The organism is Thiohalocapsa sp. (assembly GCF_022340605.1).
Lineage (GTDB): Bacteria > Pseudomonadota > Gammaproteobacteria > Chromatiales > Chromatiaceae > Thiohalocapsa.
In genome coordinates this window covers 1-57,671 of the sequence record NZ_JAJDNQ010000027.1, presented here as the reverse complement: position 1 = coordinate 57,671, position 57,671 = coordinate 1, and the positions used below count along the sequence as shown (strand labels likewise).

At 67.3% G+C, this 57,671-nt stretch carries 46 protein-coding genes and 1 riboswitch (1 of these 47 running past the window's edge); of the genes, 22 read left to right on the top strand and 24 right to left on the bottom strand.

Annotated features, from left to right (window positions below):
* From lapB to galU, 3 genes are all read left to right on the top strand, one after another.
* Positions 1 to 750, top strand: partial view of a lipopolysaccharide assembly protein LapB gene (lapB, locus tag LJE69_RS03805; protein ID WP_367114622.1) — the 3' portion only. The gene continues 429 nt to the left of window position 1, outside the view; the window shows 750 of its 1,179 coding nt (coding positions 430–1,179); the start codon falls outside the window, past its left edge; it ends in the stop codon at positions 748 to 750.
* A 136-nt stretch (positions 751 to 886) separates the two neighbouring features.
* A complete protein-coding gene (pyrF, locus tag LJE69_RS03800; protein WP_296921652.1) occupies positions 887 to 1,591 on the top strand; it encodes an orotidine-5'-phosphate decarboxylase in 705 nt (234 codons plus the stop codon).
* Between the two features lie 151 nt (positions 1,592 to 1,742).
* Positions 1,743 to 2,618 (top strand): UTP--glucose-1-phosphate uridylyltransferase GalU, encoded by an 876-nt coding sequence (gene galU / locus LJE69_RS03795; RefSeq protein ID WP_296921650.1) that lies wholly within the window; start codon positions 1,743 to 1,745, stop codon positions 2,616 to 2,618.
* A 162-nt stretch (positions 2,619 to 2,780) separates the two neighbouring features.
* On the opposite strand, the gene LJE69_RS03790 is transcribed toward galU, so the two are convergent.
* The 3 genes from LJE69_RS03790 to trxA all read right to left on the bottom strand — a co-directional run bounded on the left by LJE69_RS03790 (position 2,781) and on the right by trxA (position 5,511).
* Positions 2,781 to 3,848, bottom strand: coding sequence for a sensor domain-containing diguanylate cyclase (locus tag LJE69_RS03790; protein WP_296921648.1), 1,068 nt, complete (start codon positions 3,846 to 3,848; stop codon positions 2,781 to 2,783).
* A gap of 57 nt (positions 3,849 to 3,905) precedes the next feature.
* Positions 3,906 to 4,490 (bottom strand): hypothetical protein, encoded by a 585-nt coding sequence (locus tag LJE69_RS03785; protein ID WP_296921646.1) that lies wholly within the window; start codon positions 4,488 to 4,490, stop codon positions 3,906 to 3,908.
* 160 nt (positions 4,491 to 4,650) lie between these two features.
* Positions 4,651 to 5,511 (bottom strand): thioredoxin, encoded by an 861-nt coding sequence (gene trxA, locus LJE69_RS03780; RefSeq protein WP_296921644.1) that lies wholly within the window; start codon positions 5,509 to 5,511, stop codon positions 4,651 to 4,653.
* A gap of 115 nt (positions 5,512 to 5,626) precedes the next feature.
* On the opposite strand from trxA, the gene trxC reads away from it, so the two are divergent.
* The 7 genes from trxC to epmA all read left to right on the top strand — a co-directional run bounded on the left by trxC (position 5,627) and on the right by epmA (position 13,910).
* Complete coding sequence (gene trxC, locus LJE69_RS03775; RefSeq protein WP_296921642.1) at positions 5,627 to 6,061, top strand: thioredoxin TrxC; 435 nt, start codon at positions 5,627 to 5,629, stop codon at positions 6,059 to 6,061.
* A 329-nt stretch (positions 6,062 to 6,390) separates the two neighbouring features.
* Positions 6,391 to 7,548: a glutamine-hydrolyzing carbamoyl-phosphate synthase small subunit gene (gene carA, locus LJE69_RS03770; RefSeq protein ID WP_296921639.1), complete on the top strand. Its 1,158-nt coding sequence runs from the start codon at positions 6,391 to 6,393 to the stop codon at positions 7,546 to 7,548.
* A gap of 147 nt (positions 7,549 to 7,695) precedes the next feature.
* Complete coding sequence (carB, locus tag LJE69_RS03765; protein WP_296921637.1) at positions 7,696 to 10,905, top strand: carbamoyl-phosphate synthase large subunit; 3,210 nt, start codon at positions 7,696 to 7,698, stop codon at positions 10,903 to 10,905.
* Between the two features lie 237 nt (positions 10,906 to 11,142).
* Positions 11,143 to 11,619 carry a transcription elongation factor GreA gene (gene greA, locus LJE69_RS03760; protein ID WP_296921636.1) on the top strand — a complete coding sequence of 159 codons (477 nt, stop codon included), beginning with the start codon at positions 11,143 to 11,145 and terminating at the stop codon, positions 11,617 to 11,619.
* Between the two features lie 104 nt (positions 11,620 to 11,723).
* Positions 11,724 to 12,047, top strand: a complete 324-nt coding sequence (locus tag LJE69_RS03755) for a DUF2845 domain-containing protein (RefSeq protein WP_296921634.1) — start codon at positions 11,724 to 11,726, stop codon at positions 12,045 to 12,047.
* A 141-nt stretch (positions 12,048 to 12,188) separates the two neighbouring features.
* Positions 12,189 to 12,761 (top strand): elongation factor P, encoded by a 573-nt coding sequence (gene efp / locus LJE69_RS03750; RefSeq protein WP_296921632.1) that lies wholly within the window; start codon positions 12,189 to 12,191, stop codon positions 12,759 to 12,761.
* Positions 12,762 to 12,935: 174 nt separating this feature from the next.
* Positions 12,936 to 13,910 (top strand): EF-P lysine aminoacylase EpmA, encoded by a 975-nt coding sequence (gene epmA / locus LJE69_RS03745; protein WP_296921629.1) that lies wholly within the window; start codon positions 12,936 to 12,938, stop codon positions 13,908 to 13,910.
* A gap of 145 nt (positions 13,911 to 14,055) precedes the next feature.
* On the opposite strand, the gene LJE69_RS03740 is transcribed toward epmA, so the two are convergent.
* Complete coding sequence (locus LJE69_RS03740; RefSeq protein WP_367114621.1) at positions 14,056 to 14,589, bottom strand: Uma2 family endonuclease; 534 nt, start codon at positions 14,587 to 14,589, stop codon at positions 14,056 to 14,058.
* A gap of 554 nt (positions 14,590 to 15,143) precedes the next feature.
* Between LJE69_RS03740 and urtA the strand changes: the two genes are divergently transcribed.
* The 6 genes from urtA (at position 15,144) to urtE (ending at position 22,463) form a co-directional block, all read left to right on the top strand.
* Positions 15,144 to 16,502 (top strand): urea ABC transporter substrate-binding protein, encoded by a 1,359-nt coding sequence (urtA, locus tag LJE69_RS03735; RefSeq protein ID WP_296921626.1) that lies wholly within the window; start codon positions 15,144 to 15,146, stop codon positions 16,500 to 16,502.
* 355 nt (positions 16,503 to 16,857) lie between these two features.
* On the top strand, positions 16,858 to 18,786 hold the full coding sequence (urtB, locus tag LJE69_RS03730) for an urea ABC transporter permease subunit UrtB (RefSeq protein ID WP_296921624.1): 1,929 nt from the start codon (positions 16,858 to 16,860) through the stop codon (positions 18,784 to 18,786).
* A 202-nt stretch (positions 18,787 to 18,988) separates the two neighbouring features.
* Positions 18,989 to 20,110, top strand: a complete 1,122-nt coding sequence (gene urtC / locus LJE69_RS03725; protein WP_296921622.1) for an urea ABC transporter permease subunit UrtC — start codon at positions 18,989 to 18,991, stop codon at positions 20,108 to 20,110.
* Between the two features lie 95 nt (positions 20,111 to 20,205).
* Positions 20,206 to 21,006 (top strand): urea ABC transporter ATP-binding protein UrtD, encoded by an 801-nt coding sequence (gene urtD / locus LJE69_RS03720; protein ID WP_296921737.1) that lies wholly within the window; start codon positions 20,206 to 20,208, stop codon positions 21,004 to 21,006.
* A gap of 33 nt (positions 21,007 to 21,039) precedes the next feature.
* Entirely contained in the window at positions 21,040 to 21,483 is a 444-nt protein-coding gene (locus tag LJE69_RS03715; RefSeq protein ID WP_296921620.1) for a DUF29 domain-containing protein, read from the top strand.
* Positions 21,484 to 21,767: 284 nt separating this feature from the next.
* Positions 21,768 to 22,463, top strand: a complete 696-nt coding sequence (gene urtE / locus LJE69_RS03710) for an urea ABC transporter ATP-binding subunit UrtE (protein ID WP_296921618.1) — start codon at positions 21,768 to 21,770, stop codon at positions 22,461 to 22,463.
* 352 nt (positions 22,464 to 22,815) lie between these two features.
* On the opposite strand, the gene LJE69_RS03705 is transcribed toward urtE, so the two are convergent.
* From LJE69_RS03705 to LJE69_RS03695, 3 genes are all read right to left on the bottom strand, one after another.
* On the bottom strand, positions 22,816 to 24,462 hold the full coding sequence (locus LJE69_RS03705; RefSeq protein ID WP_296921616.1) for a response regulator: 1,647 nt from the start codon (positions 24,460 to 24,462) through the stop codon (positions 22,816 to 22,818).
* Positions 24,463 to 25,217: 755 nt separating this feature from the next.
* Positions 25,218 to 28,454 carry an efflux RND transporter permease subunit gene (locus tag LJE69_RS03700; RefSeq protein WP_296921614.1) on the bottom strand — a complete coding sequence of 1,079 codons (3,237 nt, stop codon included), beginning with the start codon at positions 28,452 to 28,454 and terminating at the stop codon, positions 25,218 to 25,220.
* A gap of 313 nt (positions 28,455 to 28,767) precedes the next feature.
* A complete protein-coding gene (locus LJE69_RS03695; protein ID WP_296921612.1) occupies positions 28,768 to 29,958 on the bottom strand; it encodes an efflux RND transporter periplasmic adaptor subunit in 1,191 nt (396 codons plus the stop codon).
* 613 nt (positions 29,959 to 30,571) lie between these two features.
* On the opposite strand from LJE69_RS03695, the gene LJE69_RS03690 reads away from it, so the two are divergent.
* Positions 30,572 to 30,694 (top strand): hypothetical protein, encoded by a 123-nt coding sequence (locus tag LJE69_RS03690; protein WP_296921609.1) that lies wholly within the window; start codon positions 30,572 to 30,574, stop codon positions 30,692 to 30,694.
* 120 nt (positions 30,695 to 30,814) lie between these two features.
* Positions 30,815 to 31,276 (top strand): CBS domain-containing protein, encoded by a 462-nt coding sequence (locus tag LJE69_RS03685; protein ID WP_296921607.1) that lies wholly within the window; start codon positions 30,815 to 30,817, stop codon positions 31,274 to 31,276.
* Between the two features lie 330 nt (positions 31,277 to 31,606).
* On the opposite strand, the gene LJE69_RS03680 is transcribed toward LJE69_RS03685, so the two are convergent.
* The 7 genes from LJE69_RS03680 to rpoH all read right to left on the bottom strand — a co-directional run bounded on the left by LJE69_RS03680 (position 31,607) and on the right by rpoH (position 38,475).
* The gene (locus tag LJE69_RS03680) at positions 31,607 to 31,747 is read right to left on the bottom strand and encodes a hypothetical protein (RefSeq protein ID WP_296921605.1); all 141 of its coding nucleotides are present in this window, start codon (positions 31,745 to 31,747) and stop codon (positions 31,607 to 31,609) included.
* A gap of 2 nt (positions 31,748 to 31,749) precedes the next feature.
* Positions 31,750 to 31,950 (bottom strand): hypothetical protein, encoded by a 201-nt coding sequence (locus LJE69_RS03675; RefSeq protein ID WP_296921604.1) that lies wholly within the window; start codon positions 31,948 to 31,950, stop codon positions 31,750 to 31,752.
* Between the two features lie 523 nt (positions 31,951 to 32,473).
* Positions 32,474 to 33,712 carry a cysteine desulfurase NifS gene (gene nifS, locus LJE69_RS03670; RefSeq protein ID WP_296921602.1) on the bottom strand — a complete coding sequence of 413 codons (1,239 nt, stop codon included), beginning with the start codon at positions 33,710 to 33,712 and terminating at the stop codon, positions 32,474 to 32,476.
* Between the two features lie 107 nt (positions 33,713 to 33,819).
* The gene (nifU, locus tag LJE69_RS03665) at positions 33,820 to 34,734 is read right to left on the bottom strand and encodes a Fe-S cluster assembly protein NifU (protein ID WP_296921600.1); all 915 of its coding nucleotides are present in this window, start codon (positions 34,732 to 34,734) and stop codon (positions 33,820 to 33,822) included.
* A 477-nt stretch (positions 34,735 to 35,211) separates the two neighbouring features.
* Positions 35,212 to 35,625: a hypothetical protein gene (locus tag LJE69_RS03660; protein WP_296921598.1), complete on the bottom strand. Its 414-nt coding sequence runs from the start codon at positions 35,623 to 35,625 to the stop codon at positions 35,212 to 35,214.
* A 208-nt stretch (positions 35,626 to 35,833) separates the two neighbouring features.
* A complete protein-coding gene (locus LJE69_RS03655) occupies positions 35,834 to 37,369 on the bottom strand; it encodes a hypothetical protein (RefSeq protein WP_296921597.1) in 1,536 nt (511 codons plus the stop codon).
* 245 nt (positions 37,370 to 37,614) lie between these two features.
* Positions 37,615 to 38,475 (bottom strand): RNA polymerase sigma factor RpoH, encoded by an 861-nt coding sequence (rpoH, locus tag LJE69_RS03650; protein ID WP_296921595.1) that lies wholly within the window; start codon positions 38,473 to 38,475, stop codon positions 37,615 to 37,617.
* A 665-nt stretch (positions 38,476 to 39,140) separates the two neighbouring features.
* Between rpoH and LJE69_RS03645 the strand changes: the two genes are divergently transcribed.
* Both LJE69_RS03645 and LJE69_RS03640 read left to right on the top strand, forming a co-directional pair.
* Entirely contained in the window at positions 39,141 to 40,058 is a 918-nt protein-coding gene (locus LJE69_RS03645; protein ID WP_296921593.1) for a neutral zinc metallopeptidase, read from the top strand.
* Between the two features lie 72 nt (positions 40,059 to 40,130).
* Positions 40,131 to 41,333, top strand: coding sequence for an FHA domain-containing protein (locus tag LJE69_RS03640; protein ID WP_296921590.1), 1,203 nt, complete (start codon positions 40,131 to 40,133; stop codon positions 41,331 to 41,333).
* A 27-nt stretch (positions 41,334 to 41,360) separates the two neighbouring features.
* On the opposite strand, the gene trpE is transcribed toward LJE69_RS03640, so the two are convergent.
* The 5 genes from trpE to LJE69_RS03615 all read right to left on the bottom strand — a co-directional run bounded on the left by trpE (position 41,361) and on the right by LJE69_RS03615 (position 47,059).
* The gene (trpE, locus tag LJE69_RS03635; RefSeq protein WP_296921589.1) at positions 41,361 to 42,857 is read right to left on the bottom strand and encodes an anthranilate synthase component I; all 1,497 of its coding nucleotides are present in this window, start codon (positions 42,855 to 42,857) and stop codon (positions 41,361 to 41,363) included.
* Between the two features lie 428 nt (positions 42,858 to 43,285).
* Positions 43,286 to 44,002, bottom strand: a complete 717-nt coding sequence (locus tag LJE69_RS03630; protein WP_296921587.1) for a phosphoglycolate phosphatase — start codon at positions 44,000 to 44,002, stop codon at positions 43,286 to 43,288.
* A gap of 296 nt (positions 44,003 to 44,298) precedes the next feature.
* A complete protein-coding gene (rpe, locus tag LJE69_RS03625; protein ID WP_296921585.1) occupies positions 44,299 to 44,991 on the bottom strand; it encodes a ribulose-phosphate 3-epimerase in 693 nt (230 codons plus the stop codon).
* Between the two features lie 422 nt (positions 44,992 to 45,413).
* The gene (tsaA, locus tag LJE69_RS03620; RefSeq protein WP_296921583.1) at positions 45,414 to 46,139 is read right to left on the bottom strand and encodes a tRNA (N6-threonylcarbamoyladenosine(37)-N6)-methyltransferase TrmO; all 726 of its coding nucleotides are present in this window, start codon (positions 46,137 to 46,139) and stop codon (positions 45,414 to 45,416) included.
* Positions 46,136 to 47,059 carry a cyclopropane-fatty-acyl-phospholipid synthase family protein gene (locus LJE69_RS03615; protein WP_367114620.1) on the bottom strand — a complete coding sequence of 308 codons (924 nt, stop codon included), beginning with the start codon at positions 47,057 to 47,059 and terminating at the stop codon, positions 46,136 to 46,138. Before LJE69_RS03615 ends, tsaA begins: the two co-directional genes overlap by 4 nt.
* Before the next feature lie 251 nt (positions 47,060 to 47,310).
* Here LJE69_RS03615 and LJE69_RS03610 point away from each other — a divergent pair, with 251 nt between their 5' ends.
* Positions 47,311 to 47,859, top strand: a complete 549-nt coding sequence (locus LJE69_RS03610) for a cytochrome b/b6 domain-containing protein (RefSeq protein ID WP_296921581.1) — start codon at positions 47,311 to 47,313, stop codon at positions 47,857 to 47,859.
* Between the two features lie 59 nt (positions 47,860 to 47,918).
* Entirely contained in the window at positions 47,919 to 48,893 is a 975-nt protein-coding gene (locus tag LJE69_RS03605) for an endonuclease/exonuclease/phosphatase family protein (RefSeq protein WP_296921579.1), read from the top strand.
* Between the two features lie 42 nt (positions 48,894 to 48,935).
* Here the strand turns inward: LJE69_RS03605 and LJE69_RS03600 are convergent, their stop codons facing one another.
* The 5 genes from LJE69_RS03600 to ahcY all read right to left on the bottom strand — a co-directional run bounded on the left by LJE69_RS03600 (position 48,936) and on the right by ahcY (position 56,495).
* Positions 48,936 to 51,077, bottom strand: a complete 2,142-nt coding sequence (locus LJE69_RS03600; RefSeq protein WP_296921577.1) for a SulP family inorganic anion transporter — start codon at positions 51,075 to 51,077, stop codon at positions 48,936 to 48,938.
* A gap of 269 nt (positions 51,078 to 51,346) precedes the next feature.
* On the bottom strand, positions 51,347 to 51,772 hold the full coding sequence (locus LJE69_RS03595) for a hypothetical protein (RefSeq protein ID WP_296921575.1): 426 nt from the start codon (positions 51,770 to 51,772) through the stop codon (positions 51,347 to 51,349).
* 309 nt (positions 51,773 to 52,081) lie between these two features.
* Positions 52,082 to 53,548 carry a glycosyl hydrolase gene (locus LJE69_RS03590; RefSeq protein ID WP_296921573.1) on the bottom strand — a complete coding sequence of 489 codons (1,467 nt, stop codon included), beginning with the start codon at positions 53,546 to 53,548 and terminating at the stop codon, positions 52,082 to 52,084.
* 543 nt (positions 53,549 to 54,091) lie between these two features.
* A complete protein-coding gene (metF, locus tag LJE69_RS03585) occupies positions 54,092 to 54,949 on the bottom strand; it encodes a methylenetetrahydrofolate reductase [NAD(P)H] (protein ID WP_296921572.1) in 858 nt (285 codons plus the stop codon).
* Between the two features lie 133 nt (positions 54,950 to 55,082).
* Positions 55,083 to 56,495: an adenosylhomocysteinase gene (gene ahcY / locus LJE69_RS03580; RefSeq protein WP_296921570.1), complete on the bottom strand. Its 1,413-nt coding sequence runs from the start codon at positions 56,493 to 56,495 to the stop codon at positions 55,083 to 55,085.
* 28 nt (positions 56,496 to 56,523) lie between these two features.
* Positions 56,524 to 56,608: riboswitch (S-adenosyl-L-homocysteine riboswitch) on the bottom strand.
* Positions 56,609 to 57,671 lie beyond the last annotated feature (1,063 nt).

Sequence of the window (57,671 nt, the reverse complement as noted above, 5' to 3'; positions counted from 1 at the left end):
ATCGAGATCTACCAGGCCGAGAAGGAGTGGCACAAGTGCTTGGAAACGGCCCAGGCGTTGCAGCGCATCTCCGAGGAGCCCATGAGTACGGAGATCGCCCAGTTCCACTGCGAGCTCGCCGAGCAGTGTCTGCGCGAGGGCCGCACCGAATGTGCCCGCTCGCACCTGTTGGACGCGCAATCGGTGGACCCGGGCTGCATCCGCGCCAGCCTGCTGCAGGCACACATGGAAATGACGGCCGGCGACCCGGAAACCGCGGCGCTGCTGTATCAACGTGTCGCCCAGCACGGTGCGCGCTATCTGCCCGCGATGCTGCCCGGCCTGCTGGCGTGCTGGCAGCGTCTGGGGCGGGAGTCCCTCACCGCCGAATTGGAGGCCCTGTTCCAGCAGCACCCGTCGCCGCCCCTGATGCTCAGGCTCTGCGATGCCATCGAGGCCGAGCGGGGCGTGGCCGCAGCACGCGAGTTTCTGGTGCGCTACCTGAGCCGGCGCGCCGACCTCTCCGGGGCGGAGCGCCTGCTGGCGCTGCGTCAGGTGCAGGAGCCGGCATCCGCGGAGGATCGTGTGCTGCTGGAGGTCGTCGCCCGCCAGCGCGCGGCGCAACCGGCGTATCAGTGCGAGCATTGCGGCTTCGAGGCGCGCGAGTTGCATTGGCAATGCCCGAGTTGCAAGAGTTGGGGCACCATCAAGGCCGTCGAGCCCGAGCACATTGCCGAGCCGCCGATGCTGCGCCAGCGCCAGAGCGCCTGACCGCGGTGCGTGGACGGCCGGCGCAGCCCTGACACCACCCATTGCATTCAAAGGCTTTGCCGGAGTCACGTCCGGATATCATGACCGAGACGGCCTGCAAGCAGCCGCCGCGCATCCCGATGGCAGTGAGATGACCATGACCGAAGACGCCGGCCCACGCGTTCTCGTGGCACTGGATTTCGCGGACTCCGCCGCCGCGCTGGCGCTGCTGGCGCGGCTGGACCCGGCGCGCTGCGGTGTCAAGATCGGTAAGGAGCTGTTCACCCGAGCTGGACCCGCGCTGGTCACGCGGGCGGTGGATGCGGGCTTCCCGGTCTTTCTGGACCTCAAGTTCCACGACATCCCGAACACCGTCGCCGGCGCCTGCGAGGCGGCCGCAGACCTCGGCGTGTGGATGCTAAACGTCCATGCCCAAGGCGGTCCGGCGATGCTGGCGGCGGCGCGCGAGCGGCTCGCGCGCCGCACCACACGGCCCCTGCTGATCGCAGTCACCGTGCTCACCAGCCTGGAGGCGGCGGACCTTGCCGCCGTCGGCTGTCCGGGCGAGCCCGGCGAGCGCGCGCTGCAGCTCGCCGCGCTGGCGCGGGATGCGGGTCTCGACGGCGTCGTCTGCTCGCCGCTGGAGGCGGCCGCCATGCGCCGGCGGTTCGGGGCGGACTTTCGGCTGGTGACGCCCGGGGTGCGACCGGCGAGCGCACCCCGCCAGGATCAGAAGCGGGTGCTGACGCCGGCCGCGGCCGTTGCCGCCGGCGCGGACCACTTGGTCATCGGCCGGCCCATCACCGCCGTGGTGGACCCATTGGCGGCCCTGGCGGCCATCGAGGCGGAGATCATGGCCTGACCATCGGTCAGCAGTCCGGGCGCGAACGTGCCCGGATCATGCCGGCCGTGCGGACATCCGAGCACGGGATAAGGTATCGTCCCCGCGCCGCTGTCGGGACTGGTCCCGGCACCGATCTCTTACTATTTCCAACAGCGATACAGGAGTCGACATGGCGAAAATCCGCAAGGCGGTATTTCCGGTCGCAGGGCTGGGCACGCGCTTCCTGCCGGCCACCAAGGCGAGTCCCAAGGAGATGCTGCCGGTGGTTGACAAGCCGCTGATCCAATACGCGGCGGAAGAGGCAGAGGCCGGCGGCGCCGAGCATCTCATCTTCATCACCGGGCGGCACAAGCGCTCCATCGAGGACCACTTCGACAAGGCCTACGAGTTGGAGATGGAGCTGAAGGAAGCCGGCAAGGACAAGCTCCTGAAGATGGTGCAGAACGTGCTGCCGGAGCGGGTGGACTGCATCTTCCTGCGCCAGGCCGAGGCGCTCGGACTCGGGCACGCGGTGCTGTGCGCGAAGCCCGTGGTGGGCAATGAGCCGTTTGCGATCATCCTGGCCGACGACCTCATCCGCAACGACGATGGTCCGGGCGTGGTGGCGCAGATGGCCGCGGTGTACGAGCGCACCGGCGCCAGCGTGCTGAGCGTGCAGGAGGTACCACCCGAGGAGACCGACAAGTACGGCATCGTCGCCACCGAGGAGCAGCCGGACGGCACGTTGCGGGTCGTGTCCATTGTCGAGAAGCCGAAGCCCGCGGATGCGCCGTCCAACCTCGCCGTGGTGGGCCGCTACCTGCTGACGCCGACGATCTTCGACAAGCTGGAGCAGACCACGCCAGGTGCCGGTGGTGAGATCCAGCTCACTGACGCCATCGCCGCGCTGCTCAAGGAAGAGCCGGTGATTGCCTACCCGTTCGCCGGCAAGCGCTACGACTGCGGCAGCAAGCAGGGCTATCTCGAGGCGACCGTTGAGTACGCGCTTGCGCACCCCGAGCTCGGGGCGAGCTTCCGGGCCTATCTGAAGGGACTGGCGCTTTAGTGCAGCGTTTCTCCTGATTCCGCTGTCGTTGTCGTTGTCGTTGTCGTTGTTGTGGTCGAGTATCCGACCACGACCACGAGCCCGTCGCTGCGCCGACGCCGCTCCCGTGGCAGGCAGCATCCGGCTGGAATGCCGCCACGCCCGCTTGGGTACAGGCTCTGCTCAGGCAGCCTGCCGCGAACCATAGATGGACAGCCGGTTGCGGCCAGTCCGCTTGCTCTCATAGAGCGCCTGGTCGGCCTGGTGCAGGAGTTCCTCGACCTCGCCCGCCATCACCGGGAAGGTGGCCAGCCCGATGCTGACGCTGAGTCCCACTGACCCTTTGGGGCCTTGGATGGGGTGCTCGGCAATGCGGTGCAGGATGCGCTCGCCGGCGTTGCGGGCGGCCAGCTCCGGCACCGATGGCAGCAGCACGATGAACTCGTCGCCGCCGTAGCGCGCTACGACGTCGTTCGCCCGCACCGATGCCTTGATGGCCGCGGCGACGTTGCGAATGGCGAGGTTGCCGGTGTCATGCCCGTGGTGGTCGTTGACCGTCTTCAGGTTGTCGATGTCGATCATCAGCACCGACAGCGGCTCGTCGTGGCGGCGCGCCCGCTGCTCCTGCTGCACGAGGGCCTCGTTGAAGGCGCGCATGTTCCTGAGCCCGGTGAGCTCGTCGGTGTCGGCGAGTTGCTCGACATAGGCGCGGGCAAAGCCCAAATCCGCCGCCAGCAGCGATGTGACGTAGGCCACCAGCACGAAGGGCGCAAAGCGCAGCATCAGCGAGCTGAAGATCTCGTAGTTGAAGATCTCGTTGCCGCTCACGGCGTGCGCGGCGAGCAGGTAGAAGCTGGTGACGAGCCCCAACTCCAGCAGGGTGATGACCTTGCCGAGCGTCAGGGCACTGAAAATGACCACCAGCAGGAACAGGTTCATCAGCGGACTGTCCACCTTGCCGGTATTCCAGACCGCCACCGCCGTCAGCCCGAGCATGGCCCAGGTCTCGATGGTGAGCTTCCAGCGTGTCGGCAGCGTGAACAAGTTCGCGTAGCGAAAGCCCACGACGAAGGCGGCGAAGAGTGCGCCCGCCGTCAGGATATAGAGCGGTCGGTCGATGGGCTCGTCCGGCAGGGTCATGTAGACCAGGATGAGCACCAATAGGAGCCACTCGATCTCGGCCAGGGTCCGGTTGAACCCCTTGAGCTCGATGGTGCCGGCGCCCTCTTTGCTACCACGCAGCGACATCATGGTGGTGTGGCGTCCGTTGGTCCGGAGTGGTTGGTCCCGGCGAACCGGGGCGCGCGCTCAACCCAACAATGCCTTTTCGAGCTGGTCGAGCTTGATGGCATCCAGGTAGGCCTCTAGCGTCTGCTGGTCGACGCCGCTCCCCTCCAATTGCACCTGAATGCGGGTGCCCACCAGCAACAGGATGCGGCTGGTACCGTCCGCGTGCTGTTCGAACACGCCGCGGTAGCCGGCGTGGATATAGGGTGTGGCGGCCGGGTTCGCCTGCATCAGCGAGGTCACCAGCGACAGCAGGGGCGAATCGGCGGTGATGCTGATGGTGACGCTGGCACCGTCCTGCCTGCGGTAGGTGCGGGTCAGGTTGGTGCCGGTGAACATCGCCGCGATGCCGCCGGCGTCCGAAACGGCCTCCTCGGCGGTCCAGCCGGGCAGTGGCGCCGGCAGCAGCTCCAGCTCTTGGGCCTTCAGCTTGTCACGGATCTGCGCCGCGGCGAACTCCAGCGCCTGGATCGCAACGCGCTCGTCGCCCGACGCGTAAGCGCGCTTGGCGGCGTCGATCTGGTCGGTAACCGGATCGGCAAGCGCCGAGGTGGCGGCGCACAGCAAAGACAAGGCGAGCATCGTCGGGCGTGTCAGGCGTGTCATCGGAGCAACTCCGTTCCTGGGGAATCACCGCGTTGCGGCACCTTGGGCAGGGGCCGCGGAACCGCGCAAAGTGTAGTGGATTTCCGACGGGCCGGCGACGCTTCGCGCTGGCACCCCGGCGCCGGCGGCCGGCGGCACGGCTCGGAATCGGCGCCGGGCGTCAGTACAGCAGACGCGAGAGCTTGCCGCGGTAGCCGGGGACCAGCGGGTCGTCACCGAGCAGATCGAAGATCATCAGCATGCCCTTGCGCGCCGCATCGTCGCCGTAGGCACGGTCGCGCTGCATCAGCGCCAGCAGGTTGTCCAGGGCGGCGCGGTAGTCCCCGGCGAGCACCTGGCGCGCGGCGAGGCCATAACGCGCCTCGCTGTCCGCGGGGTCCGCGGCGAGCCGTGACTCGCACTCGGCGGCGGGCGGCGCGTCGCTGGCCGCGTCGGCGAAGGCGAGACGGCCGCGCAGCCGTGCGATTTCCGGGTCTTTGGCGAGTTCGATGGGGGTGCGCTCCATGAGATCGGCGGCCGCCTGCCGATCGCCCTGAGCCAGTGCCAATTGCACCTCGGCGGTAAACAGCTTGCTGCTCTCCGGGTCCGTGGCCCGTACCTCGGCGATGAGCGCGGCGGCGGCGTCCAGCTCACCGCGGGCGATCCGCTCCGCGGCCGCGGCGAGGCGGCGGTCGCTCTCGTTCTCGACGTGACGTGCGAGGAACTCGCGGATCTGTCCCTCCGGCAGCGCGCCCATGAACTGATCCACCGGCCGGCCGTTCTTGAACAGCTGCACCGTCGGCAGACTGCGGATGCCGAAGGTCGCCGCCAGCGCCTGCTCCGCCTCGGTGTCCACCTTCGCGACCAGGAAAGCGCCGCGATACTCGTCCGCCAGCTTGGCGAGCATCGGCATCAGCTGCCGGCAGGGCGCACACCAGTCGGCCCAGAAGTCCACGAGCACCGGCCGCTGCGCGGAGCCGGCGATGACCACCTGTTGGAAGGTGGCCTCGGTGACGTTGACGACGTGGGGCGAATCGGCCATGCGGGACTCTCCAAGACTGCTGGAAACGAGATCGGGGTTGGATAAATAATTGGCGAGTCGTGGTGATTCAAGCCGGCGCCTGGCCTTCGGGGGGGCGCTGGGATGGGAGACTGTCATGGCCGATCCGTTGCATCTCGTCTGTCCGCACTGCGATGCCGTCAATCGGGTGCCCGCCGCGAAGCTCGCGCAGGGGCCATCCTGCGGCAAGTGTCACCGGCCCTTGTTCGACGGGCATCCGGTGGCGCTGGACGAGGCGCGCTTCGAGCGCCATGTCGGCCGCAGCGACCTGCCGGTGCTGGTGGACTTCTGGGCACCCTGGTGCGGGCCGTGCCGGATGATGGCGCCCGCCTTCGAGGCGGCGGCGGCACGCCTGGAGCCGCATGCCCGGCTGGCGAAGTTGAACACCGAGGAAGCGCAGGGCATCGCCATGCGTTACGGCATCCGCTCTATCCCGACCCTTGCGGTGTTCAGGGCCGGGCGCGAGCTGGCCCGGCAGGCCGGCGCGATGGACACCGCGAGGCTGGTAGACTGGGTGCGGCCCTATCTCTGATTCGGGCCGCGCGTCCGAGCGCCGCCGCCGGCGCCCATGCGCTGCCGGCGGCTGGCAATGTGCTGCCGGCGGCTGGCAATGCGCTGCCGGCGGCTGGCAATGCGCTGCCGGCGGCTGGCAATGCGCTGCCGGCGGCTGGCAATGCGCTGCCGGCGGCTGGCATGCGCGTGGACAGCCCTGGGGGCATCCTTGTAGTATCTCGCTCCACGCGCCGCGCGCGAGCGACGCGGCGGCGCGCACCCATGAAACCCCGCGGTTCGACACGGCTGCAGGCAGGATAGCCTGCGCCGCGCAGCCCCCTGTCGCAATCCCCCGTTCCGGAGGCCAACTTGCACGAGCCCGCCATCTTGGTCCTGGAGGATGGCTCCACCTTTCGCGGTGTCTCCATCGGTGCCGCCGCGCAGAGCGTCGGCGAGGTCGTGTTCAACACGGCCATGACCGGCTACCAGGAGATTCTGACGGACCCCTCCTACAGCCGTCAGCTGGTGACCCTGACCTGCCCGCACATCGGTAACACCGGCGTCAACGACGAGGACGCGGAGTCCGCCGCCGTGCACGCGGCTGGCCTGGTGATCCGGGATCTACCGCCGCTCGCCAGCAATTGGCGCCGGCAACAGGACCTCGGCGCCTACCTGCGCGCGCAGGGTGTGCCCGGCATCGCCGGCATCGACACCCGGCGCCTGACCCGTATCCTGCGCGAGCAGGGCGCCCAGAACGGCTGCCTGATGGCGGGCGCGGGCCTCGATGAGGCGGCGGCGCTGGCGGCCGCGCGCGCCTTTCCGGGGCTGGCCGGCATGGACCTCGCGCGTGAGGTAACCACCGCCGAGCCGTACACCTGGACGGCGGGGGTCTGGTCTCGGGAAAAGGGATCGCCGGAGCAAGGGCAGGGCGCGCCGCTGGCCGCCGATGACCCGGCGCTCCGCTACCACGTCGTCGCCTACGACTACGGCATCAAGCGCAATATCCTGCGCATGCTGGTCGCCCGCGGCTGCCGTATCACCGTGGTGCCGGCCGAGACGCCGGTGGCCGAGGTGCTGGCGCTGCGCCCGGACGGTGTCTTCCTGAGCAACGGCCCGGGTGACCCCGAGCCTTGCGACTATGCCATCGACGCCATCCGCAGCCTGCTGGACGCGCACATGCCGCTGTTCGGCATCTGCCTCGGTCATCAGTTGCTCGGGCTCGCCTGCGGTGCGCGCACGGTGAAAATGAAATTCGGCCACCATGGCGCCAATCATCCCGTGCAGGATCTCGCCACGGGTATGGTGATGATCTCCAGCCAGAATCACGGCTTCGCGGTGGACGAGGCCACGCTGCCGCCGGACGTGGTGGCGACGCACCGCTCCCTGTTCGACGGCTCCCTGCAGGGCATTCGCCACCGCGAGCGGCCCGCGTTCAGCTTCCAGGGTCATCCGGAGGCGAGCCCGGGGCCGCACGATGTAGCCCCGCTGTTCGACGGTTTCATCGCGATGATGGCCGAGCGGGCCTGAAGAACAGGCCTTAAGTACCGGTCGGGGTCGCGAACCGGCGCCGGCCGGCAGCATCGAAAACAAACAGCAACAGACAAGACCAAGCCGCCAGTCGCCGGCGCCATTGCGGGCGGCTGAGCCGGCGAAGAGATAAGCGATCCAGCGGCCATGCCAAAGCGCACCGACATCCACAGCGTGCTCATCATCGGCGCCGGGCCCATCGTCATCGGGCAGGCATGCGAGTTCGACTACTCCGGCGCGCAGGCGTGCAAGGCGCTGCGGGAGGAGGGCTTCCGGGTCATCCTGGTGAACTCCAACCCGGCGACCATCATGACCGACCCGGACATGGCGGATGCCACCTACATCGAGCCCATCAACTGGCGCGTGCTGGAGCGCATCATCGAGCGCGAGCGCCCGGACGCCCTGCTGCCCACCATGGGCGGCCAGACCGCGCTCAACTGCGCCCTGGACCTGGCCCGCGAGGGGGTGCTGGAGCGCTTCGGCGTGGAGATGATCGGCGCCTCGCGCGAGGCCATCGACAAGGCCGAGGACCGCGACCTGTTCCGCCAGGCCATGCGCCGCATCGGCCTCGACATGCCGCGCTCGGCCATCGCCCACAGCCTGGAAGAGGCGCAGCAGGTGCAGGTGCAGGTGGGCTTTCCTGCCATCATCCGGCCGTCGTTCACCCTCGGCGGCAGCGGCGGCGGCATCGCCTACAACGCCGAGGAGTTCGATGAGATCTGCCGCCGCGGCCTGGACCTCTCGCCCACCACTGAGCTGCTCATCGAAGAGTCGGCGCTCGGCTGGAAGGAATTCGAGATGGAGGTGGTTCGCGACCACAAGGACAACTGCATCATCATCTGCTCCATCGAGAACTTCGACCCGATGGGCGTGCATACTGGCGACAGCATCACCGTGGCGCCGGCGCTGACGCTGACCGACAAGGAATTCCAGATCATGCGCAATGCATCGATCGCGGTGCTGCGCGAGATCGGCGTCGACACGGGCGGCTCCAACGTCCAGTTCGCCATCAATCCCGAAGACGGGCGGATGATCATCATCGAGATGAACCCGCGCGTCTCCCGCAGCTCCGCGCTGGCGTCCAAAGCCACCGGCTTCCCCATCGCCAAGGTGGCCGCCAAGCTCGCGGTCGGCTATACGCTGGACGAGCTGCGCAACGAGATCACCGGCGGCGCTACGCCGGCGTCCTTCGAGCCCACCATCGACTACGTGGTCACCAAGGTGCCGCGGTTCGCGTTCGAGAAGTTCCCGGCAGCGGACTCCCGGCTCACGACGCAGATGAAGTCCGTCGGCGAGGTCATGGCCATCGGCCGCACCTTCCAGGAGTCGCTGCAGAAGGCGCTGCGCGGGCTGGAGACCGACCGCGACGGCCTGAATCCGGTGGCCAACCCGGCGGACCCTAACTTCAACAACCTGCTGCGCCGCGAGATCCGCCAGCCCGGTCCTGAGCGGATCTTCTACCTGGCCGACGCCATGCGCGCCGGCTGGACGCTGGAGGATCTCCACGAGCTCTGCGGCATCGACCCCTGGTTCCTGGCGCAGGTGCAGGAGCTGGTGAGCATCGAGACCGAGGTGAAGACGGGCGGCGGCGTGGCCCTGGACGATGCCGGCCGGCTGCGCATGCTCAAGCGCAAGGGCTTCTCGGACAAGCGTCTCGCCAGGCTGGTGGGCAGCGACGAGTCCCACATCCGGGCGCTGCGACGCCGCCACGGCATCCGGCCCGTGTTCAAGCGCGTGGACACCTGCGCGGCGGAGTTCGCCACGGCGACGGCGTATCTCTACTCCACCTACGAGGAGGAGTGCGAGGCGGCGCCCACGGACCGGCAGAAGATCATGGTGCTCGGCGGCGGGCCGAACCGCATCGGCCAGGGCATCGAGTTCGACTACTGCTGCGTGCATGCGGCGTTGGCGCTGCGCGAGGACGGCCTTGAGACCATCATGGTCAACTGCAACCCGGAGACCGTCTCCACCGACTACGACACCTCCGACCGGCTCTACTTCGAGCCGGTGACGCTGGAGGACGTGCTGGAGATCGTGCAGGTGGAGCAGCCCTTCGGCGTCATCGTCCAGTACGGCGGGCAGACGCCGCTGAAGCTGGCGCGCGATCTGGAGGCCGCCGGCGTGCCCATCATCGGCACCTCGCCGGAGGCCATCGACCGCGCCGAGGACCGCGAGCGCTTCCAGCGCCTGGTGCACGAGCTTGGCCTCAAGCAGCCGCCCAACGCCACCGCCCGCAGCGAGAGCGAGGCCCTGGAACAGGCCGCCGCCATCGGCTATCCACTGGTGGTGCGCCCGTCCTACGTGCTTGGCGGCCGCGCCATGGAGCTGGTCTACGACGACGTCGAGCTGGCGCAGTACATCCGCAACGCGGTGAGCGTCTCCAACGACTCGCCGGTGCTGCTGGACCGCTTCCTGGACAACGCCATCGAGGTGGACGTGGACGCCGTCTGCGACGGCGAGCGCGTGCTCATCGGTGGCATCATGGAGCACATCGAGCAGGCCGGTGTGCACTCCGGCGACTCCGCCTGCTCGCTGCCGCCCTACACGCTGTCCGAGGACCTGCAAGAACGCCTGCGCGAGCAGATGACCAAACTCGGCCTTGCGCTCGACGTGCGCGGCCTGATGAATGCCCAGTTCGCGATTCAGGACGACGAGATCTACATCCTGGAGGTCAACCCGCGCGCCTCGCGCACCGTGCCTTTCGTCTCCAAGTCCATCGGTGTGCCGCTGGCCAAGGTCGGTGCCCGCTGCATGGTGGGGCGGACGCTGGTCGCACAGGGTCTGGAGCAGGGAGTGCAGCCGCCGCGCTACTTCGTCAAGGAGGCGGTGTTCCCCTTCGTCAAGTTCCCGGGCGTGGACACGGTGCTTGGGCCCGAGATGAAGTCCACCGGCGAGGTCATGGGCATCGGCGACAGCTTTGCCGAGGCCTTCGGCAAGGCGGTGGAGGGTGCCGGCCAGTCCCTGCCGAAGCGTGGCAAGGCGATGCTCAGCGTGCGCGCCGCGGACCGCACCCGGCTGGTGGCGGTGGCACGGCAGCTCGACGAGCTCGGCTTCGCACTCTATGGCACCCACGGCACCGCGCGGGCGGTGCGCGAGGCGGGCATGGAGTGCGTCGGCGTGAACAAGGTCAAGGAGGGCCGCCCGCACATCGTGGACATGATCAAGAACGACGAGATCGTCTTCATAGTCAATACCACCGAGGGTGCCCAGGCCATCGCGGATTCCGCCGAGATCCGCCGCGCGGCCTTGCAGCACAAGGTGAGCTACACCACCACCATCGCCGGCGCCGAGGCCACGCTGATGGCGCTGCGCCAGGGCGATGTGCTGGAGGTCACACCATTACAGGCGCTTTACTGAGGCCGGCCGCGGCGTTAGGCTCTTTTGCGAGTCGATGACCGCCTTTGCCGCGCGGTCGTCCGGTCGGGCGGGCTCGACACATGGCCGCCCGGCCGCCATCCGGCGGCTTGCGGAAACGCCCATCGATCGGCGCTTCCCCCAGCCGCGCCGGATCATCCCCGGATCATCCCCGGATTATTCCGAGACAGCTTGCCGGCCGCGGCCCGCCGCGGCCGGATTCCAACGAGGATTTCACAGATGACCCAGGTACCTCTGACCGCCAGAGGCGCTGAGCAGTTGCGCGCCGAGCTGGAGCAGCTCAAGAAGGTTGAGCGTCCGCGCATCATCGAGGCCATCGCCGAGGCGCGCGCCCACGGCGACCTCAAGGAAAACGCCGAGTACCACGCCGCGCGCGAGCAACAGGGCTTCGTCGAGGGTCGCATCAAGGAGCTCGAGGGCAAGCTCTCCCACGCCCAGATCATCGATGTCGCCAGCCTGCCGCGCAACGGTAAGGTGGTCTTCGGCGTCACGGTGGACGTGCTCGACGTGGACAAGGACGAGGAGCATACCTTCATCATCGTCGGTGACGACGAGGCGGACATCAAGCAGGGCAAGATCAGCATCAGCTCGCCCATCGCCCGCGGCCTGATCGGCAAGACCGAGGGCGATGTGGCCCTGGTGGATGCGCCCGGCGGCAAGCGCGAATTCGAGGTGCTGGAAGTGCGCTACGAATAGCCGCATTGCGCGGTCGCGGCGTACTCTCTCCGGCAGCGGCTAGACTTTGCACGGTGCCGCTGCCGACGGTGGCGGCGCAGGATAACCCGCCGATGGAGGATACGATGCGCCAAATCCTGCTGCTCTGCTGCTGCCTTGCCCTCACCAATCCCGCGTACGCGCTGCGCTGCGGCACTGCCGTCGTCAGCGAAGGCGACAGCACCATGAATCTGCTGCGCTTTTGCGGCCAGCCCACGATGAAGGAGCGGCAGGACCGGCGCATCCTGACCCGCAGCTATGATGCCGTCCGCGGCATTTACGTCGACGACTACGTGACTGTTCCCTCCGAGATCTGGACCTACAACTTCGGTCCGCGGCGCTTCGTGCAGCGCATCACCATCGAGGATGGAAAGATCAAGCAGATCGAGAGCGCGGGCTACGGCTACTGACGGCTACTGACGGCTACTGACACGGGGGCCGGCTGCCGCGCCGATAGCGCCGCTAAGCGTCGGCGCGGCAGGCGCGCTTCGCTGTATCATGGTCGATTGCCTTCCGAACAATTGTTGTACCAACACTGGGGAGTGCGTCGCATGGCGAGCTACAAGACCAACGAATTCAAGGGCGGACTCAAGATCATGCTGGACGGCGATCCATACACGATCGTTGAGAACGAGTTCGTCAAGCCCGGCAAGGGGCAGGCGTTCAGCCGCGTCAAGGTGCGCAACCTGAAGACCGGCCGCGTAGTCGAGAAGACCTTCAAGTCCGGCGACTCGGTGGAGGCCGCCGACGTGCATGAGACCGACCTGCAATACCTCTACAACGACGGCGAAAGCTGGCACTTCATGGACACCGAGACCTTCGAGCAGCTCGGTGCCGATGCCAGTGCCGTCGGCGATGCCGCCAAGTGGCTGAAGGAGCAGGACATGTGCCGGGTGACGCTCTACAATGGTGCACCGCTGTCGGTGGAGCCGCCGAACTTTGTCGTGCTCACCATCACCCAGACCGACCCGGGGCTCCGCGGTGACACTGCCACCGGCGGAACCAAGCCGGCCACGCTCGAGACCGGCGCCGTGGTCAACGTGCCGCTGTTCCTGGAGGAGGGCGAATCCATCCGCGTGGATACCCGCACCGGCGTCTACCTGTCCCGCGCCAAGGAAGAGTGACCTCACCGAGGCCATGCCTCAGACCAACGCATCGGCATCATCGCTATCGCTATCGAAATTGCAGCAATCCGCGGGCGCTTCGACAACGATCCCGATTCGCCCGGGCTGCGATCATGCTGCACCGCAAGCATCTGATGCTTCTCGAAACATCTGACGCCCTCGACGAGATCTAGCATGGCCGACCACTGGCGCCCGCGCGCCAGCCTGGCAGCGGTCCGTGCACGCGCGCGTCTGCTCGCCGGCCTGCGCGGCTTCTTCGCCGAGCGGTGCGTGCTGGAGGTAGAGACGCCCATCCTCTCCGCGGCGGCCAATCCCGATCCGGCCATCGAGCCGCTGCACCTGGACGCGGACCTGACCGGCGCCGGCCCCGGGCGCTGGTATCTCCAGACCTCCCCCGAGCTCCCGATGAAGCGCCTGCTCGCTGCCGGCAGCGGGCCAATCTACCAGGTCTGCAAGGTGTTCCGCGCCGACGAGCGCGGCCGGCGCCACCACCCCGAGTTCACCATGCTGGAGTGGTATCGGCCGGGGTTCTCACTCGATGACCTGATGGACGAAATGGCGGCGCTGGTGCGCTGTCTGGCGGCGGACGCCGGACTGGCGGAAGAGCGCATCACCTACCGCGATCTGTTTCGCGACCGCCTCGGCGTCGATCCCTCGTCGAGCCAGTTGCAGACGCTTCAGTCCACGGCGGTGGAGCAAGGCATCGCTAGCGCCAGGGCGCTGGACCTGGACCGCGACGGCTGGCTCGACCTGTTGCTCAGCCACTGTCTGGAGCCGCACCTCGGCCAGGGCGGGCTGACCTTCCTGCACGACTATCCGCCGAGCCAGGCGGCGCTGGCCCGCATCGTGCCTGGCGAGCGGCCGGTGGCACGGCGCTTCGAGCTCTACTGGCGGGGCATGGAGCTCGCCAACGGCTTCGACGAGCTGGCCGACGCCGACCAGCAACGCCTGCGCTTCGAGCAGGATCTCGCGGTGCGCGCGGGGCGCGGCCAGGCACCGCTGCCGCCGGATGGGCACCTGCTCGCCGCCCTCGGCCACGGCCTGCCGGCCTGCTCCGGGGTCGCCCTCGGGCTGGACCGCCTGTTGCTCTGCTTGTGCGGCCACGACCACATCGACCAGGTGCTGGCCTTTCCGGTGGAGCGCGCCTGACCTGCGTCCGCGTGGTCAAGTTTGCCGTTGCGGTTTCCCTGCTCGTTTTGGTTGTGCTTGTCGTGGTCGTGGTCGTGGTCGTGGTCGTGGTCGGATACTCGACAACGACAACGACAACGAAAGCAGAATTAGGAGAAACGCCGCACTAGCCCTCCTCACCGAAGACATAATTCAGATCGATCTCGATGTCCTCGAACGGCGGTATCCGCACCGGCTCGGACACCGCTTCGACCCGGCGCTCCATGGAAAACACGACGTGATACTTGCCATCCACGAGTCGGTAGGCGATCAAGGTCTCGTCTTCCGGCGAGATGACCCAGTAGTACGGCACGGCGTTGCGCTGAAGGAGCATGAAGTGATGAAAAAGGTCCTTCCGCTCATGTCCGGGAGATGTGATCTCGCAGACCCAATTCGGGAGCACGTCCATGATCCCGGTGCGCCTCCGCGGCACGCGCTCCCGCCGCCAGCCGGCAAGGTCGTGGCTTGGGCACTGGGTCTCACTGTACTTGACGCTGATTTCCGGCATGATCCACCAGCCGCCGGGGCCGTTGCGTCGCTTGAGCCGGGCGACCTCGTCGGAAATGCCCGACTGGACCAGGGCGTGATCCGAGCGTGCCATCGGCCGCTTGACGATCTCGCCGTCGATCAGCTCGACGCGCTCCTCCTCGGATTGGAGCAAGTCTTCGACCGTTTTGAGTTTCCTGGCTTCCAAGGCGTTGCCTCCCCGGCCCCCGCTGGAGCCTCGTGCGGATACTCGGTCTGTCCGCGAGGGCATTGATCATAACTCCGCCCTCCCACGTGGGAGCGCCGTCCTCGGCGCGACGGGCGTCCAGTCGCGGCGGGGACGCCGCTCCCACGGCTGGAAGGCTTTTGGCCGAATGATGATCAAGACCGCCGCGAGCCCGGGAACCCGATCTGGATAGCGGCCGATTCTTGCGGATCGCGTCACCACGGGCAATTCCTTCGGCTGCTCGGAAACCGTCGGTGATTCATTGGCGTGCCGCGCTGTGCACGATTTTGGCTCGCGCCGAGCCGCGATGGTGCGCTCGATGCACCGTGCCGGTGCGCATCACCGGCCTCCGGTTGCAGCACCTGCGTTCGACGCCTGCCAATTTGCCGGTTCGCTGAAGCCCTTGGCGGATTGGCCCGCCCTTTGCTTCAGTTGCCGCGCGATGGCGATACGAGCGCCGCCGCCTGCGATATCAACTGACCCGGAGCATCGAGACTATGCGGATGACATCCCCCGGAGCATCCCTGCTGAAGACCTTCGCGCTCGCCGGCGCCCTGGCCCTGGGCCTCGGCGCAGGACCCCTGCTGGCCGAGGATGAGGCCCCTGCATCGGCCGAGGGCGACGAGGCCCCCGCGGCCGCCAGCGACGACACCATCAAGATCGGCGTGCTGCACTCCCTGTCCGGCACCATGGCCATCAGCGAGACGACGTTGAAGGACACCATGCTGATGCTCGTGGACGAGCAGAACAAGAAGGGCGGCCTGCTCGGCAAGAAGCTCGAAGCGGTCGTGGTGGACCCGGCCTCGGACTGGCCGCTGTTCGCCGAGAAGGCCCGCGAGCTTCTGGAGAAGGACAAGGTGGCCGCGGTGTTCGGCTGCTGGACCTCCGTCTCGCGCAAGTCCGTGCTGCCGGTGTTCGAGGAACTGGACGGCATCCTGTTCTACCCGGTGCAGTACGAGGGCGAGGAGTCCTCGCGCAACGTCTTCTACACCGGCGCGGCGCCGAATCAGCAGGCGATTCCGGCAGTGGACTACCTGAAGGACGAGCTCGGCGTCGAGCGCTGGGTGCTGGCGGGCACCGACTACGTCTATCCGCGCACCACCAACAAGATCCTCGAGGCCTATCTGAAGCAGAACGGCGTCGCCGACGAGGACATCATGATCAACTACACGCCCTTCGGTCACTCCGACTGGCAGTCCATCGTCGCCGACATCAAGAAGTTCGGCTCCGAGGGCAAGAAGACCGCCGTGGTCTCCACCATCAACGGCGACGCCAACGTGCCCTTTTATAAGGAGCTGGCCAACCAGGGCATCTCTGCCGAGGACATCCCCGTCGTCGCCTTCTCGGTGGGTGAAGAAGAGCTCTCCGGCATCGATACCAAGCCGCTGGTGGGCCACCTCGCCGCGTGGAACTACTTCGAGAGTGTGGATACGCCGGAGAACGAGGCATTCATCCAGACCTGGCATGAATTCATCAAGGACGACAAGCGCGTCACCAACGACCCGATGGAGGCGCACAAGATCGGCTTCGACCTCTGGGTCAAGGCCGTCGAGAAGGCCGGTACCACGGACCCGGACAAGGTCATCGACGCCATCGTCGGGTTGGAGACCAACAACCTCACCGGCGGCACCGCGAAGATGCTGCCCAACCACCACATCACGAAGCCGGTGCTCATCGGCGAGATCCAGGACGACGGCCAGTTCGCGGTCGTCTGGGAGACCGACGGCGAGGTTCCGGGCGATGCCTGGTCCGACTACCTGCCGGGCTCCAAGGATCTGATCGGCGACTGGACCGCACCCATCAAGTGCGGCAACTACAACACCAAGACCAAGGAGTGCCTCGGCGCCGAGGCCGCGGACTGATCCGGCAGCGCCGACTATCGGTCGGCCCCGCCGGCGCGCGCCGGCGGACGCTTCACGCGGGCAGTGAAGGGCGGGTGGTGGTGGCGTTGTCGCCGCGGCCCCCGGCGACTCCGGCTGATTCCCGCCTGACGGACCAGTGCAGCAATGTGAAGGTTCCGAAACCGGTTTTGGCCCGATGGTTGTCCGTGTCGCCCTGGAGGGCGACACTCCGTCCGCGCCCGGGAGTGTCGCCTCCAGGGCGACACGGATGGGCACTGCGAGCGGTTTCGACGTTTCTGCGCCAATGTTCCGCGCCAATGCTCTCCGTGTCAGTTCACCTAGACCCGAGACGCCAGCCCCCAGGACCTCTGCGCCCATGCGCCATCTGCGCCAGCCCAGTTTCCGTCTCCCGCCAGCACCCGTGCGCACCGCGGTACGTACCGGCATCACCGCCCTGCTGATTCTGGCCATGGCCGCCATCGGCGGTACGGCATGGGCGCAGGCGGGCGTTGACGCGGGCCTTGATCATGATTCCGGGCAGGGGCTTGCGCCTGTGGGAGCGGCGTCCTCGCCGCGACTGGGCGCAGGACAGGGCGCAGCTCGCGCCGAGGACGGCGCTCCCACCACGCGCGCGGACGGCGTCACGATCGACGCCGTCGTGCAGCCGACGGCGGCCGAGGCGGAAGGCCTGCCAGCGCAGCCACCCGTCGAACAGCGGCCGGCCGCCGCCCAAAAGGCGCCAGCACCGCCTGTGCAGACGGCACCAACGCAACCGCCGAGCCTCGAAACCGCGCTGCCCCAACTCGCCGAGCGCTCCTTCAAGGTCAAGGAGCAGGCCGCGCAGGACGTGGCGGCGAGCGGTGATCCCCGCGCCGCGGACCTGCTCGAGGCCCTGCTGGGCGGCAAGCTTTACTACCGCACGGACGATAAGCGTATCGTCCTCGCCCGGCGTAGCGGCGACGGCTACACGCTCACCGATGCCCTGAGCGGCGAGGATCTCGGCAGCGCCGGCCGCCGGGATGCGAAGAAGATCATTATCAACAACCGCATGCGTAGCCGGCTGCGCGGCGACATCGCCGCGCTGACGTTGGCGAGCCCGGATGCGTCTGTGCGCCTGTCGGCGGCCAAGCGAATGATTGACACCAAGGATGCGGCGAATATCCAGGCACTCAAGACCCAGTTCGTCGTGGAGGAGAATCCGCAGGTCCGCGATGCCATCGGGCTGGGGCTCGCCATCGCCGGCCTCCGGGCGGACACGCCCGAGGAGCGGTTGGCGGCGGTGAACGATCTCAAGGGCAGCCTCTACCCGGAGGCGCGCAATGCCCTGGACAAGCTGATTCGCACCGAGCCGGATCAGACGGTGCTCGCGGCGGCGCAAGCGGCCCGCGCCGACATCGAGCGGCGGCTCGAGAACAACCGCCGCCTGGAGACGCTGTTCTTCGGGCTCAGCCTGGGCTCGGTGCTGGTGCTGGCGGCGATCGGCCTGGCCATCACCTTCGGCGTCATGGGGGTTATCAACATGGCCCACGGCGAGCTCATCATGCTCGGCGCCTACACCACCTACCTGGTGCAGCTCGCGATGCCGAACGCCATTGACTATTCGCTATTCGTGGCCATCCCGGCGGCGTTCCTGGTATCCGGGCTGTTCGGCGTCGCCATCGAGCGGGGCGTGATTCGGTTCCTATACGGCCGGCCGTTGGAGACCCTGCTCGCCACCTTCGGTATCAGTTTGATCTTGCAGCAGTTCGTGCGCACGACCATCTCGGCGCAGAACGTCGTCGTGGAGAACCCGAGCTGGATGAGCGGCTCGCTCGCGCTCAACCCGGCGCTATCGCTCACCTACAACCGGCTGTACATCTTCATCTTCGCGCTGTTGGTGTTCGTCGCGCTGCTGCTGGTCCTGAAGCGCACCGCGCTGGGTCTCCAGGTGCGCGCGGTGTCCCAGAACCGGGCCATGGCGCGGGCCATGGGCGTGCGCTCCGCGCGCGTCGACGCGCTCACCTTCGGGCTCGGTGCCGGTATCGCGGGGGTCGCCGGCGTGGCGCTGTCGCAGCTCACCAACGTTGGCCCCAACATGGGGCGGGCCTACATCATCGACTCCTTCATGGTTGTCGTCTTCGGCGGCGTCGGCAACCTCTGGGGCACCCTGGTGGGCGGCCTGACGCTCGGCGTCGCCAACAAATTCATGGAGCCCTCAACCGGCGCCGTGCTAGCCAAGATCCTGGTGCTCGTGTTCATCATCCTGTTTATCCAGTGGCGCCCGCGCGGGTTGTTCCCGCAGCGCGGTCGAGCGGCGGAACAATGAGGAACCAGGGGCTAGATTGCTTGAAGGGCCGGAATCTTTGCGTGTGCGTCAAGTGTTGTGCGCACCGCAGCACCGATCAGACAGGGCCAAGGGTTGGAACGGCAGTCGGGCGGAGCTGTGCGGTCGCGTTTTGGGCCTCGGCCCTCGGCCCTCGGCCCTTGTTGCATGTGACTATGCAGACCATTTTTTGGAAGTGAGCCAAATGGGTCCATTGACGCCACTGAGAGGTGACACCGGCGGCCAGGTGATGCTGGCCGTGGTGCTGCTGGTGGCCATCGCGGTGCCGGTGCTGAACCTGGCGGTGCCCGACGGCAATCCCTGGCATGTGAGCACCTACACGGTGACCCTGCTCGGCAAGTACCTCAGCTATGCGCTGCTGGCGGTGACCGTGGATCTGGTCTGGGGCTACCTCGGCATCCTCAGCCTGGGCCATGGCGCCTTTTTCGCGCTCGGCGGCTACGCCATGGGCATGTACCTGATGCGCCAGATCGGCGACCGCGGCGTCTACGGCGACCCGGTGCTGCCGGACTTCATGGTGTTCCTGAACTGGAAGGAACTGCCCTGGTTCTGGCACGGCTTCGACATGTTCTGGCTCGCGGCGCTGATGGTGGTACTGCTGCCGGGGCTGCTCGCCTTCGTGTTCGGCTGGCTCGCGTTTCGCTCCCGGGTCACCGGCGTGTATCTCTCCATCATCACCCAAGCGCTGACCTATGCGCTGATGCTCGCCTTCTTCCGCAACGAGATGGGCTTCGGCGGCAACAATGGGTTGACGGACTTCAAGGATATCCTCGGCTTCAACCTTCAGGCGGACAGCACCCGCGTGGCGCTCTTCCTGGCCTCGGCGCTGGCCCTGGCAGTCGGCTACATCGCCTGCCGCTGGATCGTCACCTCCAGGCTCGGCCGCGTTGCCGTCGCGATCCGCGACGCCGAGGCCCGCACCCGCTTCATCGGCTACCGGGTGGACCGGGTCAAGCTCGCCATCTGGACCTTCTCTGCCATGCTCGCGGGTGTCGCCGGTGCGCTCTACGTGCCACAGGTGGGCATCATCAATCCCGGCGAGTTCGCGCCGCTCAACAGCATCGAACTGGTGGTGTGGGTGGCCGTGGGCGGGCGCGCGACGCTCTACGGTGCCGTCGTCGGCGCCGTGCTGGTGAACTACGGCAAGACCTACTTCACCGGCGCCTTCCCGGAGGCGTGGCTATTCGCCCTCGGCGGGCTCTTCGTGCTGGTGACCCTGCTGCTGCCACGGGGTATCGCCGGGCTGTTCCGGCTGCGCCTGCGCCGCCGCACCGAGGCGCCCGCGGTCCGGGAGGCCCGCGCATGAGCCCGGCCAGTCAATCCGCGCGGGACCTGATGCGCCGCGACCGCGCCTTCGACTTCAGCAGCCAGCAACGCGCGTGGCTCCAGTTCAAGGAGTCCATGCGCCGCGACCGGCAGTTCGACTTCATGGTCAACGTCAAGGACCTGGAGCTCGACATCAGCCACGGCCCGATCCTCTACATCGAGGATCTCAACGTCTCCTTCGACGGCTTCAAGGCCATCGACCACCTCAATTTCTACGTGGATGCCGGGGAACTGCGCTGCGTCATCGGCCCCAACGGCGCCGGCAAGACCACGATGATGGACATCATCACCGGCAAGACCCGGCCGGACTCCGGCAGCGTCTACTTCGGCCAGAAGATCGACCTGCTCCGGCTCAGCGAACCCGAGATCGCCGAGATCGGCATCGGCCGCAAGTTCCAGAAGCCGACGGTGTTCGAGCATCACACGGTGTTCGAGAACCTGGAGCTGGCCATGGCCGGCGACAAGCGCGTCTTCCCGACCCTGTTCGCCAGGCTCTCGGGCGAGCAGCGCGAGCGCATCGACGAGGTGCTCGGCATCATCGGCCTCGGCGAGCAGGCGCAGCGGGAGGCGGGCGCCCTGTCGCACGGCCAGAAGCAGTGGCTGGAAATCGGCATGCTGCTGATGCAGAACCCGCTGCTGCTGCTCGTCGACGAGCCCGTCGCCGGCATGACCCACCAGGAGATGGACCGCACCGCGGAGCTGCTGCTGTCCTTGCAGGGCAAGCACTCCGTGGTCGTCGTCGAGCACGACATGGACTTCGTGCGCTCCATCGCCCGGCGCGTCACCGTGCTGCATCAGGGCACGGTGCTGGCCGAGGGCAGCATGGAGCAGGTGCAGAACGACCCGCGGGTGGTGGAGGTGTATCTCGGCGAGTAGACTTCGGCAGAGATCACCGACGGCGAAGCAGCCATGAGCGCGGAATACGACACTGACTTCTACGCTTGGTCCATGGAACAAGCCAACCTGTTGCGCAGCGGGCGTTACAGCATGCTGGACATCCAGCACTTGGCCGAGGAGATCGAAGACTTGGGCAAGCGGGAACGACGCGCACTGAAGAGCCGATTGGGCGTCCTGCTCGGCCACATGTTGAAGTGGCAAGTGCAACCGGATTACCCGAACCGCAAGTCCTGGCGTGCCACCATCAACACACAACGTCGTGCGCTTGCCGAGCTGTTGGAAGAGAACCCGAGCCTGAAAGCACAGCTTCCCACCCTGCTGGCGAAGGCATACGCAGACGGTGTGGACCTCGCTATCTCTGAGACCCCGTTCGACTCCGGCGCCTTTCCGCAGCAGTGTCCCTGGGCGCTGCATGAAGTCCTGGGCGATTACTGGCCCGAAGCCATCGCGCGCTGATCGTGGTGGGAGTGGCACGCTTGGTGCCGCGACGCAGCTGCCTTATGGGAGCGGCATGCTTGGTGCCGCGACCGGCGGTGAGGTGATAGACGACGGTTCGAGTTGCCGCCGAGCTGCGGGTAGCCGCACGGCCCTTGTCGCGCCACAAAGGGCAGTGGCGCTCCCGCGGAGCCGGCGCGCTTGCAGTAGCCTTTGTGGGGAACAGCCCTGATGCGAGGGCAAGTCAGCGAAGCGTATCCGCCGATCGGTCCCCGGCCCTGAGATCAAACCAAAGCCCCTTTAACGTGCTCACCATCGCCCACCTCAACCAGTACTACGGCGAAAGCCACACCCTCTGGGACCTCGACGTCGAGATCCCGGTGGGGCAGTGCACCTGCGTCATGGGCCGCAACGGCGTCGGCAAGACCACGCTGATGCAATGCATCATGGGCCTCTTGCCACTGCGCGGCGGCAGTATGGACTTCCTGGGACAAGACATCGCCCGCCTGCCCGCGGAGCGCCGCGCGAGCCTCGGCATCGGCTACGTCCCCCAGGGCCGGCAGATCTTCCCGCTGCTCACGGTGCAGGAGAACCTGGAAATCGGCCTGCCTTCGCGCCCAGACGGTAAGCAACGTGTGCCGGACTTCATCTTCGAGCTGTTTCCGGTGCTCGGCGACATGCTGCGCCGGCGCGGTGGCGACCTCTCCGGGGGCCAACAGCAGCAGCTCGCCATCGGCCGCGCGCTGGTCCTCGACCCCAAGCTCCTGATCCTGGACGAGCCCACCGAGGGCATCCAGCCCAACATCGTCCACGAAATCGGCGACATCATCCGCCGCCTCATCGACGAGTTCGGCCTCACCGTGCTGCTGGTTGAGCAGAAGCTGCCCTTCGCACGCCGCGTCGCGGACCGCTTCGTCATCCTCGACCGCGGTCGGCTCATGGCCACCGGCGCCATGCCGGAGCTGAGCGACGAGCTGGTGAAGCAATATCTCACCGTCTGATCCTACAGACGGGCATCTGTATCGGTCAGGCGCACGAAGGACTGCGATCCAACCCACAGATGTCAGGCAGGAACCCTCTCGCCAACCTGGGGCCGGATACTGCGCGCAATAGACGGACAGTGAATGTCGAAGTCCGCAATCATGTAGCTGTCACTGACGTGGAGAGGGCCGCTGGCCGTCTGCTGCCCCTGATGCCGGGAGCGGTCAGCGTCCGCTCGACAGCAACACCTTGGCAGCGATCGACGATACCATGCGACCACGGTCGCGCACCGCTGTGCCAACGGCGCGCGCGTGTACTTCGTGGAGTCGACACGCGATACAGAGGGTACCCGGTCGTTCCCGCCTACTGGGGCTATACTGGCGCTGCGCTGGGCCGCAGCTCAGGCCCTCGCTTGGCGCGAATGGCCGCCAGCAACTCCTCGCAGGGGCCGTCCTTGGTCAGGTAGGCGGCGGCGCCTGCGTCGCGCATGGCGGTCGCCACCGCGACATCCGCGTGCATGGAGAGGCCGATGACCCGCACCTGGGGATTGCAGGCGAGCACACGGCGGGTCGCCTCGATGCCGTCCATGTCGGCACCGAGCTTCACGTCCATGATGATCACGTCCGGTTGCAGCTCCGCGGCCATGGTCACCGCCTGCTCGCCCGCGTCGGCCTCGCCCACCACCTCGATGTCGGCCTCGAAACGAAACAACCCGGCCAGCCCCTGGCGCACGATCCGATGGTCGTCGACGAGAAGCACGCGCCGGCTCTCGGGCATCGGGTAGAGCCTCAGCTCCCCGACGCGCGCCGCGGGCTCGGCGGCCTCGGCCGCACTGCCTTGCGGCCGCAGCGCGGCCGTCGGCACGCTCAGCGTCACTTGCGTGCCGCGTCCCGGCGCACTCAAGATGCTCATGCGCCCGCCGAGGTGCGCTAAGCGCTCCTTGATGCTGAAGAGCCCGAAACTCGTTTCGTCCGGGCGGCGCCGAGTCACCACGTCCGGGTCGAAGCCGCTGCCCTCGTCACTGACGCTGAGTTCCAGAGCGCCGCCGCGCGAGCGCACGAGCACCAGAACCGCGGTATCGACGTCAGCGTGCTTGACGACGTTCAGCATCAGCTCACGCGCGCACTCGAAGAGCAGGAAGCGCAGCTCATCGCCACCTGGCTCCGCGCGAGTCTCTGTGTGCAGGCGTAACGTCAAGCCGTGCTGCTCCTGCATGCGCTCGGCCAGCCACTCCAACGCTGCGATCAGGCCCGCCTCCCGGAGCACCGGCGGGCTCAGCTCCACGGTGAGCGAGCGCGAGACGGAAAGCGCCTCCTTGAGAACGTCGCGCACGGCGCATGCCGCCGCACGCTGGCGTTCGTTGGCGGCCTCGCGCAGCAGCGTCGAGGACTGCATCTGCGCCGCGACGAGGAGCTGCTGGAGATGGTCGTGAAGAATCTTTGCCAGACGCTGGCGCTCGTGCTGCTCCACCCGGCTCAGCCGGCTGGCGAGTGCGCGCAGCTGGTCGGCCTGGCGGCTGACCTCGGCCACCTGCGCCTTCAGGGCCCGGTTGAGCTCCACCAGCGCCGCCTCGGCGGTCTTGTGCTCAGTGACGTCGCGGACGACGCCGATCACGCGTACGGGCCGGTTGCTACCATCGGCACATCGTTCAAATTGCACGCGGCCCCTGGTGTCGTGCCAGCGCCAGCTGCCGTCGGGCCGGATGACACGGTACTCTGCCCGGTAGTCGTCGCCACTGCGCGGGTCGTAGGCGTCGGCCACCGCGGCCAGCATCCTCGGGCGGTCGTCGGGGTGCAGGCGCGCGACGACCTCGGCGTAGCTTAGCGCCTCGCCAGGCCCGACCCCCCAAATTCGACGCAGCTGGTCGTCCCAGTCCATCTTGTCGGTTTGCGGGTAGTAATCAAAGGTTCCGAACCTGGCCCCCTCCAGGGCGATGCGCAGGCGCTCCTCGCTCTCGCGCAAGGCAGCCTCCGCCCGCTTGCGCTCGCTGATGTCGTCGCCGCTCGGGCGCTCTCTCATCGGGATCTCAGTTCCGCATGCATTGTGCAGCGAGTTCCAGGCGGGGACGCTTCACCGGGTGGACTCCGTGTGCGCATTCCTGCGAAGGCTGCCGAAGCAGTTCCGAAACAAAAGCCAAAGGAAGCATTCATATAGTCAGTGCTTAGCTTGCTCGCTTGCTAGGGTCACGCGCCACTGTCAAGCGCCCAAGCACAAGACAATGAAGGAAGCGGGGGATCGCATCGTCCACTTTCCTGCTTTTTCTTGGCCAGGATGGTCAACCAATCACACGCGTTGGATGCTAGCCCACGAACGTCTGCCGCGCCGGGCATGGCCTGCGACGGTTGGTGCGAGCGCCGGGAAACGCATGACGGCCGGTCGTGGCACTCCGGCTGGCGGAAAGCCGCCGCAGCCGTCACGTCGGCCCCCCTGCCGGAAACGCCGGCCGGCCTCAGCGGGCGCCGGGCTGCCGGGCACCACGGCGTGCTCCCGACCGGCTATCAACCTGCCGCGCAGCGGAACCGACACGATGAACGGCGCATAGCGCGCCAGCGATGCTGCCAAACCGGGCCCGACAACCCCAGCCAATACCATGGCCAGGAGCCGAACCAGTCCAACACGGAGGCGCCGGTTGACGGTGGCATTTCGGGCTGAGCACAAGGCAACACGCCACTGGGCTCGCGACCGTCAGCAGCACACGAGCGCGGCACCGCCAACCCAAAGGGCAATGACGCCTGAGCGTGCCAATGACGTGTGCGCGTGGCATTTCGCTGGCGCTAGCGGCGGACCAGGTAGCGGCCGGCACTGACGCAGCCGAGCGGGATGACGACCAGGGTCAGCAGGGTCGAGACCAGCACGCCGAACAAGAGCGAGATGGCCATGCCCTGGAAGATGGGGTCGGTGAGGATGACGCTGGAGCCGGCGACCAGCGCGAGCGCGGTGATCAGGATAGGCCGGGTTCTGGCCTTGCAAGCGTTGATGACGGCCTCGGTGACTGAATTGCCACGGGCGACCTCGTCGATGGAGAAGTCCACCAGCAGGATCGAGTTGCGCACGATGATGCCGGCCAGCGCGATGAAGCCGATCATCGACGTGGCGGTGAAGTCGGCGCCAAGCAGCCAGTGGCCGGGGACGATGCCGAGCAGCGTCAGCGGGATCGGCGCCATGATGACGGCGGGGGTGACGAAGTTGCCGAACTCGGCGACCACGAGCATGTAGATCAGCACCAGCGCGACACCGAAGGCGAGGCCCATGTCGCGGAAGGTCTCATAGGTGACGGTCCACTCGCCGCCCCACTCGAAGCCGGACTTGCCGTTGTCCGGCGGCGCACCGGTGAAGAAGGTGCCGGACAAGGCGACGCCATCGGGGGTCTTGTAGCCGTCGAGCTTCTTCTCGACCTCGAGCATCGGGTACAGCGGCGCGCCGAGCTTGCCGACGGCATCGCCGACGACGTATTCCATCGGCCGCAGGTCCTTGTGATAGGCGATCGGGTCCTGTTCGATCTCGATGAACCGGCCCACCTCCGCCAGCGGCACGGTGCGCTGGCCGTCGTCGGTGGGGATCGGCAGATCGGCGAGCCGGCTCAGGTTGGCGCGCACCGCGAGCGGCACCTCAATGCTGATGAAGGTCGGCTCCAGCAGGCTGCCGCGCTTCACATCGCCGGCCTTGAAGCCGCCCAGGGCCATGTCGAGGTTGCGGATGACGGTATCCACCGAGATGCCGAGGCGCACGGCCTTCTCTGCGTCGACGTCGAAGCGCAGCACCTTGTAGGGCTGCTGCATGTAGTTGTCGACATCGGCCAGGCTGTCCACCTGCTCGAACATCGCGGTCAGGTCGGTGGCGACCTGGCGGCGGATCTTGCCGTTGGGGCCATAGACCTCGGCGACGACGGCCTGCAGCACCGGCGGTCCCGGCGGCATTTCGACCACGGTGATGCGGGCGCCGGCGTCGTGGGCCAGCGGCGTCAGCAACTCGCGGGCTTGGAGCGCGATCTCGTGGCTGCTGCGATCGCGCTCGTGCTTGTCGGTGAGCTGCACCTGGATCTCGCCCTGCCAGGGCTTCTGGCGCAAGTAGTAATGGCGGACCATGCCGTTGAAGTCGAACGGCTTGGCGGTGCCGGCATAGGTCTGCACAGCGACCACCTCGGGGATCTTGGCCACCCGCTCGGCGAGATCTCGCGCGGTGTTGACTGTCTTGCCGAGCGCCGTGCCCTCGGGCATGTCGAGCACGACGCTGAACTCCGGTTTGTTGTCGAACGGCAGCATCTTGAACGCCACCGCCTTGGCGTAGAACAGCCCGCAGGAGGCGAAGAAGGCCGTCACCAGCAGGATCAGGAAGCCCCAGCCCAGGGCCTTGCGCTCGATCAGTGGCAACAGCAGGCCGCGGAACAGACCGTCGAGGCGCGCGCTGGTGCGATGCTCACGGGCCTCGGCCTTCGCCAGCGCCTGCATGCTCGGCTTGATGCGCATGGCGAGCCAGGGCGTGAACGCGAACGCCGCAAATAGCGAGAACAGCATGGCCACCGAGCCCAGCGCCGGGATCGGCTCCATGTACGGCCCCATCAGGCCGGAGACGAAGCCCATCGGCAGCAGCGCGGCGACCACCGTGAAGGTGGCGATGATGGTCGGGTTGCCAACCTCCGCGACGGCGGCCACGGCGGTCTCGGTGTCGCTGTCCCCTTTGATGAGCCAGCGCCGGTAGATGTTCTCCACCACGACGATGGCGTCATCCACCAGGATGCCGATGGAGAAGATCAGCGCGAACAGGCTGACGCGGTCTATGGTGTAGCCCATGACCCAGGCCGAGAACACCGTCATCAACAGCACCACCGGGATCACCAGCGTGACCACGATGGCGGGCCTGATGCCGAGCGCCAGCAGCACCAGCAGCGTGACGGCGCCGGTGGCGACGAACAGCTTGAAGAGCAGCTCATTGACCTTGTCGTTGGCGGTCTGGCCGTAGTTTCGCGTGACCTCCAGATGGACGTTGTCCGGGATCAGCTGGCCCTTGAGCGCCTCGGCCTTGTCGAGGATGGCGTTGGCCACGGTGACGCCGTTGCTGGCTTCCTTCTTGGCCAGCGCGATGGTCACCGCCGGCATGCCGTCCGCCTTGGCGTCACCGGGATAGCTGGGGCCGGTATAGTAGCTGACCTGCTGCTCGTATTCCTCGGGTGCCAGCGAGACCTGAGCCACATCGCGGACGTAGATGGGCTTGCCGTTGTAGGTACCGAGCATCAGCCGCTTCACGTCCGACGGCCCGCGCAGGAAGGAGCCGGTGTAGACGGTCAGGTGGCGGTCGGCGGCCTCCGCATCGCCGGTGCGGCGCTCGGCGTTTGCGGTCTGGATGGTGCGGGCGATCTGCTCCAGCGTGACGCCGAAGCCGGCCAGTCGCTGGGGCTCCACCTCGACGCGGATCTGCTCCTGCCGCCCGCCGACGACGAAGCTCTGGCCGACGTCCGGGATCTGCGCCAGGCTCTGCAGCAGCTTCGAGCCCAGCGCGCGCAGCGCGGCGTCGTCCAGCGCCTCGGACCAGAGCGTCAACGTGACCACCGGCACGTCATCGATGCCTTTGGGCCGCACCAACGGCTCCATCGCACCCGGCGGCAGCACCTGCCGGTTGGCCTGGAGCTTGTCGTGCACCTTGACCAGCGACGGCCCCATCTGCTCGCCCACCTTGAAGCGGACGGTGATGATGCCCTGCTCGCGCTCGCTCGCGGAGTAGACGTGCTTGACACCGGGGATCTCCGACAGCAGCCGCTCCAGCGGCTCCACGGCGAGGCTCTCGACCTGCTCGGTGGAGGCGCCCGGGTACTGTACGAAGACGTCGATCATCGGCACCGAGATCTGCGGGTCCTCCTGCCGCGGCGTCATGATCAGGCCGAGGATGCCCATGCCGACCATGGCGACGAACAGCAGCGGCGATAGCGGGGAGTGGATGAACGACTTGGCAATCAGGCCGGCGAGGCCGAGGCGCTCGCTGCGGTTGGTGGCATCAGACTTGGTGGCATCGGACATCGCGTGTGTTCCGGTTGTCCTCGTTCCCGAGCTCCGCGCGGGAACGCGGCTTGCAAAGCGCTGCTTTGCGAAGCGACATGAGAGGCAGGGCTGCCGCTACCGGGTGTCCTTACGCCCGAGCGTTGCCCGGGAGCACGACCCGGGCTAGCCCCGCGCTGCGAGTCGGTTCGGGAAGCAGCGCTTCCCGCACAAGGGTTCCAAGCGGGGCCTGGGAACCAGGAGACATCCCGATCGGAATCGGGATCTAAATCGGGATCGTCGTCGAAGCACTCGCGCATCGCTTCGATAGCGATAGCGATAGCTGCGACTCGTGTTAGCGAGCGGCCGGTGGCTCGAGCAGGATGCGCTCGCCGCCCTGCAGGCCGGTCAGCACGCTGACGGTGTCGCCCCACTGCTCGCCGAGGCGCAGCAGGTGCAGTCGGGGCTGGTCTTCTTCGTCGAGGACATAGACCATTGGCAGCCCGCCGCGTCGGACGATGGCCGAGACCGGGATCACGGGTAGGGCGCCCTGGTCGCTGCCCGGCTGCGGGATCAGCACCTCGGCGTACATGCCGGCCTTGGCCGGGGCGTTGGGCTGCAGGTCGAGCTTGACGCGGACCGTGTGGCGGGTGGGGTCCGCCATCGGGAAGACCTGCGCGACGCGGGCGGCGACGATGGTGCCGGCCGAATCATCGAGCTTGACGCGGGTCATAAAGCCCGGATTCAGCGGCGCCGACAGCCGCGTCGGCACGTCGGCCTGGACTTGCAGCCGGCCGACATCGGCGAAGCTCAGCAGCGGCTGGCCCGGCTGCACCGTGTCGCCGGCGTTGGCGTGCTTCTCGGTGATGTAGCCATCGAACGGGGCGATGCTGTTCACGTCATCGAGTTGGGCGTCGATCTCGCGCAGCTGGGCCTGGGCCGCCACGAGCGCGCCACGTGCCTGCTCGATCTGGGTGCCGTACTGGTGCAGGTTCGCCTCACGAGTGATGTCGCTGTCTTCGTTGTCGCCGAAGAACGGCATCGGCATGATCTGGCTCATCATGTTGCCCTGGGTCGGGGTCGGGTCCCGGCGCTCACGCTGGAACTGGACCTCGGCGTTGCGGTAGGCCGCCTGGGCGTTGGTGATCTGCGCAATAGCCGCCTGGCGCTTGGCGCGCAGCGCGGACGGGTCGAGCGTCACCAGTACCGCGCCCCGCTTGAAGAAGTCGCCCTCGTTGCCGGCGATCTGCTCCACGTTGCCCGGCATCTGCGCCGTGAAGGTAATCTCCCGCATCGGCACCACGGTCCCGCCGACGGTGGTGTTGCCGCCGACGGAGCGGCGCTCAACGACCGCCCAGCGCGGTCGCTGCTCGCCGAGCACGGTCTGGACCTTGGCGCTGTCGGCCTGGCTCGGCAGGCTTGGCAGCGAGGTTTGGGATTGGGCCGCGGAGGTCGCGAGGATTAGGCCGGCGAGGATCACCGGCAGCAACAGACCCCGCGGCGATCGGGCCGCGGGCGGCAGTCGATCTGGTCTGGTGGAGATCATGAGTTTGCTTCTTCGTCTCTGCGCAGTCGACGGTCTGCCGTCGGGGCGGCGGCAGCATTCCGGATAACCCGCCATGGTAGCATCGGCAGAGGTTCGGGCGTTCCCGCATTCATTGTCGGTGCGCCCCGTCCGACCTATCGGGACCGATCACCACCGGCAGCGGCAACCTCGGCAACGGCCAAGAACGACCGAAGGCCAAGGCAGTATCGAGCAGTTGGTCCACGCCCAACAGCGCGCAGCGGGGCTGCCAAAGACGCCGCCGGCAACGTGGTCCGAGGCATCTGGTGCCGACCGATAGGCTACGCCGACCACGCGTTCCATGGCATTTTCACTGAAGCGGAAGACCCGGAGGGCAAAGTGGCCGCAAACATCGCGCGCGGCGTCGGCGTGCATCCCAACTGACAGCAAGTCGTGTATTCGCTGCGAACAAGCCTCCCGCCCCGCGGATGGCGTAGGTTGTCGTTGCAGATGCGATCCTCCTGAAATAACGCCAAGCCCGATGAATATGCCGCGCTTATTGACGAAGTGTCCCGCGCTTTGCTGCGGGCATCGCCTTTCTGAAGGAGCGGGGCGCGGAACGGGTCATGATCATCGGCCATAGCTTAGATCGACAATGACCGCATATGACCTGTCTGCGGGCGATCGCGATGTCAAAAAGGGCTTTGTGGCGATCGGCATGCCGAGTGGGATCGGAAACGGCGGCATCGTCACTGCTGAGCAGTCGTGGCGTCAGTGACCGCGCGATCGGCGGCGGGACGCCGCCGTCGACTTGCCGTCGACGGCGTACGTTGGCCGCGCAGGAGCTATACTGACGGATCCATTGCGGCAATTTCAGGACCTTGAGGAGGCTCTCCCAATGAAAGTCAGAGACGCGATGAACACATTCGTGCGCACCGTCACTCCGGGTACGAAGATCATGGAAGTCGCGTCGCTGATGACGCTGTATCGGTTTCAGGGGCTACCCGTGGTGGACGAATCCGGGGCGCTGGTCGGGATCATCGCAGAGCGGGATTTGCTGCACAGCTTATTCCCGAAGCTGGAGAGCGTCATGGCCGAGGGCATGCGCTCGGTGGACTACGACAAGGAGATGGGCCGCTACAAGGAAGTCCTCGGGCTCACCGTTGCCGATCTGATGACGCCCAACCCGTTCACCGTCGACCCGGACATGCACGTGCTGCGCGCAGCCACGGTCATGGTGCGCCACAATTTCCGCCGCATCCCGGTGGCAGAGGGCGGCAAGCTGGTCGGCATGCTGAGCCTCGGTGATGTCCACAAAGCGATCTTCCACGCCAGTCTTGCGAGCGGTTTGGCTGGCTGACGAGTCTTGCGCCGGGCGTCGAATCTCGGCGCTCCGCTACAAGCCGCTCCCATGGCCGAAAGTCGCCTCCCGCATTCTCGTATAGAGAATCCTGGAGCCAACACAGGAGGCGGGGCCATGAGTGCTGCCTGACGATGCGCGTGGCTGGAATCGGGCGCCGCCTCGATTCGGTGGATTGAGATTGGTGGATCAAGACCGGGTGGGAACGTGTCCCGCGGAAGTCGGCGCCGGTCGATGCGCGGATTGAGGCGCAGGTTTGGACGCAACATGCGGCGCAATCTGGGGCGGACAGTCCCCCCGATCGGGCGGGGCGGCTGCCACCCCGGCTGGTCAGAGGAACATGGGCAGCACGCTCGCGACGAGCAGCGTCGCGGCGAGGGTAATGGCGGCCCGTGCGGCGTGGTCCGACGATTGGCGCGGCAGCGCGACGGCCAAGGCCCGCGGGGCGGGCGGATTGCGGTAACGGTTCATGCTTAGCACCCCACCATGCCGCTGTGCGCGAGGAGTTGCGCCTCGATGACGTGGTCGAACGCCCGGTTCCGTGGCTGCTGCGCGATGTCGACCAACTGTAGTTCCGGAGGCGCGTAGCCATAGGGCTCGTAGTCGTCGCTGGAGTCGAGCACGCAGTCAGCGTAACCGGCAGGGTCCAGGGTCGGGTCGTAGGGGTTGCGCATGGTCGTTTCCTCCGCGTGGAAAGGTCGCAACTCGGGGGCCGAGGGCCTGCTGGATGTTATGCGAAGCGCGTGCCAGCCGGTGGTCGGTGCGGCTGAGATTCCGCGTCCGGCGCTGCCGTGTGCGCGGAAACCGTTGATAAAAAATGGCTTTCCTTGGTTCTGGCAAGCGCGGAGCGGTTCTGCGCAGAGCACCGGCGGGGCACCTGCGGTGCGCTGTTTCGACAAAAACGGTTGGTTTTGCGCGATTCTGGTGCATACCGTTTGCACGGTGCGACGCGTATTTGCGGGCGGCGGGTCCGTGGTCTCCAGTCGTGGCGCGGAGAGATCGGGCAAGAATCCGTCGTAGGTCGGGCCGAGGCACGAGGCCCGACAGCGTGCGCGTCGCAAGCGCCTGATTGTCGGGCCTCCTTCGTCGGCCCGCCCTACAGGGGCGCGGCTGGGGTGGCGGCGAGCGCAACGTCTTTGCCGTTGCGCCCGTCGTCCGTTGCCGTCGTCGCGTGAAATCCGGCAGAAGCCGGGCGGCTCAAGCGTACGCGGGCTGGAACGCCTGCTCGGGCTCGGCCACCGGCGCGTTCGCGGCGGCGTCCCAGTAGGGCGAGAGCTTGCGCAGTTGCGCGACGATGGGTGGCACCGCCTCGATGACGCGGTCGATCTCCTCCATCGTGTTGTAGCGCGACAGGGAGAAGCGCGTGGTGCCGTGCGCCGCGGTGAAGGGGATGTCCATGGCGCGCATGACGTGGCTCGGCTCCAGCGAGCCGGAGGTGCAGGCGGAGCCGCTGGACGCCGCGATGCCGAGCTTGTTCAGCAGCAGCAGGATGGCCTCGCCCTCGATGTACTCGAAGGCGATGTTGGCGGTGTTGGGCAGACGGCTGGACGGGTCGCCGGTGACGAAGCAGTTGGGCACGGCGGCGAGGATGCCCTTTTCCAGCCGGTCACGCAGGGTGCGGACGGTGGTCTTCTCGTCCTCCATGTGTGCCAGGGCCAGCTCGCAGGCCTTGCCGAGGCCGACGATGGAGGCGCTGTTCTCGGTGCCGGCGCGCCGCCCGCGCTCCTGGTGGCCGCCGCGCAGCAGCGGGCGGAAGCGGGTGCCACGGCGCAGATACAACACGCCGACGCCTTTCGGGGCGTGCAGCTTGTGGCCGGACAGCGAGAGCATGTCGATGGCGGTGTTCTTGAGGTCGATGGGCACCTTGCCGACCGCCTGCACCGCATCGGTGTGGAACATGATGCCGGCGGAGCGTGCGAGCTCGGCCATTTCCTCCACCGGGAACAGGGTGCCGGTCTCGTTGTTGGCCCACATCACCGAAACGATGGCGACCTTGTTCGACAGCAGGTCCTCGTACTGACGCATGTCGAGTCGGCCCTTCTTGTCCACCGTCAGGTAGTGGACCTTATAGCCTTCTTTCTCCAGGTGCTCGCAGAGCGCGAGCACGGCCGGGTGCTCGACGACCGTGGTGATGATCTCCTTGCGCTCGGGCTGCGCCTTGAGCGCGGACAGGATGGCGGTGGAATCGGACTCGGTGCCGCAGGAGGTGAACACGATCTCCGAGTCCAACTCGGCGCCGAGCAGCGCCTGCACCTGCTGCCGGGCGGTCTTCAGCGCCCGGCCGACGCGGTCGCCGAACTGGTGCATGGACGACGGGTTGCCGAACTGCTCGGTGAAGTAGGGCAGCATCGCTTCCACCACGGCCGGGTCGACCATGGTGGTGGCGTTGTTGTCCAGATAGATGCCTGGGGCCGGCGCTTGCGGATGGGGCGACATGGGGATTCTCTCTTGCTGGTGGCTGCTGGGCTGCGGTGTCGGGAATCAATGCGGCGCCGGCAGGGCTAAGGGCCGGAGGGCCGAGCGCCGGCGGGCTCGCGCGTGGCTCAGGCCGGGGCGTGTTGGCCTTGGGCGCTCGGCGCTTGGCCCTGCCCTAGTGGGCCCTTTGGCGCAGGCAGCACCCGCACGAACTCCCCGAGATCCTCGACGATGCGCTGCTGGATGCCTTCCAGTGTCGTCGATGCCATCTGGCAGCCGGCACAGGCGCCGGTCATGTTCACGTAGACGTTCTTGCCATCGACGTCCACCAGCTCCACGTCGCCGTGATCGCGCTGCAGGTTCGGCCGGATGGCCTCGATGGCGCTCTCGATGCGGCGGATGCGCGCCAGGGTGCCGAGCTTCGGCTTGCCCACCGGCGGCGGGGGCGCGGCGTTGGGGTCGAAGGTCTTGCCCTGCTCCGCGAGCACGCGGGTGAGGATTTCCTCGATGCCCTCATGGCAAGCGGAGCAGCCGCCGCCGGCCTTGGTGTAGTTGGTCACCTCTTCGACGGTGCTGAGGCTGTTCGCGCGGATGGTGTCCTCGATGAGCACGGCGTCCACGGCGAAGCACTTGCACACCAGAGCGCCTTCCTCGTGGTCGTCCTTCCACTCCTCGCCGCGATAGTTGGCCACTGCCGCTTGCAGCGCCTCGCGGCCCATCACCGAGCAGTGCATCTTCTCGGGCGGCAGGCCTTCCAAGTAGTCGGCGATGTCCTGGTTGCTGACGTTGAGCGCGTCATCCAGGGTCATGCCCTTGATGATCTCAGTCAGCGCCGAGCTGGACGCAATCGCCGAGCCGCAGCCGAAGGTCTGGAAGCCGGCCTCCAGGATGGTCTCGGTGCTGGGGTCGACCTTGAGAGTCAGGCGCAGCGCGTCGCCGCAGGAGAGCGAACCCACCTCGCCGATGGCGTTGGCGTCGGTGACGGCGCCGGCGTTGCGCGGGTTGAAGAAATGTTCTTTGACAGTCTCGGAATAATCCCACATGGCTCGACTCCGGTCGCTGGATTGCGGTCGCTGAATTGGGTTGGCTGGCTCGACTGCCGGAGCGCTCTGCGGCGTTGCTACGCGCTTGGAGCGATCCGATTGACAAACCTCATGGAAAGACTGGCAAGCAACATTTGAGCCAGCGCGGGGAGCGTGCGTAAGCCGCTGATCGAGAGTGTATTGTTCTCGCTGGCGCAAGCCTTCGGCCTTGTCGTACATGCGACAGGTCAGCGCTTTCAGGGTCGTAAGCCCGACGTTGCTGCTTGGGATCTGGGCGGGAATTGTCGGCGTGCGTCGGGGCGCGGTGGGCGGCGCCGGGCGCTCAGACCTCCCGAAGAAAACCTGGATAGCTCGGGCTGTGGAATGAAGCCCGGCAAGGCTCCCACTGTAATCCCCTGATTGTTGGGCCTCCTAACGTCGGCCCAACCGACGACCGCCCGCTGACACAAGGTCGCAGCGGGCCTGAGTCACATCCCTTCAGTGCACTGGCCGCAATATCACGTCGAGCTGCGCGGGGTGGCCGTCGGTGAGCACGTGCATCAGGCCGGGCCGGCCGTCCCGCTCGCCAATGTGGGTGCGCGCGCCGTCGTGCAGCACGAACACGGTGACGTAGTACTGGAGGCGCTGCGCCAACGCGGCATCCTCGCCCAGGGTGATGCTGGTGGTCTCGGCCGCGCCAGTGATGTGATCGAAGGGGACACTCGCCATGTCCATCAACGTCGCCGGCATGTCGGCGACGAAGGGCTCGTAGCTGTAGAGCCGTACCTCGAGGTCGTGCAGGTGGATGTCGGGAAGTGCCGCCGGTGCCGTGACGTCCAGCGTCACCGCCGCCGTGTGCGGGGCGGGCTCGGCGGCGACGGCGTCGCTGTCGCAAAACCAGCCCGCAATCATCAGAACGGCCGCGCTCCCGACCGGAGCCCAACGCCACCGCAAGCCGTGCAAGCTAGCCTTTCGCATTCAGTATCTGCCCGCATTCGTCTGGGGCGACGTGAGCCGCCCGAATGTCGTCGCAGTTCCGGTCCTGGCGTAGCGGCGACTGCCAGCGATGGTATGCGGCCTCCACGGCTGATGCTGCGCCGCCCGGGGGCCGGCCATCCGTTCAGCGCACCCCGCCGACGGGCATCATGTCTACGTCGCAGGAGCCGCCGACGGTGATCGTGCGGGTGCCGCCGCCGCCGCGGCAGGATGCGCCCAAGTCCTGCACCCGACAATGCAGCCCCACGGGCCGGCCGTCGCTGAGCCAGCTCGGTGTTGTGCGGTAGCGACCCACCTTCGAGAAGCGGCACCCCGGCGAGACCCCGTAGGCGGTGCAGCCGCCGCCACCGCTGAGCCTCACCTTGCGGCCGTCGACGATGAAGCCGGAGTAATTGTCCTCGATGCGCACGTCGTCGCCCCAGTCCTCGGGCTCGAAGCGAAACTCCTTGAAGCGGTAGCCGCTGCCGACCCGCTCGCCCACCTGGATGCGGGTGTTGGCGATGAGCGCGTGGTCCGGTCCGTTCTCGGCGATGGCGCCCGACATGTACTCGATGCGGCTGTATTGCGGGAAGCACTTGCCCATGGCCGGCGGATGGTAGTAGTGGCGCAGCGAGGTGAGCTCGGACACGGCGTTGCCCGGGAAGACCTGCTGCAGGGCGCTGTCACCGCCGTAGAGGATGCGCTCGGCATCGCCAACGTTCTGGGTGTACATGGCCTGGATGCGGTCGTAGAAGTCCTTGTGCGCCAGGTCCGTGCGCAGGTAGCACGCGGTGAGCCCGGAGATCATCGTCAGATAGTTGTCCCAGATGTTGTACTGGGATGGGTCCGATGCGACGCCCTGGAAGTCCCCCGGGAAGCGGCAACCCTGCCGGCGCACGCACTGGCCCACGGCGCGGTTGCGGATGGACAGCACTACGGTGTTGCGCTCGCAGGCGCCATAAGCGGAGCAACCGCGATCGAGGTGACCCTCGTAGAGGGCGGTGCGCATGGCGTAGTCCAGGTGCTTGGCGCGTGCCAGCGTGGTCTCGTCCCACTTGCGGCGGTTGCGGGCCATGAAGCTGTCCCAGGCGGCCGCCAGCCTATCGCGGCGACCGGTCATGCGGTCGTTGACCGATGCGCACTGTGGCGAGTTGTGGAAGCTGCGCACGATCTTGTCCAACGTGCTCTGACCCTCGCGCTCCGCTGCCTTCTGGTCGCCACGACCGGGCGGGTCGAAGAAGGGCGGCTTTTCCAGTTGATACAGGTCGCGAACGTTGATGACGCGGTTCACGCCCGGTCCGCAGTGGTGATTGCGTACCCGCTTGGACTTCTGTGCCGCCACGGCGCGCTCGAAGGCGCGGGTGGCGGACTGGTCCGATGCCCGCGCGGCGTCCACGACGATCTCGAAGCCGACATACGGCGTGCCGCTCGCGTCGGTCAGCGCGCGGCCGTTCCGCACCACCAGGCATGGGATCACCGCGCTCCCCTGGGTCAGGCTGCCGGCCTGAGGTCCCGGTCCGCTGGCACCGATGCGGTAGGTGGGGATCGTCACCGGGCCGTTGAACTTGTACAGGGTCATCACCGGCGCAGCGGGTATGGCGGCCTGCGCGGCGGACGACAGCAGGGTGGCGGGGGCGAGCAAAGCGAGGCCGGCGAGGGCGGATCTGACTCTGGCGTGCATGGTGATTGCTGATGATCCCGATGGGCTGGTCGATGGAACGAGCATGCGGCGGGGATGATGGCACATTCCGGTTGCAGGCCGGGGATCCCACCGCGGCGCGCTGGATACCCTCCGGATGAACAGCCGTTCGGGGCCTGACTGGACGCAAAAAAAAGCCCACCTTGCGGCGGGCGGCGTCAAACAGATTGGCCCACCCAGTCGGATGGGCGAGGGCCGCGGGCAGATGGGCGCACGCGCCCGTCGGATTACATCTCGAGCTGCACGCGGAGCTTGTTCATGGCGTTCTTCTCGATCTGACGGATGCGCTCGGCGGAGACGCCGAACTGCTGCGCCAACTCGTGCAGCGTCTGCTTCTTCTCGGTCAGCCAGCGCTCGCGCAGAATGGTCTTGCTGCGCTCGTCGAGACCCTCCAGCGCGGCGAAGAGGCGCTCGCGCTGGTGCGCGTCGTTGTCCTCGCGCTCCAGTTGCGAGGCGGGCTCCATGCGCATGTCCGGCAGGTAGGTGGACGGCGCGGAGGGGCCATCGTCGTCGTCGTCGTCGTGCCCGTCGAAGGCCATGTCATGGCTCGCTAGGCGGGATTCCATTTCGAGCACGGTCTCGGGCTTCACGCCGAGGTCGGCCGCCACCTCTTCGACTTCCTGCTTGGAGAACCAGCCCAGGCGCTTCTTGGCGCTGCGCAGGTTGAAGAACAGCTTGCGCTGGGCCTTGGTGGTGGCCACCTTCACGATGCGCCAGTTGCGCAGGATGTACTCGTGGATCTCGGCCCGAATCCAGTGCACCGCGAACGACACCAAGCGCACACCGACGTCCGGCTCGAACCGGCGCACCGCCTTCATCAGGCCGACGGTGCCCTCCTGGATCAGATCCGGCAGCGGCAGCCCGTAGCCGAGATAGCCGCGGGCGATGCGGATGACGAAGCGCAAATGCGAGAGAACCAGCCGGCGTGCCGCCATCATGTCGCCGTGGTCGCGCAGGCGCAGGGCCAGGCTGCGCTCTTCTTCCTGCGTCAGCACCGGAATTTGGTAGGCGCTCGCGATGTAGGCGTCGATCGTTCCCGTCGACAGCGAGCCGATCTGGGCGATGTCTTTAGTCGGTGCTTCAGTCATAGTCGCTATACCTGAGTAATCTTCTCGGAAATCATGCTAGCAGGCGAAGTTGGCTTTGACAACGTTGCCGACCGGGTTTTCGAGCAGCTTTTGAACCGAAAGTTCCTGGGGCAAAAGCTGGACATTTCCGACTTGTCTCCATGGTAGTCAAAGACCGCCGCGACGCAACGCCTTGTGGCAGCTCTCCGCCGCGTCATCCGACGGATGGTCGTTGCGGCACCGCGCCCGGTGCTATCGGGACCCCGGTGGCCTAGCGTAAGTTGCCGAAATATAAGTAAAAACATGAACATCGGCCAGCACATTCGCGGGTACGTCCGCCTCGGACTTAGTCGTCCCTGCCGCCATCCACACGGCATGGACTCGGCGGCACGTCGTCCACGCTGCCGTTTCTGGGGCATCGCGGCGGAGTTCGTGGGATTCGGCAACGGCCTTCCCGGTGCGATGACTGGCAATTCCGCCGCCCGGCGGCACCCCTTCCGCTGAGCGGCGCTGTCATGCCGGGCCAACAACTCAGACAGTTTTGTCAGCGAAAGTCTCACATCGGTTCGGCGACTTGGCGGCCGGGGGCGCGTTCATCGCTCGGGGCGTTGCTGGCCGGACGGCGGTTGGCCGATGCGGTGCTAAGATTCTGTGACCGGGGTAGCGGAATGGTCGAGCACGGCGAGATGCGCTGGAGAACGGGTAGACGCAGCGACAATGTCGAAGACCGTCGGCGCGTTCGCTTCGGGCGCAGAGGTCCTGGCACCGGCGATGGCGTGCGGATGCCGGTGGGTAGACGCACCGTTGCCGGCGGCGGCATCGGACTGCTGATACTGGTGGTGCTCGGGCTGCTATTCGGCATCGACCCGGCCCTGCTGGTGGGGCTCACTGGCCAGATGGGTGGCGGGCCGTCGGTACCCGTCTCCGAGTCGCCCGCAGGTGCCATGGGGCGGGCGCGCGAGGATGAGCTCGCCGACTTCGTGTCTGTCGTGCTGGCGGACACGGAGGACACCTGGCGGGACATCTTCGCCGCGGGAGATGCCCACTACCGCGACCCGAAGCTGGTGCTGTTTACGGACCGGGTCAGCTCCGCTTGCGGCTTCACGGATGCCGCGGTGGGGCCTTTCTACTGCCCTGCGGATGAGAGGGTCTACATCGATCTCGCCTTCTATGACGACCTGCGCAATCGTTTCCACGCACCTGGCGATTTCGCCCAGGCCTACGTGATCGCGCACGAGGTGGGGCACCACGTGCAAAATTTGCTCGGGATCAGCGACCAGGTGACTCGCGCACAGCGTGCCGCCGGGAGGGCGGATGCCAATCGCCTTTCGGTGATGCTGGAACTGCAGGCGGACTGCCTCGCCGGCGTCTGGGCGCACCACGCGCAGCGCTCGCGCGACCTCCTTGAACAGGGCGACCTGCGCGAGGGGCTGAACGCCGCTGCTCAGATCGGCGACGACCGCATGCAGCGCCGCGCCCGTGGCTTCGTGGTACCAGACAGCTTCACCCATGGCAGCTCGGAGCAGCGCGTGCGCTGGTTCACGCGCGGTGTCCAGCGTGGGGATCTCAACGACTGCAACACCTTCGAGGCGGCGAGCCTGTGAGCACCGATCACGCGGCATTGGCTCCGAGTCGGGCGCAAGCGATCGGCCTCCTATACTGAGGTGTCGACGACCATGCCCGCGCTCATCTACAAGCCCGGAACGCCAAAAGAGCGCGTCTTTCCGCTCCGGGTCGGGCTCAACGGCGTCGGCCGGAACCGCGACAATCGGGTGTGTCTGAAACGCGCGGACATTTCCCGCAACCACGCCGAGATCGCGGTGACGCCGGAGCGTGTGATTCTGAAGGATCTCGGCAGCAGCAACCACAGCTTCGTCAACGGTCGCAAGGTCAAGATCACCGAGCTCAGCGACGGTGACGAAGTGCGCTTCAGCAGCGTGCGCCTTGCATTCCATGCCACGTTCGAGCCACAGCCACATACTGGCGAGGATGCCACGGGGGACACCGCCACGGCCTGTACAGCCACGGGTGAAGCAGCCGCGGGCGACGACGCCGAGCGCGATGGTGCCGATGCGTTGGCTGCCGAGATCGCCGCCAAGGGCCGCGTCGAGGAGGGGGTGACGCCCGCGCGGCGCGCGGAGCTCGAGGACATGGCGGCGGACATGCCGGTTCCGGAGCCGGAAGCGGGCGCGGCGGGCACGCCGTCGCTGCTGCGCATTCCAGATGGCGCGCCCAACGACCGCAACCTGGCGCGGCTGCAGATCCTGCTGGACGTGGCCAACCGTCTATCCGCCCCCACGTGCGTCGCCACCCGCATGGCGCAGGCGTTGGAGCTCACGCTAAGCTATCTCGACGTGGACCGTGTCGCGGTGCTGGAGCGGCCACCGGCGCAGGGCGATGGCGATGCAGGGCGCGAGACAGCGGATGCAGGCGGCGCCGAGGTGCCGGCGCCGGGGGATACAAGGCGACCACCGCGAGTGTTGGCCGTCCGGGCGCGCGATGGTGACACCCCGAGCTTGGATGAGCCTGTCTGGCAGGCGGCACTGGTGGCGACGGCGTTTGCCAAGCGCGGGCTCGGGCTTGTCGTCGACGACGCCGCGGACGGCGGCGGCGTACGGGTGGACCTCTGCCTGCCGTTGGGGCACGCGGCGGCAGACGCCGCGCTTTATCTGGTCAGTTGGGCCGCCGCTGGGGCCTACAGCGATGACGACATGGCGTTCATCGAGCAGCTTGCCGAGCAAATCGGCATCGCGCTCGCGAACGCGCGGGCCGTGGATGCGCTGCACGATGACGAAGACGAAACGGACTCCGAGGCGTTGCCCTCGGGCCATGCCTTCTCAGTGGTGCCCTCGCAGCTCGACTCCGCGACCGGTCCCTGATAATCCTGGCAGCCCAGTGGCCTCGGGTCATTCGCCACCGACGCAGGGATGGCGCTCGATGCCCGCCTCCGCCATGGCGACGGCGCGGAACACGGCGCGGCCCTTGTTCATGGTCTCCTTCCATTCCAGCTCCGGCACCGAGTCCGCCACCACGCCGGCGCCGGCCTGGATGTGCAGCGTGCCGTCCTTGATGACGGCGGTGCGGATGGCAATGGCCGTGTCCATGTTGCCGTTGAAGGCCAGGTAGCCCACCGCGCCCGAATAGACGCCGCGTTTGACGGGCTCCAGCTCGTCGATGATCTCCATCGCGCGGATCTTGGGTGCACCGGACACGGTGCCGGCGGGGAAGGTGGCCCGCAGCACGTCGATGGCGCTCATGCCGGGAGCCAGCTCGCCGATGACGTTGCTGACGATGTGCATGACGTGCGAGTAGCGCTCGACGATCATCCGATCCGTCATCCTGACACTGCCGGTGGTGGCGACGCGGCCGCAGTCGTTGCGCCCGAGGTCGATGAGCATCAGGTGCTCGGCGAGTTCCTTCGGGTCGGCCAGCAGCTCCGCTTCCAGGGCCTGGTCCTCCTCCTCCGTGTAGCCGCGGCGCCGCGTGCCGGCGATTGGGCGCACGGTCACCACGCCGTCCTCCAGCCGGGTCAGGATCTCTGGCGAGGAACCGACGATCTGGAACTCGTCGAGATCCAGGAAATACATGTACGGCGACGGATTCAGGCCGCGCAGCGCCCGGTACAGGTCCAGCGGCTGGGCCTGGAAAGGGATCGACAGCCGTTGTGAGAGTACTACCTGCATGCAGTCGCCGGCGAGGATGTAGTCCTTGATGCGCTCGACGGCCTGCTCGAAGCCGGCCTCGCTGAAGCCGGACACGAAGTCCGTCTCCTGCACCGCGCGCCCGCCGCCCGCCGGGTTGCGCGGAGCGCCGCGCTGCATCCTGGCCACCAGCGCGTCGATGCGCGCCTGGCCGGTGGCGGGCGTGTCGCCGGCCTCGGGATCGAGGTGGACGATGATGTAGATGCGCCCCCGCAGGTTGTCGAAGACGACCACCTCTTCGGAGAGCATCAGCAGGATGTCCGGCGTGTCCATCTGGTCCGGATTCTGGCAATGGGCCAGCTTCGGCTCGATGTAGCGCACCGTGTCGTAGCCGAAGTAGCCCACCAGCCCGCCGGCGAAGCGGGGCATGTCCGGGTGCTCGGCGACGCGGTAGCGGGCCTGGAACTGCTCGATCCAGGCGAGCGGGTCCGCGGCCTCGGCCTCTTCCACCACCGCACCGTCGCGCTCCACCACGACGCGGTGGCCATAGACCTTCAGCACCGTGCGTGCCGGTAGGCCGATGATGGAGTAGCGGCCCCACTTCTCGCCGCCCTGCACGGACTCGAACAGGTAGGAATAGGGGCCGGCGGCGAGCTTGAGATAACAGCTCAGCGGCGTGTCGAGGTCGGCGAGGGCCTCGCAGACGAAGGGGATGCGGTTGTGTCCCTGGCGCACCAGGGCGGCGAAGTTCTCGGGGGTCATGTCGGCACTCCGATGGATGCAGTTCCGGTGGATGCAGTCAGGAACGGGGCGATGATCGGTCGGGCGTCAGCTCCGCCATCGGCGCCCGGGCCGCATCGCTCGGTGGGAGTGCGTGTCGTGGTGCATGGCTGCGTTTCAGTCGTTGCGCGAAAAAGCCGCGTTGAGGACCCAGGGCTCGTGAAGAGGGCTCGCGTCGGTCGGGCTGAGGAATGAAGCCCGACGCGCCGGTTGGCATTACCGTTTGCGTGTCGGGCCTCCTGCGTCGGCCCGACCTACGACGTCAGCGTCCTTGGTCGCGCCACATCTTCAGAAATGAATCAAGCGCTTCGTTGTCGTTGTCTTTGTCGAAGTCGAAGCTGATGATCATGCTACCCCCGTCTGCGGCAGCGCCTCGTCAGCCGACGTGCGCAGCAAGCACCGGTAGCGCCTCAGGCCCTCTGCTCCACCAATAATCCATCCAGCTCGGTCAGCGAGTCGATGACGGCATCCGGAACCGCCTCGCGGATGTCGTGGCCGTGATTGTACCCGTAGCTGACGCAAACCACCGGGAAGCCCGCGGCGCGCGCCGCCTTCACGTCGCTGATGGAGTCGCCCAGCATCAACGACTGCGGCGGCGTCACGCCGAAGTGCTCCGCAGCGTGCAGCAACGGCAGCGGGCTCGGTTTTTTCTCGGACAGGCTGTCGCCGCTGATGATGATGCCGAAGTTGTCGGCGATGCCGAGGTTTTCGAGCAAGGGCTCGGTGAACCGCGCCGCCTTGTTGGTGACGCAGCCCAGCTTGAGCCCCCGTTTCCGTAACGCCTTCAAGCCCTCGACGACGCCCGGATAGAGCCGTGCATGCTCGCCGTTGTGCGCCGAGTAGAGCTCCAGGAAGATCGGGTAGGCGCGCTCGTAGTCGGCGGGGTCCGGCTCGCCGTCGAGCTGGCCGGTGAGGGCGCGCTGCACCAGGCGCTCGACGCCGTTGCCGACCCAGTTGCGCACCGCCGCCTCGCCGTGCGGCGGGCGGTCCAGCGCGGCCATCATCTCGTCGACGCTGTGGGTCAGATCCGGCACGCTGTCCACCAGGGTGCCGTCGAGGTCGATCAGGACCATTTGCGGATCGAAGGGGCGCGGGTCGAAGGGCGTCGGCCGTGACTTGTCAGGCATGCGGGATCGGCTCCGGGTGCGGTCGCTGCTCGGGCGGTTGGCGGAAAGTGTGCGGGATCTGTGCGGGATCTAGGAGGCGCCTGTCCGTGGGGCGGGCTGAGCGCGTAGGTCGGGCTGAGCGTAGGTCGGGCTGAGCGTAGGTCGGGCTGAGCGTAGGTCGGGCTGAGCGTTAGCGAAGCCCGACACCCCGACCACGACACCGGCACCGAAACTGGCCTTATACTGCGTGCGGGCACCGCGTCGGGCCTCCTTGTGTCGGCCCGACCTACGGCCCCCGGGGCTCGAGGACGCTGCCGTCAGCCGACGCTGGCAAGCGCCTCGCGCATCTCACGGATGATGCTGTCGTAGCGGTTCGGGTCTCCGTCCTGGCCCTTGTTGAAGATGCCGGAGCCGGACACGAAGGTGTCGGCGCCGGCGGCCTTGATCTCGGCGATGTTGTCCGCCTTGACGCCGCCGTCGATCTCGAGGCGGATCTCGCGGCCGGAGGCGTCGATCATCTCGCGGGCCTGGCGCAGCTTGGTGAGCGCCGAGGGGATGAAGCTCTGCCCGCCGAAGCCGGGGTTGACCGACATGATCAGCACCATGTCCACCTTGTCCATCACGTACTCCAGGTAGGACAGCGGCGTCGCCGGATTGAACACCAGGCCCGCCTTGCAGCCCTCGCCATGGATCACCTGCAGGGTGCGGTCGATGTGCTCGCTGGCCTCTGGGTGGAAGGTGATGTAGGTGGCGCCGGCCTTGGCGAAGTCCGGCACGATGCGGTCCACGGGCTTCACCATCAGGTGCACGTCGATGGGGGCGGTGACGCCGTGCTTACGCAGCGCCTCGCACACCAGCGGGCCTATGGTGAGGTTCGGCACATAGTGATTGTCCATGACGTCGAAGTGGACGATGTCGGCGCCGGCGGCGATGACGTTGTCGACTTCCTCGCCGAGCTTGGCGAAGTCCGCGGACAGAATGGACGGTGCGATCAGGTCTTCTGCGGCCATCGGAGGTCTCCGTTGGGGGCGTGCCGAAGTTGCTCGAACGGCCGGCACGGGCATGAGCGTAAACCAACAACTATAAGCGATGCGGGCGGTCTTTTCACTGCTGAGGCCGAGGGCAGAGGGGCCGGGAGCTGACCCGTGCTTGATGGCGAAGCAGCACGGGCTCGTCGGCAGCCCGTCGAGTGAGGCGTGGGATGCAGAAGCGAAGAGACCGCGGAAGTATTCGGTGTAGGTCGGGTTAGCGCGGCGTAACCCGACGATGGGCGTCGGTGATCCTTGGATAGTCGGGTTACGCGATCGCTAACCCGACCTACGATGCGCCGGATTTCGGCGTTGCGAGCAATCGTTGCCCGGTCTCGAAGCGCGTCCGCCGTTCGGGCTCGCGCCTGGTGGGTAGCGGCTCGGCGTGCATACGGGGACCTCGCTCATGGGGGCGTGTCGCGCTGGGGTATGCACTGCTCGACGATGGCCGTGTCGCCGTCGAGTTGCCAGCGGATGTCGCAATCGTAGAGCCGGAGCGCGAACTCGCGCCGCTCCGGGTAGCGGTCCATGTAACCGGGGCGCGGGTCCTCGGCGATCACCTGCTCGATGAGCCGGGCAAGGGCGAGCGCTCCGTCCGGGTCCCGCGCGGCCACCGCGGCGGCCGCGGCCTCGCTGAAGCGCGCCACAAGGCGCGTTGCGGGCTCCGGACGGGCGAAGCCGCCGGCGGCCTCCGGCAGTGCGTCGGCATAGGGGACGTAAGGCTTGATGTCCAGCACCGGCGTGCCGTCCAGCAGGTCGACCCCGGAGACCGCAAGCGCGAGACCATCGGCGTCCTCCACCAGTCCGTGGTGGGCCACCGCGGACAGTCCGATGGGGTTCGGCCGGTAGGGCGCCCGGCTGGCGAACACGCCCACCGAGCGCCGCCCGCCGAGCCGCGGCGGGCGTACCCTGGGCTTCCAGCCGGCGGTGAGGCAGTCGTCGTGGAAGACCCAGAGCAGCCAGACGTGGCTGAAGCCCTCCAGCCCGGAAAATGCCTCGATGCGGTCATAGGGTGGGTGCAGAAGAATGCGCCCGGGCGCATCCACCAGCCGCGGCTGGCGCGGGATGCCGAACTTGTCGGTGAACGGCGTCCGTGCGGTGCCGATGGCCTCGAACGCGAAGCCGGTCATGGCCGCCGGCTCGCGCCCGGCAACTGCTGCGGCTTCACGGCGCTGGCCAGCACGTAGTCGAGCCCGCGGTAGACGCTGGTGGCCTCGAGGCGCAGCGCCAGTTTGGCCGGCAATCGCGCCATCGGGTGCAGGCGGTCCAGCGTCTGCGGATGCTCGGCCAGGAAGTGGTGCAGCGGCGCATAGACGTGCTCGCGGATGGACTCCACGCGGATCTGCTCGAACCCGCTCATGGCGAGCTTGGCGTGATAGGTAGGCTTGGTGTAGGCGTTCTCGGGCGGAATGGCGAACTTGCCCGCCACTAGTCGCCAGGAGACGCGATGCTCCAGCCGCGCCGGAAAGCCGCCGATCCTCGGCGCCGGGATGATGTCCGCCAGCACCAGCCGGCCACCCGGCCGCAGCACCCGCCAGGCCTCGCGAAAGAACGCCTCGCGGGTGCGGAAGTGGAAGGCGCACTCCACCGCGACGACCTTGTCCACGCTGGCCGACTCGATGGGCATGTCCGTGGCCGAGCCCTGGCGCAGGTCGATCTGCTCGTGCAGGCCGAGCTGCGCCACCCGCCGGCGCGCCAGCTCGACTTGCGAAGCGGTGATGTTGAGGCCGACGATGCGACCGGGTTTCAGTGTCTGCGCCCAGAGGATGTCCTGGTCGCCGAAGCCGAAGCCGCAGTCGAGCACGCTGTCCGCCGGGCCGAGCCGGGCGGTCTCGCCGACCAGCATGGCCAGTGCATCGCTGGCGGCATCGAGGTCGGTCGCCTCGCGCCAGTAGCCGAGGTTCAGGTAGAGCCCGCGCTCGGTGGCGGCGCTGGTGGCGAGCAGGTCGTAGATACCGGCGGCATCGAGACCGTGAAACGGGTTGTAGAGCCAGTTCAGGTAGCCGAGGCTCTCGCGCAGGCGGTTGCTGGGCAGCATGGTGTCGGGCACGGGGAATCACACTCCGGAGGATTTGCCGCCAAGGTGGGGGCGCAGTGGCGGCGGGTCGAGGCGGGTGGGCGGCATTGCCGCCGTCGCGCGGCTGGCGCTGAAAATGGTCGTTCTTGTGAGTACGATTCTGCTTGCACTGGTCTGCGGGTTGCGCCTATATGCCGGGCCAAACTCCTGCATCGGCGGGTTTGCGCGAATGTAATGCGCCATCTCCCGCCTTCCGTCCGTCCACCTCAACCAAGGAGCACTACATGGCTTCAGCCTATCGCTATACCTTCCTCCAGCGCCTGCTGCACTGGATCATTGCCCTTGTCGTCTTCGGCCTGTTGGCCATCGGCTTCGTTTTCTGGCGCCTCGGCGACGGCATCGTGGACACCTTGGGGAAGGAAACCACCGGCCAGCTCTTCATGTACCACAAGAGCTTCGGCGTCCTGCTCCTGATCCTGATGGTGCTGCGGCTGGTGCTGCGGCGCCTGTCACCGCCGCCCGCCTACGAGAAGCCGCTCACGGGGCTGGAGAAGGTCATCTCCGGGGGAACTCTGCTGCTGCTGTACATCCTGCTGATCGGCCTGCCCATCGGCGGCTGGCTGGCGACCGCCGCGGGTGGCCACCCGGTGCAGTTCTTCGACTGGACCCTGCCTGGCTTCGTCGGCGAGAACAAGGCCCTCAGCGAGCAGCTCTTCACCTACCACGGCTACGCCGCGCTCGCGGTGGCGGCGCTGCTGGTGCTGCACATCGCCGCCGGCATCAAGCACTGGAAGCTGAAAGACGGCATCATGCGGCGCATCAGCCTGCCCTGATGGGGGCTCGATTGCCGGCAAGGCCGCCGGCAACGCTGGGCAGTCGCGGCGGCCGGGGTGTGATCCTCGCCGCCGTCGTCGGGCTGCTGGTCGTCTGCGCGCCCGCGCAGGCGGCGCGCCCGGCCCTGCGGCTCGCCACCTGGAACATCGAGCACCTCGCCGCCGCCGACGGTGCCGGCTGCCGGCCGCGCACCGCGGCGGACTACGCGCGGCTGCGCGGGGTCGCGGAGCGGCTCGACGCCGACATCGTTGCGGTGCAGGAGGTGCAGAACGCCCACGCGTTGGCGCGGGTATTCGACCCAAAGGTGTACGATCTGGTGGTCTCGGCCCGCCGCGAGACGGGCCGTGACACCTGCCGCGGCATGCCCGGCCAGCGCTTCACCGCCCAGCGCACCGGCTTCGCCATCAACCGCGAGGGGCTCCGGCACGCAGGGCTGGACTACCGGGTGCGCGAGGGCTTCCGGGAGCTGGGTGCCGACGGGTTGCGTTGGGGCACACGCATCCTGGTGGAGCCCATCGATGGTCACGGCGCGGCGTTTGAGCTGATGGCCATCCACCTGAAGGCTGGCTGCGCCTACAACCGGCTCGACCGCAACGTGCGTCGCCACCAGTGCCGGACCCTGATCCGCCAGCGCGGCGTGCTGGAGGAATGGATCGACGCCCGCGCCGCGGCCGATATCCCCTTCGTCGTGATCGGCGACTTCAACCGCGAGCTCGACCAGCCGAACGACCACTTCTGGACGGACATCGACGACGGCATGGTCTGTGACTGGCGGCCGGACGCGGACCTCGGCCGACGCTGCCGGCCCGGCAGCGAGCGCCCGGACCGGGACGCGGACCTCGTGCTCGCCGGCGCCGGTCGACCTTTCCCGTTCCCTCGCAACCCCAAGTACCCCTACGCCATCGACCACGTCGTGCTCGGCGGTGCCGCCAAGCACTGGCTGGTGCCCGGCAGCTGGCGGGCGTTCGACTACGGTCCCGGGGCCGAGCCGTCGGATCACCATCCCATCGCCGTCGAGCTGCGGCTGCCCTGACGCCCTAGGGGCGCCGAGTGGAACTCGGCGCTCCAGGGCCGGCTAGCCCAGCACCGGCGTGCTCGGCCCCACGGCGGGGCGCACCGGCTCCAGCGGCTTGCCGCTGTCGAAGGTCTCCTGCATGAACTGGAGGGCGCGCTCCTTGGTGCGGATAAAGTGCGACTCGTCGAGCAGATGGAACATTCTGCCGCGCCGCAGCGTCTCGTAGACCTGTCCCTTGAGGCTCGAGAAATAGATCTCGACGCCGTTGTCGCGGAACGTCTGGATCACGTCGCGCAGGCGCTCTTCGCCGCTGACGTCCACGTCGTTGATGCCGCTGCCCTCCACCAGCACAGCGCGCGCCTGCGGGTTCTTCGCGCGGGCCTCAAGCAGAACGTCTTCGAAGCGCGAGGCGTTGACGAAGTTGAGCGAGCCGTCGAAGCGCACCACAATGAAGTTGCGCCCCAGGGGCTCGATGTCGTTCATGCTGATGCCGGCGAGCCTACCCTCCGCGTCGAGGCCGAGGATGTCCGTGCGCGGTTTCATGGTGCGCAGCAGGAACAGCAGGATGGCGAGACCGGCACCCAGCAGGATGCCGTTGGCGAGCTGCGGCGCCATGGCCAGGGTGGCGAGGAAGGTGATGACGCCGACGATGGCCTCCTGGCGCTCGATCTGCCACGCACGCACCAGGGAGCGGACGTTGATGAGCCCGAACACGGCCATCATCACGATCAGCGCCAGCACCGCCTGCGGCAGGTGATACAAGAGCGGCGTCAGGAACAGCAGCACCAGCATGACGCCGAGCGCGCTGAGAATGGCGAACATGCCGGTCTTGGCGCCGTTCTTGGCGGCCACCGCCGAGCGTGAGAAGGAGCCGCTCACGGTGTAAGAGCTGAAGAAGCTGCCGGCGATGTTCGCCAGCCCCTGGCCCACTAGCTCCCTGCTGGTGTCCACCTTCTCGCGCGTCTGGGCGGCGATAGCCTTGGAGATAGACGTCGCCTCCATGAAGCCGATCAGCGCCATCACCAGCGCGGACGGCAGCAGGGTCCAGAAGAAGTCCATGCGCATCTCCGGCACATGGAAGCTGGGCAGCCCGGCCGGGATCGCGCCCACCACGGCGCCGCCGGCCATCAGCTTGAGGTCATCGCCCTTGACGCTGCCGATGCGCCAGATCCCGTCGCCGGCGGTCACGGATTTCGGCACCCGGCCTTCGCGGAAGAACAACTGCTGCCCGTCCGGTGTCTCGACGCGCTGAAAGCGCATGCTGTGCAGCGCCACCTGGCGCTGGTTGTTGGCACGCTTGCGCTGGTCCATCTCCCGCGTCAGCACCCGAAGGTCCGCCTCCAGCAGGGTGCGCTCGGCGAAGCGGTTCGGGTCCTTCAGGTCGTCGATGTCGCGGATCTGCTGGTTGAAGCTCGCGGTCTGCGTACCGAGCCAGTCCAGCGCGCGCACGGTGGCACCGTACTCGGCGGCGAGATCGCGCGCCTCCTGGTCCTGGATGGCCATCAGCGGCACGGACGCGTTGCGCTCGTAGCCGATGGCCCAGCTCACCACTGTCGTCAGCACCACGGCCAGCAGCACGCCCGGGATCTTCGGGATAACCCGGCGCGCACCGATGATGATGGCGAAGGTCGCCACCGCGAACGCCAGCGTCGGCAGGTGCGTATGCGGCAACTGCTCGAGGACGTGCCAGAGGTCGAGCACGAAGTTGTCGGTGCGCGGGAAGGGCACGTTCAGCAGCTTGCTGAGCTGCGACAGGCCGATGATCAGTGCCGCCGCATTGGTGAAGCCGACGATCACCGGGCTTGAGAGAAAGTTCACCAGGATGCCCATGCGCAGCAAGCCCAGCGCCAGCCGCAGCACGCCCACCATCAGCGCCAGCATCACCGACAGCGCGATGAAATCCTGGCTCCCCATTGCCGCCAGCGGCAGCACCGCGGCGGCGGACATCAGCGACAGCATCGCCACCGGCCCAGTGTGCAGCTGCGGCAGCGAGCCCCACAGCGACGCGACGATCACTGGGATGGTCGAGGCGTACAGCCCGTACACCACCGGCAGTCCGGCGAGCTGCGCGTAGGCCATGCTCTGCGGCACCAGCACCAGCGCAACCGTGACGCCGGCGATGAGGTCGCCGCGCAGCGTCGCGCCCGACATCGGAAACCAGCGCAGGAAGGGGAACAGCGTCGTCAGTGGATTCGGAGGCATGGGGATGCTCGGCGATGCGGGATCAGCTCAAAAAAACCGCATCTTAGCCGAGCAATTCCTTGCGCTGCATTGATGATAGTTTTGCTGGTGATAGACGGAAGGCTATGTTGCGCGTGTGCGACCCCATGCCTCGTCGTTGGCAGCGCCGAGCGCCGCAACACAGACTTCAGAAAAGACGCGAGCGCCGCGGAGAGCCAGGTGCTTATACACCTGCGCCCGGCAGCATCCGGGCCGCCGGTGCCGTGCGCAGGAGCTCGTTGTGCGGGATGTCAGAACTTGGTCACCACGACGTTCACGCCATCCTCGGCGCCGATGTCGAAGGTGTTGCCGCTCGCCTGACTGACACTGCCGATCTGCTCCACGACGAACGCAGGATCGGCGGCGGCGTTGATGACGAGCCCGTTCTCGTTGCCGTCGGAGATGACCAGTGTTGCGGCGTCGGGCCGGCTGATCGAAATCCCCTCGGACGGGGACAGGATGGTCAGGTGCGCGTTGAGAAAGTGGACTTCCAGCGACGACGGGTCGCGGTTTGCCTCCAGGAACGAAGACGCCGCGCCGACGGCGCCGGTGCGGACCTGCTCGATGAGCGACGACGCCGTCGACTTCGCCCTGTCAGCGATCTCGCGGGCGCGCTCGCTGTCGGCCGCGTCCTTGACCGATGCGATGGCCTTGTCTAACTGCTCTTTCCAGGTCATGGCAACCTCCAGGTGGTTTGTGGTGAGGCTCATGGCCTCCGCACCCGGATAGTGGAGCGATTTCCGCCAGCCTCAATATCCGCTCGACGCTGATTCGGGCATCCGAGAAGTCGCGCTGGGCGGGTGCTCGAACGATGTGGCGGCGGGGAGACGCAGCCGTCGGCCGGTCTTCGCCAAGAGATCGGCGCGTTCCCAGTGCGGGTATGGAAGCATTCCGATACCGTGCTTGGGCGGATGTTTCTCCGTGTCGCCCTCCAGGGCGACACGGATAGGCACTGTGAGCGGCCTCGTCATTTCCGCGCCGGCGCACTAGTCGCCGTCGCCACCGCGCTCCCACCGGCGCCAGCGCGTCAGATCGGCCCCGTCGCTGATGGCCAGCCCGATCTGCTGCACCATCGCGAGCTCGTCGGCAAAGCCGGACGGCACCTCGTCGGCGCCGGAGTAGTAGAGCCGAAAGCGGCCGTCGGGCATCGGCACGACGCAGGGCGTGCCGACCGCGAAGGCGTCCCAGCGTCCGGAGCCCGACGGCGCATGCGCGAAGACGGCACCGCCCGGCTCAGCTCCCGGCACACGCGACCAGTAGAGACCGTCGGGCGACGCCGCGAGCCCAATGGAGCGGTGGCCATCCCGGCACACACCCTGGTAGAGCATCCGCCAGTCCGAGCCGCCGTGCTGCCCGGGCGGCAGGAGTTCCGGCAGGGTGACGCCGGTCTCGTCGAAGGCGCCGGGTTCGCCGGAGCCGAAGATCTCGCCCAGGCGCTGCCACGCCAGCCCGTCGTCGGACTCGGCGGCGCCGATGGCGAACTGCATCCGCTCCGGGTCCAGGCCGTGGTAGTACATTCGCCAGCGCCCGTCCGGCAGCCGCAGCACCCGCGGCCAGCCGCAGGTGGCCTGGTCGAATGCGCCGGGCGGGCCGACGTCGAGCAGGGCACCGCGATGCGGTCCATCGATCCGCTGCCACTGGATGCCGTCCGTCGAGCGGGCGCAGCCGATGCGCAGTCGGAGCCCCTTCACCTCGAAGCGGCCGAACCGAAAGCGCTCCTCATCACCGCCGAAGTACCAGAGCCGGAAGCCCGTTTCGTCCCGGGTGACGGAGCCGACGCCAACATGGGTGGAGTCGAACCGACGCGGGTCCGGATGCGGATCGAGCACCGCGCCCCGCGTGCCGGGGCCGGCCACCCGCTGCCAGTTCAGCCCGTCCTCCGAGCGTGCCAGCCCGATGCGGCCGGTGGGCAGGCCGACCTGCCGGTCGAAGCTGCGGTCACGGCCGTAGTACCAGAGCAGCCAGATCCCGTCCGCCTGCCGCAGCACGCGCGGTCCGGACACGCGCTCGTCGTCCCAGTTCCCCGGCGGGCCGGGGTGGAGCAGCAGGCCGGGCTCTTCGATCGTGTGGGTGGACATGGGGCGCACCTCGGGGTTGCGGCGGTCAGGACTCGGTCGGTTCCGCTGATATGGTAGCTCGCGATTCGTTCCACCCGGGACTCGCCTGCGCGGGATCAGCTTCGCGCGCAGGCGCTCGTCGCGGCACTCGACGATCAGGGGCTGAAAGCGGCTGTCGTAGCAGAGGTCCTTCAGCAGCCGCTGGAAGCCGGGCTGTGCTTCGGCGCCAGCTCGGTGGCGTGGGAGGTGGAAGCCGTGGTCGTTGTCGATCACGGGGTATCCGAGTGGTGGTGCTGCCGCCTGCAGGTCAACGCCGCGGGCGTTGATGGTGAAGTGCACGGCTGCTTCCCCGTCCCGACCGGCCGGCGAGACGCCGACGGCGTGGGAGACAGGCATGACTCGGCGCCTGCTCCCGCGCCGGCCTCGACGGCCCGCCGATAGCCATCCAAGGTCCGCACCACCGGATGGCTGCGGCGCCAGGCGCCGTCGCTGTACCGCAGCAGTGTCAGGCTAGTGCACCAGTGCACAAGTCCCGAGACCGTCTCAGGTCGTGGTCGTGGTCGTAATCGGATACTCGACAAAGACCACGACAACGACAACGAAGGCAAAGATAGGTGAAACGGGGCACTAGTTGTCGCCAGGCTCCACGCAGCAGGATGTCCTGCACCGCCCGCAACCCGGCGTCGCAGGGCGCGCCGTCGCGCTCGCTGAGCTTGATTATCGGCAGCACCAGGTCCGCGTCCAGCTTGCCGACTAGATCTTCTGGATCGGAGCGCTTCCGTCTACTGCCCATGATAGTTGCCGATTCCGCCGTTTGAAATTGTGACGCCGAGGGAGGCTTCGGGTGGGGGGCGTGCGGGGGGCTTCCGGGCTGTGGTGGCGCCGACGGTGTATCGAGTGTCGCCCTGGAGGGCGACACTCCGGGCGACGCCGGTGGGATTACGCCGCGGACGGCAGCTCCAGCTCGCGCCAGAGCGCAAGCGGCGCCTCGGCCTGGTTCATGGTGTAGAAGTGCAGCCCCGGGGCGCCGCCTTCGAGCAGGCGGCGGCAGAGGTCGAGCGCCACCTCGTGGCCGAAGGCGCGGATGGACGCCTTATCGTCGCCGTACGCCTCCAGGCGCTTGCGGATATAGCGCGGAATCTCGGCACCGCAGGCGTCGGAAAAGCGGGCGAGCTGGGTGTAGTTGGTGATGGGCATGATGCCCGGGACGACGGGGATCTGAATGTCTTGCTCCTCGCAGAGCTCGACGAACTCGAAGTAGGCGTCGGGGTTGTAGAAGTATTGGGTGATGGCCGCGTCGGCGCCGGCCTCCACCTTGCGCTTGAAGTTGGCGAGGTCGGCGTTGGCGTTGGGCGCCTGCGGGTGGAACTCGGGGTAGGCGGCGACTTCGATGTGGAAGCGATCGCCGTATTCGCGGCGCAGGAAGCTCACCAGCTCGTTGGCATAGCGAAAGGTGCCGAGTCCGCTGCGGCCCATGCCAGAGGGCATGTCGCCACGCAGCGCCACGATGCGGTGGATGCCGAGGCTGATGTAATGATCGACGATGTCGCGGATCTCTGCCTCGTCGGAGCCGATGCAGGCCAGGTGCGGTGCGGTCTCGATGCCCTGGGAGCAAAGCCAGTCGACGGTCTCGAAGGTGCGCTCCCGGGTGGAGCCGCCGGCGCCGTAGGTGCAGGAGAAATAGGCGGGGCCGGCGGCGTTGAGCTCGGCCACGGTGCCTTTGAGCTTCTCCATGCCCTCGGGCGTCTTGGGTGGGAAGAGCTCGAAGCTGAAGGTGCGGGTGTCTTGCGTGTTCATGACGGATACCGGTATTTCGTGCTCGATGGGGTTGCCAATAGCCGAAGGCCGGCATCGGATGCGGAACCCGATGCCGGCCTTCGTCGCGATGTGCCTAGAACCTAGAACCTAGAACCTAGGCCCTAGCCCCTCATCAGTACCGGTAATGATCCGTCTTGAACGGCCCCTCGACGGTGACGCCGATGTACTCGGCCTGGTCCGGGCGCAGCGTGGTGAGCTTGACGCCGATCTTCTCCAGGTGCAGCCGCGCGACCTCCTCATCGAGGTGCTTCGGCAGCACGTAGACGCCGATGGGGTAGGCCTCCGGCTTGGTGAACAGCTCGATCTGCGCCAGCACCTGGTTGGTGAAGGAGTTGGACATGACGAAGCTCGGGTGGCCCGTCGCGCAGCCCAGGTTCACCAGCCGGCCCTTGGCGAGCAGGGTGATGCGGTGGCCGTCCGGGAATACGATCTGATCCACCTGCGGCTTGATCTCGATCCACTCGTACTTGGCCAGCGTGTGGACCTGGATCTCGTTGTCGAAGTGGCCGATGTTGCAGACGATGGCCTGGTCCTTCATCTTGAGCATGTGCGCTTCGGTGATGATGTCCTTGTTGCCGGTGCAGGTGACGAAGATGTCCGCCTGGTCGCAGACGTCATCGAGGCGCACGACGCGGTAGCCCTCCATCGCGGCCTGGAGCGCGCAGATGGGGTCGATCTCGGTCACCCAGACGTTGGCGCCTAAGCCCCGCAGCGACGCCGCCGAGCCCTTGCCCACGTCGCCGTAGCCGCAGACCACGGCGACCTTACCCGCGATCATCACGTCGGTGGCGCGCTTGATGGCGTCCACCAGCGACTCGCGGCAGCCGTACAGGTTGTCGAACTTGGACTTGGTGACCGAGTCGTTCACGTTCATGGCCGGGAAGAGCAGGGTGCCCTTCTTGTGCATCTCATACAGGCGATGCACGCCGGTGGTGGTCTCCTCGGTGACGCCCTTGATGCCCTCGGCCGTGCGGTGCCAGTGGCGGTTGTCGCGCTCGAAGGTGCGCCCCAGCACGCCGAGCACGGCGGTCCACTCCTCGTTGTCGTCGGCGGTGGGCGCGGGCACGGCTCCGGCCTTCTCGTACTCGACGCCCTTGTGCACCAGCAGCGTCGCGTCGCCGCCGTCGTCGAGGATCATGTTCGGGCCCTGGCCGTCCGGCCAGTTCAGCACCTGCTCGGTGCACCACCAGTACTCTTCCAGCGTCTCACCCTTCCAGGCGTAGACCGGAATGCCGCGGGCGGCAATGGCGGCGGCGGCGTGGTCCTGGGTGCTGAAGATGTTGCACGAGCACCAGCGCACCTCGGCGCCGAGCTCCACCAGGGTCTCGATCAGCACCGCCGTCTGGATGGTCATGTGCAGGCTGCCGGTGATGCGCGCGCCCTTGAGCGGCTTGTCCGGGCCGTACTTCTTGCGGATGGCCATCAGGCCGGGCATCTCGGTCTCGGCGATGTCCATCTCCTTGCGGCCGAAGTCGGCCTGGGAAATGTCGGCAACCTTGTAGTCGGTGAAGTCTTGCTCACTCATGGTAGTCAGCTCCTTAAGCTCTGAGCATCGTGAGTGAGCGCCGTTGAAACGGTTTGTACCCGCGACCGAGCCTGGCAGGGCGACAGGCCCTGTTGCAGCGCTCCTCGGGACGGGGGTAGGCAAGCTGGACGATGTGCTCGATCCGGCCTCGTGCACGCGGCAGGCGGACACTGGCCGAGAACGGCTCTGGCCGCACAAGCGGTTGGAGCGCCGGCGGGCGAAGACGATGGCGGAGCGCCCGGTCGGGATCGACAAACTGGCGCAGCGCCGGCGTCACCGTGGCGCAGCATTCTAACGCGATCGGTCACGGGCTTGTCCAGCCGGTGGCCGTTGGATCGGGCGCGCTCGCACTCTGCGTCGGCGCGTTGGGCGCGGGGTAACCCGAGCGCCCTCCGCGCGGTCGGGCAGGTCGCCGTCTTCGCCGGCGCATTCTCGTGGATGTGGGCTCGAAGGTGATGGTCGTGCGCAGGCCAACCTTGAACCGGGTTAATTCCGGGGGCAGTGCGGCCTGGCAAGGCCGCGTGTTCTAGCGGGTGAGAGTCCCGCCTGGGTAATCGTGAGCCGCGAGTCCAGTATCGAGCCTTGCGGCGCGGGTGGTAACAGCCGCGTCGATGCGTAGGCACGAAAGCAGGCGAGGTGCAAAGGTAACGGGTGATGCCGACCTTGAAGGTGTGGAGCCCCGAAAAGAACGGTCGGGAGTGCCGACGGGCTTGTCCCTCCGGCGGGCAACAATCCGTGTCGCGCTCTGGCGAGTGGCACGGGTTACTCCCCGGGGTCCGAGGCCGTGTCGAGCCTGACATCGAGAGCGCGTGGTAACCAGGGAGATCCGCGTACCGGTCCGCTGGAGGCGGGCACCTGCGAACAAGTGTAAGAGCGAAGACGCAGGCGGTGGTGCGTGGAAGTCGGAGCCATCCATAGTAGCCGTGAAGCCGGGTAATGCTGGTGGAGCCAGGGGGTGGCGGTCTGAGAGAACGTGAGAGTGATACACGGCCCTACGCTGAGAGGACTCTGACCGTGACAACCAAACTTGAGCGTTTCACACTGAAGGCGCGCGAGGAGCCGCAGACACGGTTCACCGCCCTGATGGGGCTCCTGTGGGACCTGGATGGGCTGCGCGCGAGCTTCGGGCGCCAGGACGGACGCAAGGCGCCCGGAGTCGACGGGGTAACCAAAGCG

Bases quoted from the DNA above. Each gene is read 5' to 3' on its own strand.
- LJE69_RS03660 (WP_296921598.1), bottom strand. From the start codon at position 35,625: ATGATTGCGGGCTGGTTTTGCGACAGCGACGCCGTCGCCGCCGAGCCC.
- LJE69_RS03645 (WP_296921593.1), top strand. From the start codon at position 39,141: ATGCGCTGGAGAACGGGTAGACGCAGCGACAATGTCGAAGACCGTCGG.
- LJE69_RS03755 (WP_296921634.1), top strand. From the start codon at position 11,724: ATGCGCCAAATCCTGCTGCTCTGCTGCTGCCTTGCCCTCACCAATCCC.
- rpoH (WP_296921595.1), bottom strand. From the start codon at position 38,475: ATGACTGAAGCACCGACTAAAGACATCGCCCAGATCGGCTCGCTGTCG.
- rpe (WP_296921585.1), bottom strand. From the start codon at position 44,991: ATGGCCGCAGAAGACCTGATCGCACCGTCCATTCTGTCCGCGGACTTC.
- greA (WP_296921636.1), top strand. From the start codon at position 11,143: ATGACCCAGGTACCTCTGACCGCCAGAGGCGCTGAGCAGTTGCGCGCC.
- LJE69_RS03595 (WP_296921575.1), bottom strand. From the start codon at position 51,772: ATGACCTGGAAAGAGCAGTTAGACAAGGCCATCGCATCGGTCAAGGAC.
- LJE69_RS03610 (WP_296921581.1), top strand. From the start codon at position 47,311: ATGGCTTCAGCCTATCGCTATACCTTCCTCCAGCGCCTGCTGCACTGG.
- LJE69_RS03640 (WP_296921590.1), top strand. From the start codon at position 40,131: ATGCCCGCGCTCATCTACAAGCCCGGAACGCCAAAAGAGCGCGTCTTT.
- urtD (WP_296921737.1), top strand. From the start codon at position 20,206: ATGCGCCGCGACCGGCAGTTCGACTTCATGGTCAACGTCAAGGACCTG.
- LJE69_RS03630 (WP_296921587.1), bottom strand. From the start codon at position 44,002: ATGCCTGACAAGTCACGGCCGACGCCCTTCGACCCGCGCCCCTTCGAT.
- LJE69_RS03590 (WP_296921573.1), bottom strand. From the start codon at position 53,548: ATGCCTGTCTCCCACGCCGTCGGCGTCTCGCCGGCCGGTCGGGACGGG.
- LJE69_RS03675 (WP_296921604.1), bottom strand. From the start codon at position 31,950: ATGCGCAACCCCTACGACCCGACCCTGGACCCTGCCGGTTACGCTGAC.
- nifU (WP_296921600.1), bottom strand. From the start codon at position 34,734: ATGTGGGATTATTCCGAGACTGTCAAAGAACATTTCTTCAACCCGCGC.
- LJE69_RS03655 (WP_296921597.1), bottom strand. From the start codon at position 37,369: ATGCACGCCAGAGTCAGATCCGCCCTCGCCGGCCTCGCTTTGCTCGCC.
- ahcY (WP_296921570.1), bottom strand. From the start codon at position 56,495: ATGAGTGAGCAAGACTTCACCGACTACAAGGTTGCCGACATTTCCCAG.
- LJE69_RS03685 (WP_296921607.1), top strand. From the start codon at position 30,815: ATGAAAGTCAGAGACGCGATGAACACATTCGTGCGCACCGTCACTCCG.
- LJE69_RS03715 (WP_296921620.1), top strand. From the start codon at position 21,040: ATGAGCGCGGAATACGACACTGACTTCTACGCTTGGTCCATGGAACAA.
- trxC (WP_296921642.1), top strand. From the start codon at position 5,627: ATGGCCGATCCGTTGCATCTCGTCTGTCCGCACTGCGATGCCGTCAAT.
- LJE69_RS03695 (WP_296921612.1), bottom strand. From the start codon at position 29,958: ATGATCTCCACCAGACCAGATCGACTGCCGCCCGCGGCCCGATCGCCG.
- tsaA (WP_296921583.1), bottom strand. From the start codon at position 46,139: ATGACCGGCTTCGCGTTCGAGGCCATCGGCACCGCACGGACGCCGTTC.
- urtB (WP_296921624.1), top strand. From the start codon at position 16,858: ATGCGCCATCTGCGCCAGCCCAGTTTCCGTCTCCCGCCAGCACCCGTG.
- pyrF (WP_296921652.1), top strand. From the start codon at position 887: ATGACCGAAGACGCCGGCCCACGCGTTCTCGTGGCACTGGATTTCGCG.
- carB (WP_296921637.1), top strand. From the start codon at position 7,696: ATGCCAAAGCGCACCGACATCCACAGCGTGCTCATCATCGGCGCCGGG.
- LJE69_RS03705 (WP_296921616.1), bottom strand. From the start codon at position 24,462: ATGAGAGAGCGCCCGAGCGGCGACGACATCAGCGAGCGCAAGCGGGCG.
- efp (WP_296921632.1), top strand. From the start codon at position 12,189: ATGGCGAGCTACAAGACCAACGAATTCAAGGGCGGACTCAAGATCATG.
- LJE69_RS03690 (WP_296921609.1), top strand. From the start codon at position 30,572: ATGACCGCATATGACCTGTCTGCGGGCGATCGCGATGTCAAAAAGGGC.
- metF (WP_296921572.1), bottom strand. From the start codon at position 54,949: ATGAACACGCAAGACACCCGCACCTTCAGCTTCGAGCTCTTCCCACCC.
- LJE69_RS03785 (WP_296921646.1), bottom strand. From the start codon at position 4,490: ATGACACGCCTGACACGCCCGACGATGCTCGCCTTGTCTTTGCTGTGC.
- LJE69_RS03600 (WP_296921577.1), bottom strand. From the start codon at position 51,077: ATGCCTCCGAATCCACTGACGACGCTGTTCCCCTTCCTGCGCTGGTTT.
- galU (WP_296921650.1), top strand. From the start codon at position 1,743: ATGGCGAAAATCCGCAAGGCGGTATTTCCGGTCGCAGGGCTGGGCACG.
- LJE69_RS03700 (WP_296921614.1), bottom strand. From the start codon at position 28,454: ATGTCCGATGCCACCAAGTCTGATGCCACCAACCGCAGCGAGCGCCTC.
- trpE (WP_296921589.1), bottom strand. From the start codon at position 42,857: ATGACCCCCGAGAACTTCGCCGCCCTGGTGCGCCAGGGACACAACCGC.
- epmA (WP_296921629.1), top strand. From the start codon at position 12,936: ATGGCCGACCACTGGCGCCCGCGCGCCAGCCTGGCAGCGGTCCGTGCA.
- nifS (WP_296921602.1), bottom strand. From the start codon at position 33,712: ATGTCGCCCCATCCGCAAGCGCCGGCCCCAGGCATCTATCTGGACAAC.
- urtA (WP_296921626.1), top strand. From the start codon at position 15,144: ATGACATCCCCCGGAGCATCCCTGCTGAAGACCTTCGCGCTCGCCGGC.
- urtC (WP_296921622.1), top strand. From the start codon at position 18,989: ATGGGTCCATTGACGCCACTGAGAGGTGACACCGGCGGCCAGGTGATG.
- LJE69_RS03790 (WP_296921648.1), bottom strand. From the start codon at position 3,848: ATGATGTCGCTGCGTGGTAGCAAAGAGGGCGCCGGCACCATCGAGCTC.
- LJE69_RS03680 (WP_296921605.1), bottom strand. From the start codon at position 31,747: ATGAACCGTTACCGCAATCCGCCCGCCCCGCGGGCCTTGGCCGTCGCG.
- trxA (WP_296921644.1), bottom strand. From the start codon at position 5,511: ATGGCCGATTCGCCCCACGTCGTCAACGTCACCGAGGCCACCTTCCAA.